Origin of the sequence: Marinomonas pontica (assembly GCF_026191375.1) — a bacterium.
GTDB classification, from domain to species: domain Bacteria; phylum Pseudomonadota; class Gammaproteobacteria; order Pseudomonadales; family Marinomonadaceae; genus Marinomonas; species Marinomonas pontica.
Genome location: NZ_JAODTL010000025.1, coordinates 1 through 56,906 on the forward strand (window position 1 = coordinate 1; position 56,906 = coordinate 56,906).

At 44.6% G+C, this 56,906-nt stretch carries 57 protein-coding genes and 2 pseudogenes (1 of these 59 running past the window's edge); 39 read left to right on the forward strand and 20 right to left on the reverse strand.

Going from position 1 to position 56,906, the window contains the following annotated elements; all coding sequences use genetic code 11:
• From N5P32_RS05270 to N5P32_RS05285, 4 genes are all read left to right on the forward strand, one after another.
• The coding region (locus N5P32_RS05270) for a cobalamin biosynthesis protein (protein ID WP_409371077.1) at positions 1–740 on the forward strand (740 nt) is incomplete at its 5' end.
• A gap of 158 nt (positions 741–898) precedes the next feature.
• A complete protein-coding gene (locus tag N5P32_RS05275; protein WP_265728084.1) occupies positions 899–1,459 on the forward strand; it encodes a hypothetical protein in 561 nt (186 codons plus the stop codon).
• Positions 1,456–2,349, forward strand: coding sequence for a GGDEF domain-containing protein (locus N5P32_RS05280; RefSeq protein WP_265728085.1), 894 nt, complete (start codon positions 1,456–1,458; stop codon positions 2,347–2,349). The genes N5P32_RS05275 and N5P32_RS05280 overlap by 4 nt, the downstream gene beginning before the upstream one ends.
• The gene (locus tag N5P32_RS05285; RefSeq protein ID WP_265728086.1) at positions 2,334–2,594 is read left to right on the forward strand and encodes a diguanylate cyclase; all 261 of its coding nucleotides are present in this window, start codon (positions 2,334–2,336) and stop codon (positions 2,592–2,594) included. The genes N5P32_RS05280 and N5P32_RS05285 overlap by 16 nt, the downstream gene beginning before the upstream one ends.
• 29 nt (positions 2,595–2,623) lie before the next feature.
• Here N5P32_RS05285 and zntR read toward each other — a convergent pair whose 3' ends face one another.
• Complete coding sequence (gene zntR, locus N5P32_RS05290) at positions 2,624–3,058, reverse strand: Zn(2+)-responsive transcriptional regulator (protein ID WP_265728087.1); 435 nt, start codon at positions 3,056–3,058, stop codon at positions 2,624–2,626.
• Positions 3,059–3,237: 179 nt separating this feature from the next.
• Here zntR and N5P32_RS05295 point away from each other — a divergent pair, with 179 nt between their 5' ends.
• The 5 genes from N5P32_RS05295 to N5P32_RS05315 all read left to right on the forward strand — a co-directional run bounded on the left by N5P32_RS05295 (position 3,238) and on the right by N5P32_RS05315 (position 6,816).
• Complete coding sequence (locus N5P32_RS05295) at positions 3,238–4,002, forward strand: undecaprenyl-diphosphate phosphatase (RefSeq protein ID WP_265728088.1); 765 nt, start codon at positions 3,238–3,240, stop codon at positions 4,000–4,002.
• A gap of 123 nt (positions 4,003–4,125) precedes the next feature.
• Entirely contained in the window at positions 4,126–5,217 is a 1,092-nt protein-coding gene (locus N5P32_RS05300) for an amidohydrolase family protein (RefSeq protein WP_265728089.1), read from the forward strand.
• Between the two features lie 153 nt (positions 5,218–5,370).
• Complete coding sequence (gene trhA / locus N5P32_RS05305) at positions 5,371–6,030, forward strand: PAQR family membrane homeostasis protein TrhA (RefSeq protein ID WP_265728090.1); 660 nt, start codon at positions 5,371–5,373, stop codon at positions 6,028–6,030.
• 105 nt (positions 6,031–6,135) lie between these two features.
• Positions 6,136–6,426 carry a YkgJ family cysteine cluster protein gene (locus tag N5P32_RS05310; protein WP_265728091.1) on the forward strand — a complete coding sequence of 97 codons (291 nt, stop codon included), beginning with the start codon at positions 6,136–6,138 and terminating at the stop codon, positions 6,424–6,426.
• A gap of 27 nt (positions 6,427–6,453) precedes the next feature.
• On the forward strand, positions 6,454–6,816 hold the full coding sequence (locus N5P32_RS05315) for a thioredoxin family protein (RefSeq protein ID WP_265728092.1): 363 nt from the start codon (positions 6,454–6,456) through the stop codon (positions 6,814–6,816).
• Here the strand turns inward: N5P32_RS05315 and N5P32_RS05320 are convergent.
• Positions 6,775–7,041, reverse strand: a complete 267-nt coding sequence (locus tag N5P32_RS05320) for a hypothetical protein (RefSeq protein ID WP_265728093.1) — start codon at positions 7,039–7,041, stop codon at positions 6,775–6,777. The genes N5P32_RS05315 and N5P32_RS05320 overlap by 42 nt on opposite strands.
• A gap of 78 nt (positions 7,042–7,119) precedes the next feature.
• On the opposite strand from N5P32_RS05320, the gene N5P32_RS05325 reads away from it, so the two are divergent.
• The gene (locus tag N5P32_RS05325) at positions 7,120–8,103 is read left to right on the forward strand and encodes an N-acetylmuramoyl-L-alanine amidase-like domain-containing protein (RefSeq protein WP_265728094.1); all 984 of its coding nucleotides are present in this window, start codon (positions 7,120–7,122) and stop codon (positions 8,101–8,103) included.
• A 39-nt stretch (positions 8,104–8,142) separates the two neighbouring features.
• Here N5P32_RS05325 and N5P32_RS05330 read toward each other — a convergent pair whose 3' ends face one another.
• Complete coding sequence (locus tag N5P32_RS05330; protein WP_137169322.1) at positions 8,143–8,550, reverse strand: DUF2721 domain-containing protein; 408 nt, start codon at positions 8,548–8,550, stop codon at positions 8,143–8,145.
• A 242-nt stretch (positions 8,551–8,792) separates the two neighbouring features.
• On the opposite strand from N5P32_RS05330, the gene N5P32_RS05335 reads away from it, so the two are divergent.
• The 4 genes from N5P32_RS05335 to N5P32_RS05350 all read left to right on the forward strand — a co-directional run bounded on the left by N5P32_RS05335 (position 8,793) and on the right by N5P32_RS05350 (position 12,420).
• Positions 8,793–9,854, forward strand: a complete 1,062-nt coding sequence (locus N5P32_RS05335) for a hemolysin family protein (RefSeq protein WP_265728095.1) — start codon at positions 8,793–8,795, stop codon at positions 9,852–9,854.
• Positions 9,848–10,069, forward strand: coding sequence for a transporter associated domain-containing protein (locus tag N5P32_RS05340; RefSeq protein ID WP_265728096.1), 222 nt, complete (start codon positions 9,848–9,850; stop codon positions 10,067–10,069). Before N5P32_RS05335 ends, N5P32_RS05340 begins: the two co-directional genes overlap by 7 nt.
• Before the next feature lie 238 nt (positions 10,070–10,307).
• Positions 10,308–11,891, forward strand: a complete 1,584-nt coding sequence (locus tag N5P32_RS05345) for an ABC-F family ATPase (protein WP_265728097.1) — start codon at positions 10,308–10,310, stop codon at positions 11,889–11,891.
• Between the two features lie 106 nt (positions 11,892–11,997).
• The gene (locus N5P32_RS05350) at positions 11,998–12,420 is read left to right on the forward strand and encodes an MmcQ/YjbR family DNA-binding protein (protein ID WP_265728098.1); all 423 of its coding nucleotides are present in this window, start codon (positions 11,998–12,000) and stop codon (positions 12,418–12,420) included.
• A 26-nt stretch (positions 12,421–12,446) separates the two neighbouring features.
• Here N5P32_RS05350 and N5P32_RS05355 read toward each other — a convergent pair whose 3' ends face one another.
• Entirely contained in the window at positions 12,447–14,084 is a 1,638-nt protein-coding gene (locus N5P32_RS05355; protein ID WP_265728099.1) for a methyl-accepting chemotaxis protein, read from the reverse strand.
• Between the two features lie 255 nt (positions 14,085–14,339).
• Here N5P32_RS05355 and N5P32_RS05360 point away from each other — a divergent pair, with 255 nt between their 5' ends.
• The 10 genes and pseudogenes from N5P32_RS05360 (at position 14,340) to N5P32_RS05405 (ending at position 25,949) form a co-directional block, all read left to right on the forward strand.
• A complete protein-coding gene (locus N5P32_RS05360; RefSeq protein WP_265728100.1) occupies positions 14,340–16,241 on the forward strand; it encodes a PhoX family protein in 1,902 nt (633 codons plus the stop codon).
• Between the two features lie 312 nt (positions 16,242–16,553).
• Positions 16,554–18,944, forward strand: coding sequence for a bifunctional diguanylate cyclase/phosphodiesterase (locus N5P32_RS05365; RefSeq protein WP_265728101.1), 2,391 nt, complete (start codon positions 16,554–16,556; stop codon positions 18,942–18,944).
• 69 nt (positions 18,945–19,013) lie between these two features.
• Positions 19,014–20,575, forward strand: a pseudogene (locus N5P32_RS05370) (FMN-binding glutamate synthase family protein).
• Between the two features lie 122 nt (positions 20,576–20,697).
• Positions 20,698–21,111 (forward strand): VOC family protein, encoded by a 414-nt coding sequence (locus tag N5P32_RS05375; RefSeq protein WP_265728102.1) that lies wholly within the window; start codon positions 20,698–20,700, stop codon positions 21,109–21,111.
• Complete coding sequence (locus N5P32_RS05380; protein WP_265728103.1) at positions 21,108–22,043, forward strand: 2-hydroxyacid dehydrogenase; 936 nt, start codon at positions 21,108–21,110, stop codon at positions 22,041–22,043. The genes N5P32_RS05375 and N5P32_RS05380 overlap by 4 nt, the downstream gene beginning before the upstream one ends.
• Before the next feature lie 56 nt (positions 22,044–22,099).
• Complete coding sequence (locus N5P32_RS05385) at positions 22,100–22,450, forward strand: 5-carboxymethyl-2-hydroxymuconate Delta-isomerase (RefSeq protein WP_265728104.1); 351 nt, start codon at positions 22,100–22,102, stop codon at positions 22,448–22,450.
• Between the two features lie 35 nt (positions 22,451–22,485).
• Positions 22,486–23,463, forward strand: coding sequence for a phospholipase A (locus N5P32_RS05390; RefSeq protein ID WP_265728105.1), 978 nt, complete (start codon positions 22,486–22,488; stop codon positions 23,461–23,463).
• A gap of 106 nt (positions 23,464–23,569) precedes the next feature.
• On the forward strand, positions 23,570–24,139 hold the full coding sequence (locus N5P32_RS05395; protein WP_265728106.1) for a hypothetical protein: 570 nt from the start codon (positions 23,570–23,572) through the stop codon (positions 24,137–24,139).
• A 194-nt stretch (positions 24,140–24,333) separates the two neighbouring features.
• The gene (locus N5P32_RS05400) at positions 24,334–24,849 is read left to right on the forward strand and encodes a phosphatase PAP2 family protein (RefSeq protein WP_265728107.1); all 516 of its coding nucleotides are present in this window, start codon (positions 24,334–24,336) and stop codon (positions 24,847–24,849) included.
• A complete protein-coding gene (locus tag N5P32_RS05405; protein WP_265728108.1) occupies positions 24,846–25,949 on the forward strand; it encodes an MJ1255/VC2487 family glycosyltransferase in 1,104 nt (367 codons plus the stop codon). The genes N5P32_RS05400 and N5P32_RS05405 overlap by 4 nt, the downstream gene beginning before the upstream one ends.
• A 43-nt stretch (positions 25,950–25,992) precedes the next feature.
• On the opposite strand, the gene N5P32_RS05410 is transcribed toward N5P32_RS05405, so the two are convergent.
• Complete coding sequence (locus tag N5P32_RS05410) at positions 25,993–26,916, reverse strand: dienelactone hydrolase family protein (RefSeq protein ID WP_265728109.1); 924 nt, start codon at positions 26,914–26,916, stop codon at positions 25,993–25,995.
• Between the two features lie 226 nt (positions 26,917–27,142).
• On the opposite strand from N5P32_RS05410, the gene folM reads away from it, so the two are divergent.
• The 4 genes from folM to N5P32_RS05430 all read left to right on the forward strand — a co-directional run bounded on the left by folM (position 27,143) and on the right by N5P32_RS05430 (position 30,289).
• Positions 27,143–27,865 carry a dihydromonapterin reductase gene (folM, locus tag N5P32_RS05415; RefSeq protein WP_265728110.1) on the forward strand — a complete coding sequence of 241 codons (723 nt, stop codon included), beginning with the start codon at positions 27,143–27,145 and terminating at the stop codon, positions 27,863–27,865.
• Positions 27,866–27,939: 74 nt separating this feature from the next.
• The gene (folE, locus tag N5P32_RS05420; RefSeq protein ID WP_265728111.1) at positions 27,940–28,623 is read left to right on the forward strand and encodes a GTP cyclohydrolase I FolE; all 684 of its coding nucleotides are present in this window, start codon (positions 27,940–27,942) and stop codon (positions 28,621–28,623) included.
• A gap of 133 nt (positions 28,624–28,756) precedes the next feature.
• Complete coding sequence (locus N5P32_RS05425) at positions 28,757–29,032, forward strand: hypothetical protein (RefSeq protein WP_265728112.1); 276 nt, start codon at positions 28,757–28,759, stop codon at positions 29,030–29,032.
• A 66-nt stretch (positions 29,033–29,098) separates the two neighbouring features.
• The gene (locus N5P32_RS05430; RefSeq protein ID WP_265728113.1) at positions 29,099–30,289 is read left to right on the forward strand and encodes an MFS transporter; all 1,191 of its coding nucleotides are present in this window, start codon (positions 29,099–29,101) and stop codon (positions 30,287–30,289) included.
• A 34-nt stretch (positions 30,290–30,323) separates the two neighbouring features.
• On the opposite strand, the gene N5P32_RS05435 is transcribed toward N5P32_RS05430, so the two are convergent.
• Positions 30,324–31,049, reverse strand: a complete 726-nt coding sequence (locus tag N5P32_RS05435) for an MFS transporter (protein ID WP_409371078.1) — start codon at positions 31,047–31,049, stop codon at positions 30,324–30,326.
• A gap of 115 nt (positions 31,050–31,164) precedes the next feature.
• Positions 31,165–31,536: pseudogene (locus N5P32_RS05440) on the reverse strand (MFS transporter); the annotation flags it as partial.
• Between the two features lie 414 nt (positions 31,537–31,950).
• On the opposite strand from N5P32_RS05440, the gene N5P32_RS05445 reads away from it, so the two are divergent.
• Complete coding sequence (locus tag N5P32_RS05445) at positions 31,951–32,985, forward strand: MFS transporter (RefSeq protein WP_265728114.1); 1,035 nt, start codon at positions 31,951–31,953, stop codon at positions 32,983–32,985.
• Between the two features lie 12 nt (positions 32,986–32,997).
• Here the strand turns inward: N5P32_RS05445 and N5P32_RS05450 are convergent, their stop codons facing one another.
• The gene (locus N5P32_RS05450) at positions 32,998–33,921 is read right to left on the reverse strand and encodes an AraC family transcriptional regulator (RefSeq protein WP_265728115.1); all 924 of its coding nucleotides are present in this window, start codon (positions 33,919–33,921) and stop codon (positions 32,998–33,000) included.
• A gap of 218 nt (positions 33,922–34,139) precedes the next feature.
• On the opposite strand from N5P32_RS05450, the gene exaC reads away from it, so the two are divergent.
• The 6 genes from exaC to N5P32_RS05480 all read left to right on the forward strand — a co-directional run bounded on the left by exaC (position 34,140) and on the right by N5P32_RS05480 (position 41,663).
• Positions 34,140–35,657 carry an acetaldehyde dehydrogenase ExaC gene (gene exaC / locus N5P32_RS05455; RefSeq protein ID WP_265728116.1) on the forward strand — a complete coding sequence of 506 codons (1,518 nt, stop codon included), beginning with the start codon at positions 34,140–34,142 and terminating at the stop codon, positions 35,655–35,657.
• Between the two features lie 289 nt (positions 35,658–35,946).
• Positions 35,947–37,329, forward strand: coding sequence for an L-serine ammonia-lyase (locus N5P32_RS05460; RefSeq protein ID WP_265728117.1), 1,383 nt, complete (start codon positions 35,947–35,949; stop codon positions 37,327–37,329).
• 302 nt (positions 37,330–37,631) lie between these two features.
• Positions 37,632–39,212 carry an inorganic phosphate transporter gene (locus tag N5P32_RS05465; RefSeq protein ID WP_265728118.1) on the forward strand — a complete coding sequence of 527 codons (1,581 nt, stop codon included), beginning with the start codon at positions 37,632–37,634 and terminating at the stop codon, positions 39,210–39,212.
• Between the two features lie 141 nt (positions 39,213–39,353).
• Complete coding sequence (locus N5P32_RS05470) at positions 39,354–40,043, forward strand: hypothetical protein (RefSeq protein WP_265728119.1); 690 nt, start codon at positions 39,354–39,356, stop codon at positions 40,041–40,043.
• An 88-nt stretch (positions 40,044–40,131) separates the two neighbouring features.
• A complete protein-coding gene (locus N5P32_RS05475; RefSeq protein WP_265728120.1) occupies positions 40,132–40,914 on the forward strand; it encodes a hypothetical protein in 783 nt (260 codons plus the stop codon).
• Between the two features lie 128 nt (positions 40,915–41,042).
• Positions 41,043–41,663, forward strand: coding sequence for a LysE family translocator (locus N5P32_RS05480; RefSeq protein ID WP_265728121.1), 621 nt, complete (start codon positions 41,043–41,045; stop codon positions 41,661–41,663).
• 15 nt (positions 41,664–41,678) lie between these two features.
• Here the strand turns inward: N5P32_RS05480 and N5P32_RS05485 are convergent, their stop codons facing one another.
• The 3 genes from N5P32_RS05485 to N5P32_RS05495 all read right to left on the reverse strand — a co-directional run bounded on the left by N5P32_RS05485 (position 41,679) and on the right by N5P32_RS05495 (position 44,504).
• Positions 41,679–43,676 (reverse strand): DNA topoisomerase III, encoded by a 1,998-nt coding sequence (locus N5P32_RS05485; RefSeq protein WP_265728122.1) that lies wholly within the window; start codon positions 43,674–43,676, stop codon positions 41,679–41,681.
• 88 nt (positions 43,677–43,764) lie between these two features.
• A complete protein-coding gene (locus N5P32_RS05490; RefSeq protein ID WP_265728123.1) occupies positions 43,765–44,247 on the reverse strand; it encodes a universal stress protein in 483 nt (160 codons plus the stop codon).
• 44 nt (positions 44,248–44,291) lie between these two features.
• Positions 44,292–44,504, reverse strand: coding sequence for a hypothetical protein (locus tag N5P32_RS05495; protein WP_265728124.1), 213 nt, complete (start codon positions 44,502–44,504; stop codon positions 44,292–44,294).
• A 187-nt stretch (positions 44,505–44,691) separates the two neighbouring features.
• Between N5P32_RS05495 and N5P32_RS05500 the strand changes: the two genes are divergently transcribed.
• Entirely contained in the window at positions 44,692–45,312 is a 621-nt protein-coding gene (locus tag N5P32_RS05500; protein ID WP_265728125.1) for an FKBP-type peptidyl-prolyl cis-trans isomerase, read from the forward strand.
• Between the two features lie 90 nt (positions 45,313–45,402).
• On the opposite strand, the gene N5P32_RS05505 is transcribed toward N5P32_RS05500, so the two are convergent.
• The 3 genes from N5P32_RS05505 to purB all read right to left on the reverse strand — a co-directional run bounded on the left by N5P32_RS05505 (position 45,403) and on the right by purB (position 48,536).
• Positions 45,403–45,819 (reverse strand): GNAT family N-acetyltransferase, encoded by a 417-nt coding sequence (locus tag N5P32_RS05505; protein ID WP_265728126.1) that lies wholly within the window; start codon positions 45,817–45,819, stop codon positions 45,403–45,405.
• Positions 45,820–45,844: 25 nt separating this feature from the next.
• Positions 45,845–47,047: a cupin domain-containing protein gene (locus N5P32_RS05510; RefSeq protein ID WP_265728127.1), complete on the reverse strand. Its 1,203-nt coding sequence runs from the start codon at positions 47,045–47,047 to the stop codon at positions 45,845–45,847.
• Positions 47,048–47,162: 115 nt separating this feature from the next.
• Positions 47,163–48,536 (reverse strand): adenylosuccinate lyase, encoded by a 1,374-nt coding sequence (purB, locus tag N5P32_RS05515; RefSeq protein ID WP_265728128.1) that lies wholly within the window; start codon positions 48,534–48,536, stop codon positions 47,163–47,165.
• A 315-nt stretch (positions 48,537–48,851) separates the two neighbouring features.
• Between purB and N5P32_RS05520 the strand changes: the two genes are divergently transcribed.
• A complete protein-coding gene (locus N5P32_RS05520) occupies positions 48,852–49,487 on the forward strand; it encodes a hypothetical protein (protein WP_265728129.1) in 636 nt (211 codons plus the stop codon).
• A gap of 16 nt (positions 49,488–49,503) precedes the next feature.
• Positions 49,504–50,454, forward strand: coding sequence for a methyl-accepting chemotaxis protein (locus N5P32_RS05525; protein ID WP_265728141.1), 951 nt, complete (start codon positions 49,504–49,506; stop codon positions 50,452–50,454).
• Positions 50,455–50,604: 150 nt separating this feature from the next.
• Here the strand turns inward: N5P32_RS05525 and N5P32_RS05530 are convergent, their stop codons facing one another.
• From N5P32_RS05530 to N5P32_RS05555, 6 genes are all read right to left on the reverse strand, one after another.
• A complete protein-coding gene (locus N5P32_RS05530) occupies positions 50,605–52,827 on the reverse strand; it encodes an NADP-dependent isocitrate dehydrogenase (RefSeq protein WP_265728130.1) in 2,223 nt (740 codons plus the stop codon).
• A 254-nt stretch (positions 52,828–53,081) separates the two neighbouring features.
• Complete coding sequence (gene hflD / locus N5P32_RS05535) at positions 53,082–53,711, reverse strand: high frequency lysogenization protein HflD (RefSeq protein WP_265728131.1); 630 nt, start codon at positions 53,709–53,711, stop codon at positions 53,082–53,084.
• A gap of 17 nt (positions 53,712–53,728) precedes the next feature.
• Entirely contained in the window at positions 53,729–54,850 is a 1,122-nt protein-coding gene (gene mnmA / locus N5P32_RS05540) for a tRNA 2-thiouridine(34) synthase MnmA (protein ID WP_265728132.1), read from the reverse strand.
• Between the two features lie 77 nt (positions 54,851–54,927).
• Positions 54,928–55,332 (reverse strand): NUDIX domain-containing protein, encoded by a 405-nt coding sequence (locus tag N5P32_RS05545; RefSeq protein ID WP_265728133.1) that lies wholly within the window; start codon positions 55,330–55,332, stop codon positions 54,928–54,930.
• Positions 55,268–55,996, reverse strand: coding sequence for a pseudouridine synthase (locus N5P32_RS05550; protein WP_265728134.1), 729 nt, complete (start codon positions 55,994–55,996; stop codon positions 55,268–55,270). Before N5P32_RS05550 ends, N5P32_RS05545 begins: the two co-directional genes overlap by 65 nt.
• A gap of 123 nt (positions 55,997–56,119) precedes the next feature.
• Positions 56,120–56,374 (reverse strand): cold shock domain-containing protein, encoded by a 255-nt coding sequence (locus tag N5P32_RS05555; protein ID WP_265728135.1) that lies wholly within the window; start codon positions 56,372–56,374, stop codon positions 56,120–56,122.
• A gap of 311 nt (positions 56,375–56,685) precedes the next feature.
• Here N5P32_RS05555 and clpS point away from each other — a divergent pair, with 311 nt between their 5' ends.
• A protein-coding gene (gene clpS, locus N5P32_RS05560) for an ATP-dependent Clp protease adapter ClpS (protein ID WP_265728136.1) crosses the window boundary here: on the forward strand, positions 56,686–56,906 show its 5' portion. It continues 130 nt past the right edge of the window; 221 of the gene's 351 nt are visible here — the first part of the coding sequence; the start codon lies at positions 56,686–56,688; its stop codon lies beyond the right edge, outside the window.

The following is a 56,906-nucleotide window of genomic DNA, read 5'->3' on the forward strand; positions in this document are numbered from 1 at the left end:
TTCCCGCGCAAAAACTCTTGTCTAAAGGCGTACAAAATAATTGGCCGGATGCGGTCGTTGATTACAAGCCAAAACCTTTCGCCGAGTTTGTTCAAACGGGGTTTAAAAACGGTGATTGGCTGGTGTTTATTTGTGCCACTGGCATCGTAATGCGAACGCTCGCGCCGGTGCTGCAAGACAAATATCAAGACCCGCCAGTCTTGGTATTGGACGAAGATGGCAAGTTTGTCATTCCATTGTTATCCGGTCATGAAGGCGGTGCAAACGAGTGGGGCGCGCAAGTGGCAGCATCCCTTGGCGCACAGTTGGTGATGACCACCGCGAAGCCTTACTTGAATCCTATCTATACTTTGGGAATGGGCTGCGAACGCAACTGCCCGCTGGAATTTATCGAAACCCTGATGCTTGACGCTCTAGCGCAAAAAGGCTTAACGCCAAAGCAAATCCACTCTTTAAACAGCATCGACATCAAAGCCGACGAAACCAATCTCATCGCTCTCGCTGACAAATACCATTGGGATTTCAACACCTACAGCGCCCAAGATCTTGCGCCAATGGAGTCGCTTCTTAGTACTAAATCCGACTACATCTTCAACACCGTCGGCGTCTACGGCGTTGCGGAATCTGCCGCGCTGTTAGCGGCTCAAATGGAAACCGGCACAGAACCAGAGCTTATCTTGAATAAAATCAAAAACGCCAAAGCGACCTGTGCGGTGGCGAGATCGTATCAATCTCGATAAGCTGGTAAGAAACACAGACAAAGCGATAAGGTTGTGAGCGTTCTAGGTGGAAAATGTAAGTAATTGTATAAATTTGACCGATATATACGGGACGTTCAGTATAATAAATTTTTGAAGATCTCCCTATTTTTAGCGTTTCCTCTATTGGAACCTTCATTATGATAAATGTATTAGCTGGTGTTTTAAGAATAAGTCGTCGCCACGCGGATTTGGCCGCTTTCAGGGGCTGGTTATGTTTTGTTGTTGGCTGTTTATTCTCTTTTCAAACTCAAGCCGTGAGCGTTCATGCCAGCGACATCACTCCATCTATTGATACCACACCCATACTCACGGTCAGTGATTCGGATCGAGTAGTGTCTTTGTCTATGTCTGATATCGAGTCTCTTGATTTGTTTGAGACCGATGACATGACGCACTTTGATGGTCCTAAAGGAAAATTTGCCGGAGTTTGGCTGAACGATTTCTTGAAAAAATACCAACTCGATGATGCGCTTCGTTTACGCTTGGTGGCATTAGATGGCTATGAAGTGTTTCTTCCAAAGGAAGGTCGCGAACGTAAACAATACCTTTTGGTAACCCGACTTAATGGACTGCCTATATCCGCCAGTGATTTGGGGCCGTTGATGTTAATTATTCCGTCTGATGCCGACTTGCCTTCCCACCTTGCGGAATCGAAAACGTTCTGGATTTGGGCGATTAATGACATCGTTGCGCAATGAAAATGCTGACAGCGAAGCAAATTCGGACTCGAATATGGCTAATATTTGCTGTTTTTTTAGGGCTTTGTGTTTGGGCTGCGCTCTATTTTCAGCAGCAATCTAAGCAATTGCTAGGGTCTAATTTTACTGCGCTTGTTGTAGATGTGATGCAGGCGCAAGAGGATGTTCATGTCCTCAAACGGTCTTTATCGTATTTGAAAGCGGACAGTCCATTTTTTGACATTCAGGAACTGGAAAAAGCCAAAATTCGGATTCAATATCGTATTCCCATCATTGATAGAAAGGTACGGGCAAGTGTCATTGACTCAAGGGTTTATGAGCCTTATCTGGCGAAGTTGAATGCTGTGGGCGCAGCGTTGCCTGATATGATCAAACGCATCCAAAGGTCAAATCAAGACTCTGAAAATAGGTCATTACTGATTACTCAGCTGACGAAAATCGAGTTAGACATGGCGGTATCGTATTCTGAACTTCATCATATTATTCAAGCTGCTTCGGATATTGAGCGGCGACGAAAAGATCAGTTGCTATTGCTTATTTGGGGGTTGATAAGCGCGGTATTTATTGTAGGTTCTGCCTTGCTTGCCACGTTAACACGTCTTTATTTTCACAAAGAAGAACTAACGATACAGAACAATCTGGACCATTTAACGCAGTTACCAAATCGACGTTATATCTCTGAAAAAGCGCAAGCCATAATAGGGTGGCGTCCAGCTCAAATTGGTTTTGCGATTATTGATTTGGATTTGTTCAAAAAGATCAACGACTTATATGGTCATCCCGCTGGAGACGAAGTACTTAAGCACATAGCCGATATTTTGAATCACCATATTGTGGAGCCAAATCTAGTGGCGCGTATCGGTGGCGAAGAGTTTTGCGTACTTTTTTGAATCTTAGTCAGCAGCAAGTCATGACGTTGTGTGAAGATATTCGAGTGGCCGTTGAAGAAGCAAAATTAAAGGTAAATAACAGCGTTATGATTCATATTACGCTGAGTATTGGCCTTTACTATCACGAAGGCGAGCGTCAGACGACGTTTAGTCAAATCTATCAATACGCCGATCAGGCACTTTATCTTGCCAAAAAACAAGGTCGAAATAGGCTGGTTCTGCACGACAATGCGATAGTACATTAGGTTTTTTGAGTTCTCGCTGTTTTCTCTGTTTAATCGTGATGGTGTTCGTGACGAACGGCATTCGTATCAGATTCCAGTGCTTCTAAAATGGTGCAATGTTCGGCGCTTTCTTCACCCCCGCAACAGGCGTCGGATAGCCGTTTGAGCGACGCTTGAAAGCGGATCAATTCGGCTAATTTGTTTTCTACTGTTTGCAACTTTGTATCGACCAGTGTTTTTACATCAGCACAGGCGTTGTTGGCCTTATCCACTTCAATAGACAGCAGCTCTTTTATTTCGGACAGCGTGAAACCGACGTTTTTTGCCCGAAGAATAAACTCAAGTATGTCTTTGTCTTTCTCTGTGTAAAGACGATAGCCAGATTCGGATCGGCTAGACGGTGTGAGTAGTGCGTTTTTTTCATAAAAGCGAAGGGTGTCATGGTTTATGTTACATGCTTTTGCGAGCTCGCCAATTCGATACATACTGTCTCCTTTTCTTTTATGACAACTATACACCTTTGACTTAACTCCAAGGTCAATGGTTGTGTATTTGTCTTGTTATTTAACGGTTTTATATTTCTTTCATGGTCGATGGTTTATATTAGCGCTCAGAATATAGTGATTGGATAATTTTTTGTTGATTGGTAAAAGGTGAATTAGGAATGGATGTATTTCATAGTGTCATTCTGGGGTTGGTTGAAGGGGCGACGGAATTTCTGCCTATTTCTTCTACAGGGCATATGATTGTGGTGAGTCAATGGCTTGGCATGGAGCAAACCGAAGGGAATAAAGCCTTTGAAGTGATTATTCAATTGGCGGCAATATTAGCGGTGATTGCCAACTACAAAGAGCGTTTTACGTTTAAGCATGTGCGTTTGTGGAGTCAGGTTTTTGTGGCCTTTTTGCCTGTCGCTATTGTAGGTTTTTTATTCCGCCATGAAATCAAGGCTATGTTCTCTGTGCCCATTGTGGCGACGATGTTCATTGTGGGCGGGGTGATTTTTTTACTGACAGAACGCTGGTTAAAAGACAAAACGGCGAGTGTGGACTCGTTGGAATCGCTGACAATGAAGCAGACGTTATGGATTGGTTTCGCTCAAATATTTGCGCTAATTCCAGGCACCAGTCGAGCAGGTTCAACGATTATCGGGGCGTTGCTAGTTGGGGTTAGTCGTAAAGTGAGCGCGGAATTTTCGTTTTTATTGGCCTTGCCGGTGATGGTCGCGGCGTCTGGTTACGATTTGCTTTCAAGTTATAAAGAATTCGCTGGTGAGCAGCTGATGCCTTTGATTATTGGCTTTGTGGTGGCTTTCCTCAGTGCGTTTGTGGTGATGAAATTGTTTATGGTGTTTTTGGAGAAATTCACCTTTGTGGCTTTTGGTTGGTATCGCATTATCTTTGGCGCGTTGTTGCTGTTTTTCGCTTAATCGTTACAAGATGAACAATGTGTTGTTTGACAAGGAGCCGAGGTTTTAAGGCTTTACAGACAAGAAAGGATGTTTTGTAATGTCCTTTCTTGTGTTGATGTCGATTTATAGGGAATGTGGATAATGCGTCGTTTTTTTCCAATCGCCACATTGGTGTCTGTGCTTATCAGTGGCTGTGCTTCTTCGGACAATGCGCCCGTTCATCGTTCGTTGGATTCCTTTAAAGGCACTTCGGCTTGTTACGATCGTGAGTTAGAACCCTACACCCCTGTTGTTGATACACACCTTCATTATCGACCCTTTGACGGACGTGCCATTCCGTTTAATGAGGTCAATGAATATTTGTCGCGCACCTCAGTTCGTTTTGCCAATGTGTACGGCATTGGGCAAATGTTACCGGCCAATTCTTCTTGTTCTAATTACTTAACCTGCCCTGGCACTCCCGTGTCACCCACAACGCGCAATGATTTTGTCAATGCCGCGAACATGGTGGAATTTAAACCTGATGATCTTCATCTCACTCTGTCGATGACCTTTACGGATTTGTCTAATCCGGAACCCACTGTGGCGCTCATGAAGCTGTATGAAAAGGAATATCCGGGGATGTTTCACTGGATGGGAGAAGTGAATCTGGTTAAACAAGCGCAATTTTATAACCGCCATCAAGCGGCGACACCACAGGATATCGAACAATGGGCGGGGTTTATGGCGGAGTTGAGAGCCAGAGATTACCCAATCACCATTCATTCGGACATTGGTAACAATGCCAATGCCACTCTCTATTTGCCCTTAATGGAGCAGGCTTTGGCGTTGTATCCAAACAATAAAATGGTGTGGGCTCATATGGGGATCTCTTATGAGCAAACCAATTTGAAGGCGACGGAGCACATTGCGATTTTATCCCGTTTGTTGGATCAATATCCTCATTTGATGTTGGACATTTCGTGGCGAATTTTAGAAGACCATTACTTCAGTAAATCCGGCAATCGGGATTTATACGTTCGGTTTCTTAACCAGTATTCAACGCGGATCTTGCCGGGATCTGATTTTGTGGCGTTTCGAGACAACAGCTTTAAGGTGTATCAATCTGAGTTGGAGGCGACAAGCCGCATTTTGCAGTATTTGGACGATTCGGCTTTTCGTAATATTGCGTTAGGTGAAAACTATTTCCGCTTGCTGGCTCTCGACTATCAAGCTCCGGTGGTTTGCCAGTAATCTATTGTCAGTTATCTGTTGCTAGTAATCTGTTGTCGGCTTTGGTGCCGTTAATGCGGTACGGCTTCCATTGTTTATCCATTCTCTTACGTTGTGAATTCTGTCCATATGTTCCATGCTTTTGTATGTCCACTGAACAGTAGGAGCAAAAGTATGGGGAATCGGATGTCTGATGCGTCCAGTCGTCACCAGTCGTTAGGCGAAGAAATCGCCAATAGTCTCAGTCATGGCTTGGGGTTAGTGGCGGCGATTGTGGGAACGCCTTTTCTTATTTTAAGTGCCATCGATTACGCTGATGTAAGTTTTATTGTGGGAGTGAGTATTTTCTCAGCCACGATGATTTTGCTGTATTTGGCCTCGACGCTTTACCACGCTATGCCAAAAGGAAGGGTAAAGTATGTGTTTCGAGTCATCGACCATTCTGCGGTGTATTTATTGATTGCTGGAACCTATACGCCTTTTATGTTGGGCGTGTTACAGGGCGCATGGGGATGGTCTTTGCTAGTGTCGGTTTGGGTGCTGGCCTGTATTGGTGTGTGCCTTAAAGCTTTTGGTAAGGCGTCGCATCCTGCTATTTCTACCACTCTGTATGTGGTGTTAGGTTGGCTTATTATTGTTGCAATCAAGCCGCTTATTTCATTGATGGAGCCAATGGGCTTGCTTCTCTTAGTGCTTGGCGGTGTGCTTTACACGCTGGGCGTGGTGTTTTTTGTACTGGACTCACGGTTGCGATATGGGCATTTGGTTTGGCATTTGTTCGTTGTGGGCGGCACGGTTTGTCATTATTTTGCGATTTTTTATTATGGGGCTTAGCGCGTTTGCGCTGCGTATCTTCTTAAATAGATCGGGTGTATATTTCCGATTGCGTGCGCTTAACTGGCAAAAACGCTTCTCTCACCTTATTAGCGTTGTGGTTTTATGACTATCTCTTTGAAGAATGTATCCGATATTGACGTTACGTGTGCCAATTGCCAAGCATGTTGTTGTCGTATGGAAGTGATGATCATCAGTGATACTGGGGTGCCTGATAAACATATTTCGGTTGATGAATGGGGGGGCGAGACCATGCTGAGATTAGACGATGGTTGGTGTTCAGCGGTAGACAGAGACACATTTCTTTGCACCATTTACGAGAATCGTCCATGGATTTGTCGAGAGTTTGAAATGGGGTCGGATGAATGTCGAGACGTCTTTAATGTTGTTGAATAGCAGAATGCTTTATGAAAGAGGGATACGATGAACGCTATCACACTTGGGTTTAATCCCGAATATTCGGAAAATGCGCCAACTCAAGAAGAGATTGGTGCGCTCAAGGGGCGCGTAATGTTGGAGTTTGGTGCCCCTTGGTGTGGGTATTGTCAGGCGTCACGAAATGCACTTGAAGACGTTATGAAGGACAACCCTACTATGGCTCATATCAAGGTGTTTGATGGGAAGGGTAAACGGCTGGGTCGCCAATATGGCGTGAAGCTTTGGCCTACGTTAATTTTGCTGAACGATGGTGTGGAAGTGTGTCGCGTGGTGCGTTTTACGTCCAGAGAAGACGTTCAGGCTTTGTTACACACTGATATCAATGAGTCGACCAATGGTTTTATCTGATGCCTCAATGACTTTTGCATTGGCTTTCGCATCCAGCTCGCTGCTTTTGGCTTCGATTAAACCGTCTTGAATGGGGGAACCATATAAGCCCGAATCCTTCGTTTGATCCGAGCCTAGTGTTTGTTTGGAGGCATCGGCCACTTTTTGACTGGCTTGGTCTAGTCTGTCTTGGCTGCGTTGAAAGCCTTGCTGACCATAGAGAAATGACGAATTGTTGATTTGCATTGGATGACCTTCGTTTTAGTCTGTCTGTGAATACTAGCATAGTTGTGTGGTCGTTTTTTAATCAATGTTTGTTTTTTTATGTTTCAAAATGATGGTTTTATCGTGTCAGGGGATTGGATGAAAAATTGGCCGTTTAGGTGCTTTGTGGCGAGCGTGCTGGTGATTTTTCTATCGCCTGTCGTGGCGGACACGGTATTGGATACCGCAAATTTGAATGCCGCAAACTTGGATGCTGTAAACAGAGCGCGTTTCTATGACGTTATTGATACAAGTAGATACGATATGGCACCCGCTTCTGCGGCGATGACCCATAAAATAGACGCATTGAGTTATGCATTAATGGGGGCTGAGTATGTTGGTGGCCGTGTCGGAGAGGGACAGCTGGCAAAATACGATAAAGACCCATTGAGCCGTTTTGATGTATTTGACTGTACGACGTATGTAGAAACGATTCTGGCTGGCGCATTGTCGGTGTCTTCGGCTGAATTTGAATCCAACTTACAACAAATACGTTATCAGAATGGGCACGTGGATTTTGTCTCACGCAATCATTTTCCGAGTGTGGATTGGTTTCGAAATAACCAAGACAAGCTTATGGATATCACGCCCGAAGTGGCAAAGGGTCGAGCTGCAGTGGCAAAGGCAGTGATCGACAAATCAGCTTGGTATCAACATCTGGGCAGCGACGTGATTCATTGCGACAGTGACCTGTCTGATTCGTGTCAAATATTGTTAGAGCAATTGCATTCTGAAGGTGATGTGTTTCGCGCTGAGCCTGCTTTTTTGCCTTATGTGCCGCTGACCGCCTTGTATGATGGAGAGGATAATCAGCCTAATATGGCGTTATTAGACCGTATTCCCTCTGGCAGTGTGATCAGTATGGTGCGACCCAATTGGGCATTAAAAGACTATATTGGGACAAATATGAATGTGTCTCATCAGGCGCTTGCTATTCGAAAAGAGGGGGTTTATTTCTACGACACGCCAGTCAACGATACAAAAAAGTCATTGATGAAAACTTTGCTGAGTATTTTGCGCAGTATTCTCCTGCTTCGTCGTTAAAAGGCTTTAACGTTCACGTGTTACGACATTAAGGCCCGACTATTTTTTGCGATTTCGTTGTTTGAAATTGGTGCTGAAATGTTGAAGGTGCAATTCAAGGGCATCACATGAAATGGTAATTTCCCGAACTGACAAGTAAAGCGAATACATCAGGCAAACTAGGCTAGCACCAAAAATGTAACTGCCGATTTGCTGGTACTCCAGATAAATTGCCATCATCGATAGGACGCATAAGAAAAAGCTGATCACGCCTGCTTCTTGCATTCGTCGGATCAAATAAATGCGTTTGCGTAAATTGGTAATTTGTTCCGTGATATTCGCGTCTTCAAGCTTCGGGTCGAAGTTACGGATAATGGACGCAAGAGTGACAAACCGATTGGTGTAAGCCAGCAGCAATAAAGAAACAGCGGGAAAGAGCATAGCGGGAGTGGTTAACGTAATGATCATGTATGGCCTTCTTAAACCTGTGTTCGACAGCGGTGCTTATTGCACGATGCAAAGCGCTTGAAATGAATGAAACAAAAGGGTTCTAACACTATTTAGTCTCTTTATATTACGCTTACTGTGCGCTTTTTTGTACTGTCTCTTGCGGTTCTGAAAGTATAGAAAATAAGCGTTGTATCCCCCCAACTTCCTTCTATAATGCGGCTATATTTTCGTTCCGTCTATCGGTATAGAGTGAGATAAAAATGAATGATTTTTTCAGTATTGGCTTATTAATTATTGCCGGTGCTTTGTTTGCTATGTCTGAAATAAGCATGGCTGCGGCTAGAAAAATCAAGTTGCGTGTTTTGGCGGATGAAGGCGATGTGAAAGCCTTGGCGGTCTTGAAATTACAACAGAAACCCGGTGCCTTTTTTGCCATGATTCAAATTGCGTTAAACGCGATTGCGATATTAGGCGGTATTATTGGTGAGCAAACATTAACGCCCTATATTAAGAAGGTTGTTGAGTTCGTTTATTCTGGGCCATTGTTGGATCAAATCAGTTTTGTTTTGTCTTTCCTAAGCCTTACGTCTTTGTTTATTTTATTTGCTGATTTATTGCCAAAACGTTTGGCGATAATCATGCCAGAAGCCGTTGCGATACGCATGGTGACGCCCATGTTATGGGTGACATTTTTGTTAACACCGGTGGTTTTCTTATTTAACGGCATCACCAATACGATTTTGCGTTTATTTAATGTGCCGATAGAACGCGAAGAGATTGTGACTACGGAAGACATTGTTGCCATGATGGACGCTGGCGCAGAAGATGGCAGTTTGCAAAGCCAGGAATACCAAATTATTGGCAGTGTGTTTGAGCTGGAAACGCGCAATATTGCCAGTGCGATGACACCGAGAGACCAGATTATTTATTTTGATGTTGATGAAAGCAGTGAAGAGATCAGTCAAAAAATTATCGACCACCCGCATAATGACTTTTTGGTGTGTAACGGCAGCCTAGACAAAATAGAAGGCATCATAGATTCCAAAGAAATATTACGCTTGGTATTAAAAGGCGAGCCAGCTCAGATTCGCCCAGATAAAGTGGATAAAGAAGTTTTCTATTTACCTGAGACGCTGACGTTGTCCGAAGCTCTAAATGCGTTCCGAATGGCGCCTCAAGCCTTTGCCGTGATCGTGAATGAATACGCTACTATTGTCGGTATTGTCACAGTGAAAGATTTGCTAGGCGGCTTTATGGGGGGTTACTCACGCCACATGATGAGGAGCAAATCGTACAACGCGATGCCAACTCATGGTTGGTAGAAGGATTAACGCCAATCAATGATGTCATGCGCAGTCTGGATATTGAGGAATTCCCTGATCGAATCCAATACGAAACCATTGGTGGTTTTATTACCTACAGTTTAAAACGATTACCCAAACGGACGGACTTTTTTGTTCACGAAGGGTACAAGTTTGAAGTGCTGGACTTAGAAGGGGTAAGGGTTGAACAGCTGCTGGTCACGAAATTAAAATAGCATTGCTAAGCAAGGACGCCTTTACTAAGGTGCCGCGCAGAAGTCACAGAGCGGCACCAATTGGGGTAATAAAATCGTAAAGCCTTACCACGTGAATCTCACCGCCAAAAAACATTGCTTAATCCTCGACTTTTGGCCATTAAATCACTATATTCGCCCACCTTTGTGTTTATATTTTGTACGCTAATCCAGTGGCAGACGTAAACGGCTTTCCATTCTTTATTTTCAGGGCTTACTTTTGATTTCCACGGCTAATATCACGATGCAGTTTGGCGCAACGCCATTGTTTGAAAATATCTCAGCAAAATTTGGTAACGGCAATCGTTACGGTTTAATTGGCGCGAATGGATGTGGTAAATCCACCTTCATGAAAATTCTGAGTGGTGCTCTGACACCCACCTCAGGAAACGTCTCTATTACACCGGGTGAAAAAGTCGGTACTTTAAGCCAAGATCAGTTCGCGTTTGAAGAATACACGGTGGTTGATGCTGTGATCATGGGCGATGTGGCGCTGTGGAAGGTCAAGCAAGAGCGTGATGCAATTTACGCTAAGCCAGAGATGAGCGAAGAAGACGGTATGCGCGCTGGTGAGCTTGAAGCAGAATTTGCCGAAATGGATGGTTACAGTGCGGAAAGTCGCGCAGGCGACATTTTGCTGGAAGCGGGCATTGCAGAAGAGTTTCATTTTGGTTTAATGAGCCAAGTTGCACCGGGTTGGAAGCTTCGCGTTTTGTTAGCCCAAGCGCTTTTCGCTAACCCAGACATTTTGTTGTTGGACGAACCAACCAACAACTTGGACATTCACACCATTAACTGGTTGGCGGGTGTGTTGAATCAACGCAAATGCACCATGATCATCATTTCTCACGACCGTCACTTTTTGAACTCTGTGTGTACACACATGGCAGACATCGATTTTGGTGAGTTGCGTATTTATCCAGGTAACTACGAATATTTCATGGAGGCGTCGTCTTTGATTCGCGAACAGTTATTGACTGAAAATGCGAAGAAAAGTGCTGAGATGGACGACCTTCAAGCGTTCGTTAATCGTTTCTCGGCTAACGCATCTAAGGCTAAGCAAGCCAGCTCTCGCGCTAAAAAATTAGAAAAGATCGAATTATCAGAAGTAAAACAATCGAGCCGTATGACGCCGTCTTTGACGTTTAAACAAGACAAAAAGCTTCATCGTCACGCTCTGATTTTAGAAGACCTAGGCCATGGCTATGATGAGCTGTTGTTTTCTGGCGGCAATATGATTTTAGAAGCGGGCTCTCGTTTGGCGATCATTGGTGAAAACGGCGCCGGTAAGACGACTTTTTTGCGTTGTTTGATGAATGAATTGAACGCGAAACAGGGTGAGATCAAGTGGGCTGAAAACGCGGTTATCGGCTATTGCCCACAAGACAGCACCGAAGACTTTGATTGCGACTTGACCTTGTTTGATTGGATGTCGAAATGGCGTACCGCTAAGCACGACGACTTAAAAGTGCGAGCTATGTTGGGACGTTTGTTGTTTACGGCCGATGATTTCAACAAAAAGGTAAAAGTGTGTTCCGGTGGTGAGAAAAACCGTTTGCTGTTTGGCAAGCTGATGATGATGGATTTGAACGTTCTCGTCATGGATGAGCCAACGAACCACATGGATATGGAAGCCATCGAAGCCTTAAACAACGCTTTGTTGGAGTTTGATGGTACATTGATCTTTGTTAGCCATGACCGAGCCTTTGTGTCTTCTTTGGCGAACCGTGTTATCGAAATCAAGGGGCAGAAAGTCGTTGATTTCCAAGGCACTTATGATGAGTATCTTGCTCATCAAGGCTAATTTGCCTCGCGTGTGATTCGCATTGTAAAGCCACTTACTGACATGCGCTGTAAGTGGCTTTTTCGTTTTATACTGTCTGGGTTTGTTGTCATACAAGGAGCATTTGATGGACCATAATACATTAAAGCAGTATCTGCTATCGAAGCCAGAAGCAGAAGAGCATTACCCGTTTGATGATTACACGGCGGTGTTTAAAGTGCAGGGCAAAATGTTTGCGCTATTGATAAAAAAGCAAGGCACGCCATTGCTGAATCTCAAATGTGATCCGGGGCATGCGATAGAGCTACGTGACATTTTTCCTGAAGTGATTCCTGCTTACCATATGAATAAGCGCCATTGGAATTCGGTTGTTCTGCAGGGGGACTTGTCAGCAGGTGAAATCCAACGACAAATAGACCATTCGTATGGTTTGGTTGTGAAAGGCTTAAAGAAATCCATTCGGGAAGGGTTGGAAGTTCGACATGGAAAGCCTGCCTTATACGCGGGAACTCTTGATCAAAACCAAAGCAACCAACAGTCTGGATTATAGAGTGTTGGTTGCTGGGGATGACTGTTTTACAGCTTGAAGATAGACATGACTTCTTTGGTTTCTTTGGCTGTTTCGGCCAGTGATTCACTGGTGACATTATTTTGCTGAACTTGCTCTCCGGCTTTGGCGGAAAGTTCAGAAACGTTGATGTTTAATTGATTGAGTTTCTGCACGGCGTCACTTTGCATATTCACACTTTGAATGACGGTGTGGCTTGCTCGGTTAATATCGTCGACAGAGGCGGCAATGTCTTGCAAATATTGTGTGGTTAGGTTGATCTCTTCGGTGGTTTTTTGTGACTGTTGATGGCTTGCAGTGATACGAGCTTCTGCTTCTTTTGCACCACTTTGCAGTTTGCTAATCATGTTTTGTATTTCATCCGTGGAGGCCTGAGTTCGACTTGCTAGGCCACGCACTTCATCGGCAACCACGGCAAAGCCGCGGCCTTGTTCTCCCGCTCTGGCGGCTTCAATCGCGGCATTCAATGCCAATAGGTTCGTTTGTTCTGCAATGGCGCTGATAACATCCAAGACAGAGCCGATGGTCTGAGACTGTTCGGCAAGCTGAACAACGGTTTGCAGACCGGATTCCAATTCATGGGATAATTTTTCAAGCGATTGCACTGTTTGCAGGATAGAGCTTTGCCCTGTTTGAGTTTTTTCGACTGTAGATTGCGCAGACGCCAAGGTGGATTGTGTGCTGTCGATCACTTCATTTTTAAAGCTGTCTACTTCGGTAATGGTATCAGCCATCTGCGCAAACATCCCTTCACGTTGTTGGGTAATGGCTTTTGTTTTTGCAGCAACTGATTTTAACTCTAGGCTTTTGTGTTCAACTTCTTGGTTGAGTGACACTGCTTTTGTAAGAGTCTTAGAAAGACGATCGACAAAGGTGTTATACGATTTGGCAATTTGCGTTAATTGGTCTTTTCCAGATTCTGGTAGGCGTGTTTTTAAGTCGCCATCACCTTCCGAAATATTGTGCAGAACAGCCTGAATTTGTCCGATAGGTTGTAAAATAGAACGAACAATTAGGATGGATAAGAATAGGGCGATGAGAATAATGCCTGCGCTGATTAGGCCAAGGCGCGCGACCTCTTTCTGGAATTGGCTGTTTACATCGTCTAGATAAATGCCAGAGCCAATAATCCACCCCCAAGGCGCAAAACCTTGGACGTAAGAAATTTTTTCAACCGGCGTTTTGTTCCCAGGTTTTGGCCAGAGGTAATCAACAAACCCCGCGTTTTGAGCTTTGACGACTTTAACGAATTCTGAAAACAGTTTTTTGCCATTGGGATCCTCTAAGTTCGATAGGTCTTTGCCATCCAAGGCGGAGTTGACGGAGTGCATTACCATGTGGGCATTGTAGTCATTGATCCAAAAATATTCAGACCCAGCATAGCGAGTATTTTTAATGGTTTCCATGGCGTAACGCTGCGCATCTGAGCGGTTGAGTTGACCTGTTTGTTCCAATTGGTGGAAATACTGAAAAACACCGGTTGCGGTTTCCACCACATGTTTTGTTTGGGCGTATTTTTCATCGAGTAATGATTGTTTGTTTACCGTTAGAGAAAGATAAACAACGAGAACTAATCCCAATGAAAAGAAGACGACCAAGCTGGTTAAACGCAGGCGGATAGGTATGTTTCGTAGAGAATTAATCATAACGTCACCCTTATTATTGCTGTTTTTATGATGGCCTGTGGGGAGCTATTTTGTGTTGCTGAGCGCATTTTTTTTGTACGAGCCTTTTAATATAAGCACAATGTCTTGTATCTGTCATTTTCGTGTCATGTTTTATCGCTACTTTCTTACTCAGTCTCCTTACCAGTCAAAGGAGTTAGGTATTTGTTAGGCGAATAAACAAGCGACCTAAACGGGTCGACATTGATACTTAATATTATTGAATAGGGCAGTGTGATGAATATTAATAGCAAAAAGCAATTGGGTTTTGATGAGCTAGATGAGTTGGTTCGCCCAGCGCCAGAAGTGGTCGAGTTTGAAGAAGTGGCCAATAAAATGGTCTCTCGCCGTGGCTTTTTAGGCGGTGGTGTTGCTGTGGGAGCCGGGGCATTTGTGATGGGCTCGACCACATTGGCGGCAGGGAAAGCGATGGCAGCGAGCGCTGAAGAATCTCGTCTTGCTTTCAGCATGGTTAAGGCCAATGCGCTTGATACCATCACAGTGCCTGAGGGTTATAAGTGGGAAGTGTTGGCTTCATGGGGCGATCCTTTGTTCAGTAATGCTCCTGCTTTTGATGCAGCAACGGGCGGGACTGGTGCTTCTCAAGAGTTGGCGTTTGGCGATCACAATGATGGCATGGCGTTTTTCTCGAAAGATGGCAAACAAATCATGGCCATCAACAATGAATACACCAATGAAAAGACACTTCACGCTAACCGAGCTGATGGTATGCCTGCTAACGCGGACGATGTTCGCAAAAATAAAGCGGCTCACGGTGTGTCAATCATTGAAGTGGCACAACGCGGTGGTAAATGGGGGATTGTTCAAGATTCTCCTTACAATCGTCGCATTACAGCGGATACGGAAATGGATATCACGGGGCCTGCTCGTGGTCATAAGTGGATGCAGACTTCCGAAGACCCGAAAGGCTTGGTGGCAAAAGGAACGTGGAACAACTGTGGTAATGGACAAACTCCATGGGGTACGTATTTGACTTGTGAAGAGAACTTTAACGGTTACTTCACAGCCAATGATAAAAATTACAAAATGCCAGAAGCATTTAAGCGTTATGGTATGAGTACAGAAGGTCGCTATAATTGGGCGATGGCAGACGCGCGCTTTGATTTGGTAAAAGAGCCAAATGAGCCAAACCGCTTTGGTTATGTTGTGGAAATCGACCCACTTGATCCAACGTCTCGTCCTAAGAAACGCACCGCACTTGGCCGTTTTAAACATGAAAACGCGGAGTTAACCATTGCTGCAAACGGTCATGTTGTTGTGTACCTTGGTGATGACGAGCGTGGTGAGTTTTTATACCGCTTTGTTTCCAAACATAAATATTTAGCTGGCGGCAATAACCGTGACTTGTTAGAAGAAGGCACTTTGTACGTTGCTAAGTTCCACGATAACAACCGTGGTGAATGGTTGGCTTTGACACCAAAAACAACCGGCATGACAGACGCTGAAATTTCCATTCATACTCGAATGGCGGCTTCTAAAGTGGGAGCAACAACGATGGATCGCCCTGAATGGGTCGCGGCTCATCCTCACAAAGCGGAAGTGTATTGCTCCCTAACAAACAACAAAAACCGCGGCGTTAAACCAAATGCGGGTGGCGATGCGACACCGGCTAGCGGTCCAAACCCACGAGTGAAAAACAACTTTGGCCAGATTGTTCGTTGGACGCCAATGGACTCGGATCATACTCATAACGAGTTTAAGTGGGATTTGTTCGTATTGGCGGGTAATCCAGCTGTGTACGATGATGCCAATGCAGGCTCTAAGAACGTTAACCAAGACAATATGTTTAATTCACCGGATGGCTTAAAGTTCGATTCCAAAGGTTTATTGTGGATTCAAACAGACGGCAACTATTCGAATGAAAAAGGTTTCCAAGGCCAGGGCAATAACCAGATGCTAGTGGGTGACCCTGAAACAGGCGAAATTCGTCGTTTCCTTGTGGGGCCTAAAGAATCTGAAATCACCGGCGCGACATGGAATGCGGCACGCACAACCATGTTTATTGGTGTACAGCATCCAGGTGAAGGTGGTAACTCACATTGGCCAAATGGCGGTAACTCAGTGCCTCGCTCTAGTGTGATTGCTATATCACGCGAAGACGGTGCAGTCATCGGCTAAGTTTTTGCTTTATAAGAATATTTTATGGATTATAAAGCCAGTATATTTGTTATGCTGGCTTTTTTTATGGCGGTAAATAACCTGATACAGGTCACAATTAGCATGATATAGGTCACAATCTTTATAAGATTTTTTTATAGGTTCTTGTGTCGTAGGGAAGAAAATGTCAGTCTTAGAAATGTGCACATTAAAAGCAAGGAATTAGGCCATTACCTGATGATGAATATGGATATTTACTCTCTCTTTTGTGATTATAGGTTTTAGGCGCTGTACAAGGTGCAGCGATGAACATGAAAATGTAAGCGAGTCAGAATGGGTGTTGTACTTTCTAAGTCACTTTTTTTTAAGCAGGCAGTTTTAACCTTAGCACTCGCGATTGTTTTAAGTTTGGTTACCAGTGGCATTCAATTTGTTGATGGCATTCAAAATCAAAAAACACAAATCAATCAAGATTTCGAAGAGCTATTGGCCGTTGTTGAAAAACCTCTGTCCGGAGCGGTGTTCCGCTTGGATGTGGCTTTTGCACAACAGCAAATCGACAGCTTATTGTTTAATCCGACGATTGCGCACCTAGAGGTTCGAGATGAATCTGGGGAACTGTTTGTCGAAGCCAGTGCAGGGCAGCGTAATTTCGCGTTATCGAGTAAGATTGCCGAATATTTTTTATCTGACTTACAAACCTACGACCGTGCGTTGCATTTAGAGAGCCCTGTTTTCGATGCTGGGCATTTATTGGTCTGGCCAGAAAAACGGTATTTGCTCGATAAAATTTTCAAAGAGCAGCTTTCCATTCTGATCTATAACGTATTTAAAGACCTTTTACTCGCTTCGTTAATCTCCCTCGTATTTTACTATTTGGTTACTTACCCTCTTAAGCGTTTAACTGAGTCGTTATCGACCGTTGGCCATAATCAGGACATTCCTCTTCCTAAGTCGTTTCATCGTTATCACCAGTCTGATGAATTGGGGAATTTACATTCGACGTTTTCATCCTTATGGAAAAAACTCAACACGGCGTTAAGTGATCTTGAACGCAGTGACAGTCACACTAAGGCCATGATAGAGCACGCTGCCGATGGTATTTTGTTGCTGGATGAAAACAACCAGATCTCCTTGATGAACACCGCTGCAGAACGCATGTTAAAAAATCGCAGTGACATGTTGCAATCGCATTCTTTGGAAACCTTGCATACTGCCTCGTCGTGGCCGGTGTTTTATGAGGTTTTAATCGGGTTGAAATTAAATGAACCCGTAACGGTTGAGACCACTTATCGTATACAAGGCATCGAATTGCCTGTTGAAATACGGCTGGCGAAATACCGAGTACAAGACAAAATAGAAACACTTTTACTGATTCGAGATGTGTCTGAACGAAAAGAAGCCGAAGCGCACATTCATCGTTTGGCCTATTACGATACCGTGACAGGGTTGCCTAACCGACAATATTTGGCCAATAAATTGGGCGATACACTAAAGAGCAAGGTGCGGCATTCACATTATTCGGCCGTGGTATTTATGGATCTTGACCGCTTTAAAACCATCAATGATTCGCTTGGCCACAATGTGGGGGATTTATTATTAAAATGTGTCGCGAAACAGTTGTCTTCTCTGGTTGAAGATAATGTGGTTTTTGCCAGAATGGGCGGAGACGAATTTGCCTTTTTACTGACGCATATTGGTCACAATAAAGAGCTGGTAGAACGAGCCATTAATGGGTTTGCTGAAAGTGTTATGTACGCCTGCCAACAGGTGAAAACCGCCGGTCATCATGAAGTTCACATTACCGCCAGCTTAGGTGCTACGATTTTTAATGGCCAAGAAGGCTCAGTCGAAGCAATCTTGAAACAAGCAGATTCCGCGCTATACCGAGCGAAAGAATCTGGGCGAAATACGTTTGCGTTGTATAAGCCAGAAATGCAAGCGGTGTCTGATGCGCGTCTTGAAATGGAAAAAGCCCTTCACCACGCGACAGAGTTCAAATTGTTTGAATTGTATTATCAGCCACAAACGAACGATAAAAATCAGTTAATCGGTGCAGAGGCGCTGATTCGTTGGAAAGACGAGCAAAAAGGTTTTATCTCGCCAGCTACCTTTATCCCGGTGGCGGAAGAAATTGGCCTGATTGTAGAAATCGGGCATTGGGTTCTGAATGAAGCCTTGTCTCAAGTGGCGATTTGGTTAAAAGAAGGCAAGTGGGACCTTTCATGGCGAATGTCGATTAACGTCAGCCCTATTCAGTTTCAACAAGCAAGCTTTTTGCCGATGCTAAAAACTCAGCTGGAGAAACACGGTGTGCCAGCCCGTTGTGTTGATCTGGAAATCACGGAAAACATGCTGCTCAATGACCTTACTTCCTCCCTAGAAAAAATGAATGCTATTAAAGCCATGGGCATTCACCTTTCGATAGACGACTTCGGCACAGGTTATTCCTCTTTGAAATATTTAAAATCCTTGCCCATAGATCGATTGAAAATTGACCAGTCTTTTGTCCGTGATTTACTCACAGATAAGAGTGATGAGGCCATCGTACATGCGGTTATTGCTATGGCAAAGGCACTGAAAATAAGTGTCTTGGCAGAAGGGGTTGAAACGCTGTCTCATTACGATAGATTGCGAGAAATAGACTGCTTTTATTATCAGGGCTACTATTTTGGCCATCCTTTGCCACCCAAAGAGTTTATTGCTGAGTTTGTTCACGATTGAACCTCATAGACTGCCGTTTTGTAGCGTAGTATTACCGAATAAATTTATATTTAACGTTAAGGGCAAGCTATGGATTTTCTGTCTTCATTAGCGACATTGACCATCCATTGGGGTGCGTTGCTGTTCGTTTTTTTGCTGTTTGTCGCGGTGGTCACCGTTGCCGTTATGTACTGGGTGGATACGCATCAAACGGTTCATACCATAAGACGAAACTACCCAGTGGTTGGTCGCTTTCGTTATCTGTTTGAGCATCTGGGTGAGTTTTTTCGGCAATATTTTTTCGCAATGGATCGAGAGGAACGACCGTTTGATCGCGCAGAGCGTTCTTGGGCTTATCGTGCTGCGAAGAAGGTCGATACGACCATTGCGTTTGGATCAACGCGTTCCCTCGAAACCCCTGGTGATATCTTCTTTTTAAACTGCGCTTTTCCTACGTTAGACGAAGACGCTGCCCAACCGAAAGAAATTTGCATAGGTGAATTTACGGCCAAAACGCCTTATAGAACACGTTCTGTGGTGAATATTTCAGGCATGAGTTTTGGAGCATTATCGAAGCCCGCGGTGCAAGCGTTATCCAAGGGGGCCCGTAAAGCGGGTATCTGGATGAACACGGGCGAAGGCGGACTGTCTCCTTATCACTTAGAGGGTGGCTGTGATCTGGTTTTTCAAATAGGCACCGCGAAATACGGAGTTCGTAATCACGAAGGCCAATTGGACGACGCTAAATTGCTGAGTCTAGCTGAACACCAAAACGTTCGCATGTTTGAGATTAAAATGAGCCAAGGTGCGAAACCAGGCAAGGGGGGATGCTGCCGGGCACAAAGGTAACGGAAGAGATAGCGCACACTCGGGGGATTCCTGTTGGTCAAGATTCTATTAGCCCTAACGGCCATACTGACATTAAATCGATCGATGATTTGTTAAACATGGTTTATCGTGTTCGTCAGGTTACCTCGAAACCTGTTGGCTTTAAAATGGTGGTAGGGGATCTGAGTTTTTTCGAAACCTTGTGTGAGTTGATACACAAAAAAGGCATCGATTACTGCCCGGATTTTATCACGATTGACAGTTCTGATGGTGGAACGGGGGCCGCGCCTCAACCCTTGATGGACTATGTTGGTATGCATTTGCGTGAAAGCTTGCCGACGGTGGTGAACATCATCACTTCTTATGGTTTGCGTCGTTACATCAAAATTATTGCGTCTGGTAAGCTGATTGTTCCGGGCAAAGCGGCGTGGGCATTGAGCGCTGGAGCGGACTTTGTGGTGACGGCCAGAGGGTTTTTATTTTCACTGGGTTGTATTCAAGCATTGCAGTGTAACAAAAATACCTGTCCAACCGGTATTACGACCCACAACCCTGAACTGCAACGGGGTCTGGTAGCGACAGAAAAGTCAGAACGAGTAGCGAACTACGCCGCTGAGCTGTTGCATGGGATAGGAATGATTGCGCATTCGTGCGGTGTCAAAGAGCCGAGAGAGTTGACTCGATCTCATGTTCGCATCATAGAAAACCAAAGTCGATCTCAACTATTTTCGCAAGCGAATCCTATACCCAATGTAAGGCCCGAATACATTAAAATGACAGGATTTCAGGATAAAGCGATTACCACGGAAGAGCGCCTGCAATAATGGGTTTGATTGGCCATTTCTTTGTCTAATGCTAACTATATCGCCCTATTGAAAGGGGCGATATTTACTTTTACTCTGTGTGCTGTATTTTTTAACTTCCACTTTTTTCATTAGAGGCGCGTATGTCGGCTTTGTTTCACTATGCTTTTCATGTTTCTTCACTTGCAGAAACGCGTGATTTCTACACGAATGTTTTGGGATGTACTGAAGGCAGAAGCACGGACACTTGGATTGACTTTGACTTTTACGGACATCAATTGTCGTTGCATCTTGGTGAACCAAGTCCCACAAAAAATACAGGTCGAGTGGGTGAGCATCTTGTGCCTATGCCGCATTTCGGTTTGATTTTGGCTTTGGAAGAATGGCAAAAAGTCGCCAAACGCTTAACCGTAGCGAATGTTGCCTTTGATCTTGAGCCGAGCGTTCGATTCGAAGGCTTGCCAGGGGAACAGTGGACATTGTTCTTTAAAGACCCAAGTGGCAATGCTATTGAGTTAAAAGGGTTTAAAGATCTGGCGCAGGTGTATGCGAAATGATTCCTTTTGTGAGTCGAAGCAGCGCGACGGAGCAGGCCGTTTGGATTGAGTCGCTTTCAAAAGCGATGCCATCAGAACATATTGTGCCTTTTTCCGATCTCACTCCTGAACAAAAACAACAGTGTGATATTGCCATTGTGGCGAATCCTGACCCTCAGGATTTAATGGCCTTGCCTGCTTTGAAATGGGTTCACAGTGTGTGGGCTGGGGTTGAACGTATGGTAAATGAGTTGTCTTCGCCTCATTTTGCTATTGTAAGGTTGATTGACCCTAATCTTGCTCGCACTATGTCAGAAGCCGTGTTGGCTTGGACATTGTTTCTGCACAGGGACATGCCAACCTATGCCAAACAGCAAGCTCAGCATCAGTGGAGTTCGTTGCCAATGGTGTTTCCTAAGGAGCGACGAATAGGGATCCTAGGATTAGGTGAACTTGGGCGCGTCAGTGCGAGTCGATTGGTTGAAAATGGTTTTACTGTGGCGGGTTGGAGTCGCCGTCAGAAACACATAGAAGGGGTTGAATGCTGGTGTGGCGATGAAGGGTTGGTCTCATTATTAAGCCAAAGTGATATCATCGTCTGCTTATTGCCGTTAACCCCAGAGACAAAAGGGTTGTTAAACCGTGAGACGTTGTCGCATTTGCCTGTCGGGTCGAGTCTTATTAACTTTGCCAGAGGGGCCATCATTGACGATGATGCGTTGTTATTACAACTTGATCGCGCGGCGGTATCGCACGCCGTATTGGATGTTTTTATGCATGAGCCTTTGCCCAAGGATCATCCCTATTGGTCACATCCATCGGTGAGTGTGCTTCCGCATATTTCTGCTCCCACACACCCTGAAAGCGCGAGTGCTATCGTGGCGAAGAACATAGAAAATTACCGATTGACGGCAGAAATGCCGATGTTAGTGGATCCGATATTGGGTTACTAATAGAACAGATTCGTGTTTAAAAATCATCCAATAAATCTAAAAAATGGAGCCTGAATATGCCGCATTGTATCGTAGAATACAGTCAAAATTTAGAACAAGAAGTTCCCCCAGCGGATTTATTAGAAGCCGTAAAAGAAGCGTGTATAGCCTCGACACTCTTTTCTGTAGAAGACATTAAACTGCGCAGCTTTCCCTACAAAAGCTTTTTGACGGCTGGCAAGGAAGATGCGTTTGTGCACGTTATTCTTCGCATGCTATCTGGTCGATCGTTAGAGCAAAGAAAACAGCTTTCTCATTTGGTGCTAGAAGCATTAACACAATTTTCATTAAAGGATGTTAGCTTTTCAGTTGAAGTGTGTGAAATGGAAAGCGATACCTATGTGAAAAAGGTCGTTTTGTCTCAATAAAAGGCATCGTGTCTTGCCGACCAGGATAAATATCAATGAAAAGCATTGTGTGCTCGTTATTACTCGTTCCAAGTTTTTTGTGGGCACAAGTCGAATTGACTGGTGATGCTGAGCCATCTTTGAGTACGACGGTGTTACCAGAAGATTTGGACACGCCGTATTCGCCAGAAGAGCCTGACGTTCCTGAGTCAATTGCCCAGCGCGCCAAAGAAGCAAATGGGCTTTTTCAACAGCGAGAAAATCGAGAAACGGCCACGGTGAGCAATCCGTTTGTGCTGACGCCGCATAAGCCAAACTATTTCTTGCCCATCGCTTACACGTCTAATCCAAATGACCGCGCTTTCTTGGGGGATCAGGCGGATTCCGAGACCTTAGACTCTGTGGAGTTTAAGTTTCAGCTAAGTGTGAAGTTTCCGGTCGCCTATGATGTGGTGGGACGAAACAGCAGTTTGTGGTTCGCCTACACGCAGCAAGCTTATTGGCAGGCCTACAATGGCACTATTTCCGCGCCATTTCGTGATACCAATCATGAGCCAGAAGCCTTTATCGTTACCAAACCCAAAAAAGGCTTTCTTGGTATTAAACCCAATTACGTATCGTATGGCTTTAATCACCAATCGAATGGCCAATCGGGTGATTTGTCGCGTTCATGGAACCGGTTTTATGTGGATTTCATGTTTGAACGCGGTGACACGGCATTTTCATTTAAACCTTGGTATCGAATTCCTGAAAGCGCTAAGGTCGATGACAATCCTAATATTGAAGACTATTACGGTTATGGTGAATTCAACCTGATTCACGTTATTGATGATTACACAGTGGATATTATGCTTCGAAACAATCTGAAGTCGTCAGGAAATAGAGGTGCGGTTCAGGTCGGGTTTACGTTTCCTCTGTGGGGCAAAACGCGTGGCTATGTTCAATACTTTAATGGTTACGGGCAATCCTTATTAGATTACAACCACCAAACTCAGTCTTTGGGGGTTGGCATAATGCTGACAAACTGGTTGTAGTCCTGCCAGTAAAAACCGGAATGAAAGACTATTGTCATTTAATTGTAGCGGTTACGTCATTTTTAGCTCTTAAGGTGGATAGAAATCAAACCTAGGAGTGAAAGCGATGAAGTTAAAAACCTTACCTATTGCTACCAGTTTAGTCGCCTTGACACTATTAACCGCGTGCGGAGAAATGGTGAAAAAAGATGAGACTCAACCGGCTGCTGAACGTGTTTCACTGAATAACGAAGACTTATACGAAGTGCACCACGATGGCCGTATTTACATCTTTGATGACCGCGCGGTTTATGAAAGCTTCCTTCAAGTGGGTGAAACGACTTTCCGTAATGTTCACATAGGTGAAGGGCCAAAGGGTGAAACCATTGTCTTTGGCTTAACAAACGAAGACAAAAAGAAAGTGTCGGGCATTGCTTCAATTGATATGTACAAAGGTCAATTGAAAGGTGCTGATGATTTTTATGGCGAAATGCGTATGGATGGCCGCATTTATGTGTTTGGTTCCCTAATGGAAATGAACGAAGCTCGCACGGTCGGTGAAGTACCTCTACGTTATACCGATATTGGTTCTGGTCCAAAAGGCGAAACCGTTGTGTATGCTTTGAACAGCAGCAACAAAAAAATGAAGCCTGAGGCTATGATTGAGTTATTTCATAAAATGAACAACATGAAATAACCTAGTAGTACTTCATAAAAAATACCCCGCATGTGTCGGGGTATTTTTTTGTTCTTTTTAAACTCACCAAAGCGCTATTTAAACTCAAGAAATAGTGAGAGATGGTCTGTCATTAAGTTGTCATCTCAGTGCCACGGAACGGACATTTTACTGGTCTATGTTGAAAGTAAGATAAAACCAGTGAGGTGATAAGTATGAACATACTTCAAAATATCCACGCGGTGGATGTACAGACTTTTTCTTGGTGTATGGCTCGAAAACATCGAGTCTTGTTAACGCGAATTGGGCGCGCTGTTTCATTTTCGGCTGATGGGCCGTTGTATGTGGCGGTGGCTTTGTTGTTTTGGTTCACCGGTTACAAAGTGCTGGTGCTTGTCATGGTGGTGGGGTTTCTACTCGAGCGCCTTGTGTATCTTGTATTGAAAAAAGGTTTCAAGCGAAATCGTCCTGCCGATGCGCTGGATAATTTCAGCAGTTTTATCATCCCATCTGATCAATTTTCCTTTCCCTCTGGGCACACGTCAGGGGCATTTTTTATGGCCTATTGTTTGTCCGAATGGTTTCCAAGCATGAACATTATGCTGTATTTCTGGGCCGCAAATGTGGGCTTGTCTCGTGTTTTTCTGGGCGTACATTTTCCGACGGATACGGTGATTGGTGCCTTGTTAGGCAGCGCGTGTGCTGCGTTGGCAATAGGAGTGTTGGTATGAAAATACTGTATGGCGTTCAAGGAACGGGCAATGGACACATTACGCGAGCGAGAGCCATGGCGGCTGAAATGCACGCAGCAGGTGTCGAGGTGGATTTCGTTTTTTCTGGACGTCCACCCGAAGACTATTTCGACATGGCTGTGTTTGGGGATTATCGAACGTTTCAAGGGCTAAGCTTTGTCGCTCGAGATGGCAAACTGGATTTATACGCCACGTGCCGCAGTGCCAATTTTTATAAGTTATACCGAGACATTTGCAGTCTGGATACCCGCGGTTACGATTTGGTGATGACCGATTTTGAACCTATTGTCGCCTGGGCAGCCAAACGCCAAGGCGTTACATGTGTGGGGTTTGGGCATCAGTATGCATTCAAATATGATATTCCACGGTATAAAAAGAATGCCATTGCGCAGTTTATTATGTCGAATTTTGCGCCTGCAACCACACAGCTGGGTGCGCATTGGCACCACTTTGGGCACCCGATTTTACCGCCGCTTATTCATGCGCAACCCTTAATGAATATCGCTGACCCTGAGCAGGTATTGGTCTATTTGCCCTTCGAAAACAGTGAAGCGGTGTTAGAGTGGTTAGAAGGCGTGCCGAATTACCGTTTTAAATTGCATTGTAAGGACATTGAACCAGGTGTTTACGGTAATTTGGAGGTGTTTCCATTTGGCCGTGATTTGTTTCAGAAGAACTTGAGTGAGTGTGAATCGGTATTGTGCAATGCCGGTTTTGAATTGAATTCTGAAGCATTGCAATTAGGGCGTCGTATTTTAGCAAAACCATTGAAAGGCCAGATCGAACAGCATTCCAATGCGATCGCGTTAGAGATGTTGGGCGTGGCGAAAACAAGCGATGAGTTGAGCTCGGATATTATTCAGGACTGGCTAGAAACAAGTCGAGTGGTACAGATATCGTATCCTAATGTTGCTCGTGCTGTTGTGGCGTGGTTGCAGTCTGGGAATGATGTGAGTGTCGAGGATTTGTGCGAGTCGTTATGGAAGCAAACACCGAACGTTCGTGGAATTGATTTTACTTTAGCATTGGATAAGTCTGCGTCTAGACTGCCTACCAATATTAAAAACGTTACGGCCTAATGTTGGCCGTAACGTTTTGTTTTCTTAGTTTCAGACTGGACGGTTAGGCGTTCAGTGTCTTCTTGAAAAAGGCAACGGTTCTATCCCAAGCCAGTTCAGCATTCTTTTCATCGTAGCGAGCGGTTGAGTCATTGTGAAAACCGTGATTTGCTTTGGCATACACATAGGCTGTGTAATCGACTTTGTTCGCTTTCAATACTTTTTCGTATTCTGGCCAAGTGTCGTTCACGCGTTTATCAAGTTCGGCAAAATGCAGCTGTAACGGCGCTTTTATGTTGTCGATATTGGATTTGGCTGGGGTGCCGTAGAAGGGCGCGCCTGCGTGAATGGTATCTGGCATGGCCGCGGCCAACGCATTGGTCAAGTAGCCACCGTAGCAAAATCCAACCATACCGACTTTTCCGGTGCTTAATTCATGGTTTTTAAGCAAGGTTGCCGCGTCCATAAAGTCACCTTCGATTTTATTGCCATCTAATGTCTTTTGCATGGCACGACCTTCGTCGTCATTGCCTGGATAACCACCCAAAGGGGATAACGCGTCTGGAGCAAACGCAATGAACCCTGCTTTGGCTAGGCGACGAGCCACATCTTCAATGTAGGGGTTAAGGCCTCTGTTTTCATGAGCCACAAGCACTGTGGCCGCTTTGTTGTTTGGGGTGACGTTTTTCGGGATAACCAAATAACCTCGTGCTTTACCGTGTCCATGGGGCGCGTCGTATTCGACGTAAGTCGCGGTAATGTCTGGGTCATTAAAAGAGACTTGTTCTGCAAGCGCATAGTTTGGGGTGAGTGCGCCAGCAACAACAGAAAGTGTTAACCCTGTGACGCTGAGTGTTCCAAGGCGAGATAAAAACGTACGACGGTCTATGTCACCGTGCGCGTATTCGTCATACCAGTCAAAGGCTTCTTGCGGAATACGGTTCGTAGATAATGGTCTAGCGGTCGATTTTTCAGTCGATAAAGTCATTACAATTCCTTCTCTTTGGTGGTTATCTGGGTAGGCAACGCATTGTTTAGAACTTAATCAGGTAAAGTGGTTCAATGGATACGCAGAAAAAAAGCATCGAGATGACATTCATTGATCTTTTTTTCAGACTAGTGCGTATTAAGATTAGCAAAGATAAAATATAACTCTTTATCAATAGTCTGGTTTCATGTGTTTAGTAGATAAAACTTTGTAGGAACGGATATTAATGATGCGTAAAATGCCGATTATTATTACTGGTGGCGCGCAACGTTTGGGGCTTGCTTGTGCCAAAGCGCTTCTCGTTCAAGGGTATCAAGTGATAATTACCTATCGTCGAATGCGCGATGAAATTACGCAACTTGAAGCGCAGGGAATCGCTTGCATACAAGCCGACTTTTCAACGGGCGTGGGCGTAGATGCTTTTATTAGCCAAATACAAAACGATTATCCAGCCTTGGGTGGCATTGTTCATAATGCGTCTGAATGGGACTCAGAGGAAGAGGGGGAAGATACGTCGTTGTTAATGGAAAAAATGTGGCAAGTGCATGTATTTGCGCCTTATCGTATAAATCTTGCCTTCGAAGCATTATTATGTGCGGGCGCTGAGCATGATGGACAAGCAGACATTATTCACATGACGGATTATGTGGCGGAAAAAGGCAGTGATAAACACATTGCTTACGCGGCAAGTAAGGCCGGTTTGGCGAATTTGACACATTCATTCGCAAAACGTTTTGCGCCACGGATTAAGGTCAACGCCATCGCGCCATCCCTGTTGATTTTTAACCAACATGATGACGATGAATATCGAAATAAAGCGTTGAGTAAATCGTTGCTTCGCAAAGAACCGGGTGAGCAAGAAGCCGTACTAGCCGTACAGTACATATTAGACAGTCACTACATGACAGGTCGAACCTTGTCACTTGATGGAGGCCGACATTTGGTGTGAATTGCCAAGTGAGACTTCTTTATTTTGAATGCCTCCATGTCATGAGACAGGGTTAAGAAACTTAGGACAAAGATATGAAAGCGAATACAGCTGAACTAACCAATGTAAATAGCCTTGTGTTGTCTACCGAGGCCACGAAAGTACGTGATGCTTTGGTCAAAAGCGGCCTTGAAACACCGATGATTGATAACGGTTTAACCAGCGAAGAAAAATACCAGCGCATTAAGAATGCATTTGAAGATGTGGTAGCAACGCTCGGTCTGGATTTGACGGATGACAGTTTGGCTGAAACCCCACACCGCATCGCTAAAATGTACGTGAAAGAAATTTTTTCCGGTTTGGATTACGGCTTGTTTCCTAAAATCACCGTGATCGAAAACAAAATGCAAGTCGATGAAATGGTCAAGGTGAGTGATATCAGCTTTACCAGTACTTGCGAACACCATTTTGTGACTATTGATGGATTAGCAAAAGTAGCGTATCTGCCAAAGAATAAGATCATTGGTTTGTCTAAGATAAACCGTATCGTGCGATTTTTTGCTCAGCGCCCACAAGTACAAGAGCGTCTAACTCAGCAAATTTTAGTGACACTACAAACGTTGTTGGAAACCGACAATGTTGCCGTTAGCATCAATGCGGTACATTACTGCGTGAAAGCCCGTGGTGTCATGGATGCCAGCTCATCTACTCAAACGACTGCGTTGGGTGGATTGTTCAAACGCAGCGACAAAACACGCGGCGAATTTCTTGCCCGTTAAATTGTCATACTTGGTCGTGTAGGGTTGGTCGTAAGATGTGAATGGAAAGAGCCGAAACAAGGCTCTTTTTTTATGCCTTAGATTCAGGCACTGTGTTATGGAAATAAAGCCAATTTGATGTGTGGGTGTGATTATGACAGATAAAAAAGCAGCGTGGTTTCCAGCCAAAGAAAATGGCTGGGGATGGGGGAAGCCAACTTCATGGCAAGGCTGGGGCGTTATTGTGGCTTATTTGTTAAGCATTGCTTTGGTCAGCTTCTGGGTAGACCCAAAAGTGGACGTATTGACGTGGATCGGTTGGGTCAGCGTTTGTACTCTTGCACTGATGGGGATGTATGTTTGGAAAGGGGAGTCGCCAAACTGGAAGTGGAAGACCATCGAAAAAGAAAAACGTAAGTGGTTTAAGTAGATTTAAAGATTTTATTTATGAGTTAGATACGTTCAAATAAGCAAAATTTTAATAAGGATATAGAAAGTGCGTACGTCCGGCGTGTTGTTGTTTATTGCTTATTTGGGCTTTATCAGTTTAGGGTTGCCAGACGCAGCTCATGGGATTAACTGGCCATTTGTGCGAGCCGAGTTTTCCGTTCCAATGGGATGGTTGGGTCTGGTGATTGCTGCTGGTGGTGTTGGCTATTTGATATCGAGCTTTTCGGTTGGGTATCTTATTCAGCGTTTTGGTGTTGGCTGGTTACTGATAGTAAGCAGCTTGTTGGTTAGCATCGGCTTATTTGGCTTTTATTTTAGCCCGGCTTTTCTTATTTTTATGGCGTTTTCTTTGGTCATAGGAATGGGGTCGGGGGCTATTGATGCCGGAATGAATGCCTATGCAGCGGAACACTTTTCGACACGTCACATGAATTGGTTGCATGCCGCATTTGGCGTTGGGGCTACCACAGGACCTATTATTGTTACGGCGGTATTGGTGAGCTTTTCGCAGAATTGGCGGTTAGGGTACGCAGTACTAGCAGTGATTTTGTTCACTATGTCGGTGGTGTTTTTGTTTAGTCGGCATCTATGGGAAAGTGATAAACACGCTCCTAAAAAAGCAGAGCCTTCGCCGGATGACCTAGCGACAGTGACTCAAGCTCAAGCATTGAAGAATCCGGTTATTCGCTATCAAATTGCTTTTTTCTTTTTGTATTCTGGTGTGGAAGTCGGTGTTGGGCAATGGGCCTTTACTATTATGACTGAATCTCGTGGTATTTCCTTGGCCAGCGCCGGAACTTGGGTGGCGGTTTACTGGGGGGCATTGGCGTTTGGGCGCGCTATTTTTGGTTTTTTGGTTGAGCGCTTTCCTGTCGATCAATTGTTGCGGCTGTGCTTGGCGGGTGTGGCTGTTGGCACGGTATTATTTTCGATCAACATGACGCCATATACGAGCTATGTTGGGCTGTTGTTGATGGGTTTTTGTGCTGCACCTATATTCCCTTGCATGATTTCCCAAACAGTGGCGCGAGTTGGAAAGAAATACGCGATTCACGCCATTGGTTTTCAAATGAGTGCCGCGGTGACTGGCGCGATGAGCTTGCCTTTTTTGAGCGGTTTGATTGGCGGTGAGTTTGGTCTAACCTCACTAAGCGTGACATTTTTGGTGTATGCATTGCTGTTGTTTGGGTTGTTTCAGATCATTCTAAAGCGGGGTCATAACCCTAGAATGATCTGAGTGTGCTTGTTATGGAGCCTGCTAAGCCGTGAGGTTAAGAGGCTTCGTTTTCTAAGGTGTTGCGTTTTACTAAAGAGGGAAACAAGTACATCCAGATACCGACAACGGCAATGGTACCAACGCCACCAATAATAATAGCGGGAACCACTCCGAACCACGCCGCGGTTACCCCTGACTCAAATTCTCCTAATTGATTGGAGCTGCCAATAAAAACAGAGTTGGCCGCACTCACTCGTCCACGCATATCATCCGGTGTTTCTAATTGTACCAGCGTTGAACGAATGACCACGCTGATCATGTCCGATGAGCCGAGTAGCACTAAGGCAACCATAGATAGGATAAGGTTTTCGGATAACCCAAACAGAATCGTTGCCACACCGAACACAGCCACGGCTGCAAACATGATTTTCCCAACGCTGTGAGTTAAAGGGCGGCGAGCCAAATAAATCGACATGAGGAGTGCGCCCACCGCAGGTGCGCAACGGAGTAAACCCAAGCCCCACGCTTCTGTATGAAGAATGTCTTTGGCCACAATCGGTAATAAGGCAGTAGCTCCGCCTAAAAGTACGGCAAACATATCCAATGACACTGAGCCGAGTATGACCTTGTTGCCGCGTATAAACTTCAGTCCGCCTAATAAGTGTGACATGTCGATCGGTGCTTTGCTTTTCACCGTAAAGTTGTAATGCAAAAAGAACATGATGATGCATGACACGAAAAAGCAACTCATGCTCGAAACGTATAGCGTTGTGGGGCCCAAAAGATAGATCAGACCGCCTAGGGCGGGGCCCGCAATAACAGAGATTTCTCTGGCTGAAGCTATGAGCGCTGATGGCTCTAGAAAGTAGCTCAGTGGGGACTAAATTAGGCAGAATGGCTTGGTTTGCTGGCATTTCAAATGCCCTTGCGGTGCCAAGCAATGCCGCGCATAGGTAGATCATATTGGCGGAAATACTTGATGTAATGTTTCCATAGGCCAAAATACCAACCGTCATGGCCATGGTAAATCGAGTGCACACACAGATCAGTCGACGGTTGTAGCGGTCGGCGACATGTCCTACCACCAAGGTCAGTAATAACTGTGGAAGAAACTGAAAAAGTCCGACTAATCCAAGCGCCATGGCGCTATTGGTTAAGTCGTACATTTGCCAGCCTATACCAACGCTGAGCATTTGAAAGGCAAAGGAAGACGCTATTTGACCAATCCAAAAATGGACGAAATTAGGGTGCTTAAACAGAGGTGGCATGGTGTTGTTCACTTATTTTACGTTTTGAGGAGATTGATCTATTTTACGTGCTTTTTAAGTGTGTGCTCGATGAAATTGAAACAGAAATCATGCAAAGAATATGGTAATTTGGCTGTCTGCTTATCAGGATGATAAATAGCCCTTTGAAATGGGCAAACTTTTACCCTTAGTTTGCTTAAATAGATCCGCTTTATTCGCGGATTGAACCGCTATTTTATAGAAAAAAAGGATACACATTGACTCTCTCCAACTCTTCTTCCAACGAGCGATTATCTCGCTGGTTGCTGCTGTCTTGTCTCATGGCTGTAGGCATTGGGCAATCGTTTATATTTACGTCATTACCGCCCATTGGCCGCGAGATCGGTTTAGCGGATGTTCGTATTAGTACGCTGATCACTGCAGGGGCAGCGACCTTTGTGGTTGCTGCGTTTTTGTGGGGCGGTATTATTAATCGCATTGGCCGCGTTCTGCTCCGTGATTATTGGTATGAGCAGTTATGCCTTGACGATCGCGTTGACCGGTTTTGTATTGCAAGAGGCGCTGGCGAAGCACTTGTCCGCAGAGCAGACCTATTATTGGGTTTTTGCCTTGCGCATTGTGTTTTCTCTGGGGATTGCTGGTGTTTTGCCATCAATCCAAACGTATCTTATTGCACATACTGATATTAAGCACCGTAGTTCAACGATTGCAATGATTGGTGCATCGTTCAGTATCGGGATGATATTGGGACCTGCGTTTGCGTCTTTGTTGAGTAGCTTGGGGCTAACAGCACCGTTTTATATCATTGGTTTTTTGGCCGGTTGTGCCGCTTTGTTAGTGGTGTTTTTTGTTAAGGATGCGAAGCATGTGCGTCAGTTTGAAAAGCCGCCAGCGATCAATTGGTTAGTTCAACCTGTAATGCCCTTTTTGTGCATGTCTTCGTTGTCTATATTGGCGATGACTGGTGTACAACAGATCATGAGTTTTTTGATTCAAGATAGATTCCAGTTGGATGTTGCGCAAACGACTCATCAGTTGGGCTTTGCAATGATGACCATGTCTTGCTTCAGTATTTTGGTGCAAATGATTCTGGTACCAAGGTTTCAGCTTGGCGTGGTGATGTTAATGTTTTCGGGCGTGGGACTTGGTGTGTTGGCGCAGTTGACATTTATTTATCTGGATTCGTACGTTGGTGTGTTACTGGCGATGGGGTTATTTGGTGCGGGCTTTGGATTTTTGTTTCCTGGTATTGTGACCGCTCAAACTTTATTGGTAAAAGACGATCAGCAAAGTCGTTTGGCCAGTATGAACGCCTCTATGCAAGGGCTTGGTGCGGCGTTGGGCCCAGTTATTTTGGCATCGCTTTATCAACTTGGTCAGTTGGTTCCATTCTTCGCATTGATGGCAGCGTTGCTCTTGATGTTATTGGTTTTTATTTATTGTAAAACCAAATTGAAACACGTTTTTTAATGCGCTGATGAGTTATGAATTCAGCTTAGTGTGAGCAGCCTGTCGTGGTGAAATACCAAAATGTTGGTGAAAGCGTCGACTAAAGTGGCTCAAGCTTAAATAGCCAAGTTCATAACTCACTTCTGTGACGGAACACTTTTCTTGCAAGCGTTGGTAAGCCCGACTCATTCTGCGTTGGTGTTGGTATTCTAATGGGGTACAACCGAGTTGACGTTTGAAGCTTTCATAAAATCGACTGCGACTCATGCAAGCTGTTTTGGCTAGGAAGTTAATGTCTAGTGGTTGGGCAAGGTTTTGTTCAATCCATTGGATGACACAGGTTAAGCCATTGGCATCGGGGGATCGTTGGGTGAATCGTAACAATGCGTCTCTACCATGGTGCCTAAGAATGCGTGTGACCAGTTCACTCACGCCAAAATCGACTAATAAATCTCTGTCTGGATCATTGCGCAAAAAATCACTGGTGAGCCGATCGATCACTTGTTGAGTCGCTTGCGTATGTAAGGTGTGCAGATGTTGATTAGGGTCGAGCGTGCTGCCTGATGGCAAAGAGGTCACCATGATGTCATTCATCCTATCGCAAATTTGCGCCACTCTTTCTTTGGATATTGCAATGGTCAAACAGGTAGTGGGGCTGTGGTGCTGTGCTTCTGGAAAATCGATAAAGACTTCTTCTTCAGGCGCTAAAATGAAAGATTCATGTGGCAGAAAAGGGATATTATCGTGGTCTTTGGTGTGCATGACTTTCGCGCCTGTGACCATGCCGCAGTACAGTAACGAATCGGCTTTCAGGCTGACTTTTTGTGCTTGCTCATAAGTATCGTAAATACTCAGTTCTGAGTGTGGCCCTGCAAAACACACGCGGTTTTCGACCAATTGTATCGGCGCGCGTTTGTGTCTCAATAAGGTTTTTTCTGTCGAGATAGAACGACTCATTTACCCACCTCTTTTATTTTAATGATATGGCGTGGCAGTTTTGCTTCGCTCTTATCATCACTCTTGCTTGTCCATGGGTCAATGAAAAATAGCCAATCAGAAATGGATAGCGAGACAAGTTTCATGGACTCACAGGCAAGTTTTTCGGATTTATTGTTTCTACAGTAATAGACAAGGTAAAAACCTGAAATAAAAACAACAATAACGGAGATGATTTTATGATCTATGCTCAACCTGGTACTAACGGCAGCCTTATTTCTTTTGAAGCTGAGTATGGCAACTTTATTGGTGGCGAATGGGTCGCACCAGTGAAAGGTCAATACTTTGACAATATTAGTCCTGTTAATGGCGAAGCGTTTTGTCGTATCCCTCGTTCTACTGAAGAAGACATCAATCTTGCTCTGGACGCTGCTCATGCTGCGCGTGCTGCTTGGGGCAAAACATCGGTGACAAATCGTTCTAATATTTTGTTAAAAATTGCGGACCGTATCGAGCAAAATCTGGAAGCGCTTGCTGTGGCCGAAACATGGGATAACGGCAAAGCCGTTCGTGAAACGTTAAACGCCGATATTCCTTTAGCAGCGGATCATTTTCGTTATTTTGCTGGCTGCTTACGAGCGCAGGAAGGCAGCACGGCGGAACTAGACGAGCATACTGTGGCGTATCATTTTCATGAACCGTTAGGCGTGGTTGGGCAAATTATTCCTTGGAACTTCCCAATCCTGATGGCGGCTTGGAAGCTTGCTCCTGCGCTTGCAGCGGGCAACTGTGTGGTGCTAAAACCTGCAGAACAAACGCCTGCGTCTATTCTAGAGCTGGTTAAAGTCATCCAAGATTTATTGCCACCTGGCGTACTAAACATTGTTAATGGCTATGGTAAAGAAGCCGGTGAAGCTCTTGCAACCAGTAAGCGTATCGCAAAAATCGCCTTTACGGGATCTACTCCTGTGGGTTCACATATCTTGAAATGTGCGGCGGAAAATATCATTCCGTCTACTGTTGAGTTGGGCGGCAAATCTCCAAACATTTACTTTGCAGATGTGATGCAACACGAAGAAGCGTTTATTAGTAAATGCGTTGAAGGGTTGGTGCTGGCGTTCTTTAACCAAGGCGAAGTATGTACTTGTCCTTCTCGTGCGTTGGTTCATGAGTCCATCTACGACGACTTTATGAAGTTGGTCATTGAACGTACTAAGACCATCAAACGCGGTAATCCTTTGGATACCGATGTGCAAGTGGGGGCGCAGGCGTCCAAACAGCAATTCGATAAGATTTTAAGCTACATTGATATTGGTAAAGAAGAAGGTGCTGAGCTATTGATTGGCGGCGGTGTAGAGTCGATTGATGGCTTGGACAAAGGCTTCTATGTTCAGCCGACCTTATTTAAAGGTTCCAACGAGATGCGTATTTTCCAAGAAGAAATTTTTGGTCCCGTTGTGAGTGTGACGACGTTCAAAGACGAAGCGGAAGCGCTGGCCATTGCCAATGACAGTGAGTTTGGCTTGGGTGCCGGAGTCTGGACTCGTGATACTAACCTTGCTTATCGCATGGGGCGTAACCTCGAAGCGGGTCGAGTGTGGATGAATTGCTATCACCAGTATCCAGCTCACTCTGCGTTTGGTGGCTATAAAAAATCGGGTGTTGGCCGTGAAACGCATAAGATTGCACTTGAGCATTACCAGCAAACGAAAAATATGTTGGTCAGCTACGATGTGAATCCTTTGGGCTTCTTTTAATTCGAAACGCATTTGGCGTTTATAAGCTAGATAGTATTGTTCATCAAAAGCCAGTTCATTTTTGAACTGGCTTTTTTGTTTTCTAATGGAATGAAAGTTCAGCGGGTAAACCAGTAGCCTTGAAGCGTCAAAAAATTGCCTATTTCCTAACAGCCTTCCTGTATTGCTAAAAAAACCAAGTTTCCGATTGGAAACTTTATCTCATAAGTGATAATTTCAGCGGGAAGTGATCTCGTGTTCTACAATTTTTACGCCGTAACCTAAGTAAGCGTCGGCAGAGGAAAAAGCGATGGCAATCAGTTTATTTGACCTTTTTAAAGTGGGTATCGGTCCTTCCAGTTCTCATACCGTTGGCCCAATGGTTGCAGCGAATCAATTTGCTCATCAGTTAAAAGAGCACCAGTTAATATCCAAAGTGCATCGATTAAAAATAGACCTTTATGGGTCGTTGGGCGCAACGGGCAAAGGGCATGGTACGGGCACGGCTGTGCTGATGGGTTTAGAAGGCGAACTGCCGGATTTGATTGATCCTAGCGGCGTTAATGAGCGCGTCGAGCGTATTGAGTCATCCTCACAGCTCAATTTGCTAGCGCAACACCCCATTACTATAAATGTGGCGACAGACCTTATTTATCACCGCATTGATCGATTGGATTTTCATGCAAATGGTATGGTGCTGGTGGCGTTTGATGAAGATGGAAAAACGTTACATCAGGCCACTTTTTACTCTGTTGGCGGTGGTTTTATTGTTCAGGAAGATGAGCAGGGGAATGTTGCGTTAGTAGAGGACACTACTGAGCTGCCTCATGTTTTTCATAGCGCAGAAGCGCTTATTAAGCTTTGCCGATCTGAAGACAAAAGTATCGCTCAAATCATGTTAGAAAATGAGCGTCACTGGAGAACGGAAGAAGAAATTAAACAAGGTATTTTGTCTATTTGGTCTGTTATGAAATCGTGTGTTCAGCATGGTATCCGTAACGAAGGGATTTTACCTGGTGGTTTAAAAGTGAAGCGCAGAGCCGCAAGTTTGCACAGAGATTTAACCAGCAAGACTCGAATGGATATGATCACACCGTCTTTGGGGGCGATGGATTGGGTGAATCTATACGCATTGGCGGTGAATGAAGAAAATGCGGCGGGTGGGCGAGTTGTGACCGCGCCAACCAATGGTGCCGCAGGAATTATTCCTGCTGTACTTCATTATTATTGGGAGTTTTGCCCTCGTTCTTGTGAGGAAGGGGTGATTGATTTTTTTCTAACAGCGGCGGCAATTGGTCTATTATTTAAGGAGAATGCGTCAATTTCAGGCGCTGAAGTGGGTTGTCAGGGAGAGGTTGGTTCGGCTTGCGCGATGGCGGCGGCGGGGTTAGCGGCGGCGACGGGCGGTTCCCCCGAACAAATTGAAAACGCGGCAGAAATAGGTATGGAGCACAATTTGGGATTAACGTGTGATCCAATTGGTGGCCTAGTGCAAGTTCCCTGTATCGAGCGAAATGCTATGGCGTCTATTAAAGCCATCAACTCTGCCAGTATGGCGTTACGTGGTGACGGAACGCACTATGTGTCTCTTGATAAGGTAATTCGCACCATGCGCGACACAGGCAGAGACATGAATGATAAATACAAAGAAACATCGCGCGGTGGTTTGGCTGTCAACGTGATTGAATGTTAGTTATTTTAAATAAAACGAGCTGTAATAAAACGGTCATATTTCTGTAGTATCTTTGTCATAAGCGCCTTTATTGGCGCTTATTTTTGTTTTTACGAGTCATATTCTACGCAAAACTTTTGGGGTTTTTATCTGCAGACTCCCAGTGTAGAATGGCGCGGAATTTACATTTAATAAAAATGTAACGGGATGAATTGAGTGCCAGATGAAGTTCGGATGCTGGGATAAGCATGTCACTGTAAACTCAAGTGCACCTTGAGTGAATAGTGGTTTGGCAAAGATTAACGACAGAAAGAAGAGCCCGTATGGATCTTACAAATAACCCGAAAGAAGAATCCACTTTGTTGAGTGGTCATGAGTTTGTTCGTGTATTAATTGCACTGGCATTTGTTTTGTTGGCAGGCTTCTACGCTTCATCAAATGGCGTCGGAGTGTCAAATCTTTCTATTTTGGCGATTGCTGCCGCGATAGGTGCCTACATGGCGATTAATATCGGTGCGAACGATGTTGCCAATAACGTGGGCCCTGCGGTAGGTTCGAAAGCACTTTCCATGACTGGGGCCATATTAATTGCTGCTGTTTTTGAAGCGGCTGGCGCTTTGATTGCGGGTGGTAATGTCGTAGGAACCATTAAAAACGGCATTATTAATCCTAACTCTATAGGTGAGGCTGAAACCTTTATCTGGGTCATGATGGCGGCGCTGTTGGCGGGCGCTATTTGGCTGAATTTGGCCACTTACCTAGGTGCGCCTGTTTCCACAACGCATTCTATTGTTGGTGGTGTCTTAGGTGCTGGCATTGCCGCTGGTGGTTGGGATATTGCGAACTGGGATAAGCTAATCGCTATCGTAGCGAGCTGGGTAATTTCTCCTGTATTAGGTGGTGTAATTGCTGCGTTATTCTTGATGTACATTAAACGCTCTATCACTTACAAGAATGATATGATCGAAGCGGCGACAAAGGTCGTGCCTTTGCTCGTTGGTTTTATGGTTTGGGCGTTTTCAACCTATCTTATCCTTAAAGGATTGAAGCACCTTTGGAAGTTTGATTTCATCACGGCGGCACTGATTGCATTTGCTATTGCTTTGACTGTGTATTTCTTCGTTCGTCCGATCGTTGATAAAGCGTCAGCGTCCTTGAAAAATGACAAAGATGCGGTAAATAGCTTATTTACTCTTCCGCTGATTGTGTCTGCAGCATTGTTGAGCTTTGCTCATGGCGCAAACGACGTAGCCAATGCTATTGGGCCTTTAGCGGCTATCAACGATGCATTAATGACTGGCGCGGTTTCTAGCAAAGCCTCTATTCCACTATGGATTATGATGGTAGGCGGTATTGGTATTGCGGTGGGTCTTGCTCTGTTTGGTCCTAAACTGATCAAGACTGTAGGTTCAGAAATTACTGAGCTTGATAAGACTCGCGCCTTCTGTGTTGCGATGGCCGCGGCCATTACGGTGATTGTTGCATCTCAGCTTGGCTTGCCAGTTAGCTCTACTCACATTGCAGTAGGTGGTATTTTCGGTGTGGGTTTCTTGCGTGAATATTTGAAGCAATCTTACGAGAAGAAATTAGCGTCTATTATTTCTCACTCTGAATCAGCAGGTCATAACGGCCAGCAAACTCAAGAGTTTGTTAAGCGCTTTAAAATAGCAGATGTTGAAGAGAAACGTGAAATTCTAAAAGAATTAAAAGCGGCTCAGGCTTCTTCGCCTATTTCATCAGCAGAACGTAAGGGCTTGAAAAAAGCAACGAAGAAAGAATTGGTGAAGCGTTCTGCACTATTGCGAATTGCAGCGGCATGGGTCATTACCGTTCCGGCTTCTGCTTTGCTTTCTGCTGCACTCTTCTATATGTTGCTTGGTTTCTCTCTCTTAATGAGCAAATAGACATAGAAATAAAAAAAGATCAGTATTACTGGTCTTTTTTTTGTTTTCAATACTTGTGCTGTGTTATATAAAATACGGTCAGTTGTTCAAAAATTAGATAATGTCGCGGTTTAGGTAATTAGGTAAGCAATGAATGTAAGCATGTTGGTCGTTGTTACCATTTTACTCTTGGTTTTTTTGTGTTCTCTTCCCTCTTTTTTTCGTTGGCAGAAAAGGCAGAAAGAGCTAAAAGAAAAAGTTCTCTCTAATTTATCCAGCCGTAGCGAACGTCTGCTGTTTTCGTTGGAAATGGTCTCTGATCGATATTTAACGAAGGACACAAGAATATTTTTGATAGAGTATTTGCTTTTTTGCATTGCTCCACTCAAGAAAGTCGGTTACCAATCCGATATTGTAGAGAAGCAAGAGGATTTAATTCGCTGGTTGACCGATCTCAAGTTAGGGAATCACACTTTAAATAAGGATCGTGTGGGAAGCCAAGCAGAATTAGAGCAAATACATAACGCGCTTCAGTCTATGGTGAGAGAGGCGCGAAATATCTCTGACAGTTTTGGTGTTAGTCGAGCCTTAATTCGACACCATGTGGTATTAATTCGCTACGCTCATGATTTAGCGTATCGAGATTTATTGGTTCGACAGGCTCGATATGACCTGGAGAACGATAAAAAAAATAGGGCTTTGGAAAAATACAGGACAGCGCTATCGGTAATGGAGAGAAACGGTTCAGTAAATAGCTCTAAAAGAGAGAAAGTACGTTTACAGAATATGATACAGGATGTAGAGAATCTTCTATTCGCTAAAAAGAACAAAGCAGAACTGGAATCGAAATAATGCGGAATCACAAAGTCTAGTTCACTTGTTGATTGATTGGCGGCATCTTATTTAGCCATAAACAATATTAAGGTAAACAACGTATCATATGACTGCTGTTACCATTACTGTACTGTTGCTTGTTATTGGTGGATTTATTGCCTTCGCGATATTTTTGCAACTAAAAGAGCAGGCGAGATTGGAGAAGTTGCGAAAAGTGGCGACGCTCAACAATCAATTGCGCCAAGTACGTCGTTATCTTGATGAAATGCCTCCACAGTATCAGCCTAAGGATATGAAGCTTTGGTTGTTCTCTAGAATGATTGCCATTTACGATCAACTTCTTGTGTTACAACCCGATATCACCTTAACTCGCCGTCGAGAGCATCTGCTTGAAGAAATGGCTGAGTTTCAAGAAAGTAAACAAAAACGTCGCGCAAAGCCGATGAATGATGAGCTGATGATTATTGAGATTAGACGCTTATTCGAATCCTTCAAATCTTTTCTGATCGCATCGCAAAAAGAAAAAACCATCGACCCTGATGTGGTGCACCGATACAGCAAGCTGCTTAACTTTTACCATTATAAAATTAATGCGGATTATCATTCGTATCTTGCTCGTAAAGCGTTTTTAAGTGGTCAAATGGAGACCGCCGTTGAAATGTACAAAGAGGCGCTGTCGCAGCTGACACCGGTTAAGGAGTCCATTGAAGCACAGTCTACTATCCTCAAATTAAAAGATTTGCTTCAAGAAATTGAAGACGATCTTGCGTTGCAAAAAGCCGAAGAAGAAATAAGCCGAAGTATGGACAGCCAAGAGGAAGGAGAGTTGGATGACGAGTGGAGTAAGTTCATCGAAGACTCTACTTTTCAGACTAAAAAACGCTTTTAATTATTTGCCCACTCTTGTTAGTTAATTTATAGATTATTCATTATTTTTGCACTTTGTGGCTTGCTAGTTATGCCCCGCCATGAGAATTTTGCCCATCGTACTACTTCATTTTTGATAAGGATCTCTCTGTGAATTTGGCACTTTTATCGGCTTTTATTCCGACGTTCTTTTTTGTGTCTATTACCCCAGGCATGTGCATGACGTTGGCGATGACCTTAGGCATGACCATTGGCGTTAAACGAGCTTTATGGATGATGTTGGGGGAGTTAGTGGGCGTGGCGACAGTGGCGATTTTATCGGCTATTGGTGTGGCGGCCTTGCTGTTAAATTATCCCAATGTCTTTATGGTGTTGAAATACATAGGTGGGGCGTATTTGGCGTTTGTTGGCCTACAAATGTGGCTATCGAAAGGCAAAATGGCGATTAAAATGGACTCGGAAGGGGCTAAACCGGCTTCTCGGTTGGATTTAATGTCTCAAGGTTTTGTCACTGCGATTGCTAACCCTAAAGGGTGGGCTTTTTTTGTGGCCTTATTACCTCCTTTTTTAGATGCGAACCAGCCATTAACGTCGCAGTTGATTGTCTTGATTTCGATTATTTTGACGCTTGAATTAAGCTGCTTGCTTATTTACGCTGCTGGCGGCAGAACATTAAAATCGATTCTAATGAAAAGTGGAAATGTTCGAATCATGAATCGTATTGCTGGTACGTTGATGATTGGGGTTGGCGCTTGGCTCGCAGCAGGTTAAGTCGTTGTTGTGTTGCTAAGAAGGCGCTTTTGAGCGTCTTTTTTTATGTGACGACGGTGTTGTAGAAGTCGTTGTTTTTCGTGCGCTTGGTGTTTTCTTAGGAGATGACGTTTTACGTTTTGCGAATGGGTTTTTAGTGGGCGCGGGTAAATTTTGTAATGCTGATATGGGCATATCACGCGACGCTGTTAATAGGTGATTTAAATTGCTTTCTAATTGTGTCATGAACTCTTGGTAGCTTGCTTCACCAAGGCTAATGCCATTCAATGCGGCTTCCCATTTCGCAGTCATGTCTGGTGTGACGAGCTGTTCTGGCAAGCAGTCAATAAAAGCTCGGCCAGTCTGACTGGCGTGAATTTGTTTGCCTTGTCTTATTAAAAAACCACGTTTGAACAGCAGTTCAATAATGCTGGCTCGTGTTGCTTCAGTGCCAAGACCATCCGTTTCTTTGAGGATTGCCTTGATGTCTTTGTCGGTGACGAATCGACTAATGCCAGTCATGGCGGCCAGTAACGTGGCGTCTGTGAAAGCCGCGGGAGGCGTAGTGATTTTTTCTTGTACTTGACCTTGGTCACACCACAAAGCGTCATTTTTGTTCAGCTTTGGCAGTTCGTTCTGATTTTCATCTTCTGTGTCTTTGTTCTTACCTTTGTTTGGCAGTAATGCTTTCCAGCCTAGTGCGATAGGCGTATTTCCTTTTGCTTCGAAAAGCCCACCTTCAATGTCTACTTTAATATAAGACGCTAGATAGTCGTAATCTGGGTAGAACTGCATGAGATATTGACGAGCGATCAGGTTAAACACCAATGCTTCTGTTTTGGAAAGAGACGCGGCTTTATGGGCTTGTGTGGTGGGGATGATCGCGTGATGGGCGGTTACTTGTTTGTCATTCCAGGCTTTGTTTTTTCGCGAAGCGTCCGCGTTCTTTGCTCCTTGCTGGATGTCCCCACCAGATCGAACAAGCGCATCGATGATCGCTGGTGCGTCTTTGTGCTGTTGAGAGGGTAAGTAACGACAATCCGATCTGGGGTAGGTGATCATTTGGTGGCGTTCATACAGTGTTTGACAGGTGTCTAGCACTTGCTGTGCGGAGAGCGAAAACGCCTTTGCTGCATCAATCTGCAATGCAGATAAGCTGTATGGAAGCGGTGCTGATTGTTTTTTTTGTTTGTAGTTCGCGTCAATGACAGTGGCCGGTTTATTGCTGATGCGATTGGCGACATTTTGTGCAAGCGGTAGACTCAGTACACGATTTTCTTCGTCCATATAAGGGCGACATGCGTCACTTGGAAGCCATTTTGCTTGGAAACTTTCACCTTGTGGTGTTTGTATGTTTGCCCATACCTGATAAAAGTTCTTAGGAACAAAGGTTTCTCGTTCTTTGTCACGCATGGCAACCAGTCCCAATATGGGGGTTTGCACGCGACCTATGGATAACACTCCCTGATAGCCCGCTTGTCGGCCTTTAATGGTATAAGCACGAGTGAGATTAAGACCATACAACCAGTCTGCCCGAGCGCGACCCAGTGCCGAACGAGATAAGGCTGCAAATTCCGTATTTGAGCGCAGAGTATTGAGCGCCTTTTTAATCGCTGCGGGGGTCAAGTCATTGACCAAAAGTCGCTGAGTGTTTTTGAGTTTCTGCGCGGGAACCTTGGTGTAATGCAGTACTTCATCAACGAGCAATTGACCTTCACGATCCGGGTCACCGGCATGAACCAAGGTTGTGGCTTTTTTGATGAGTTTTTTGAGAATGCTAAGTTGCTTTTTGGTGTTGGCTTTTTCCTGCCATTGCCAGTCGTCGGGGATAATTGGCAAGTGGTCTAGATTCCAGGTTTTATACGCTGGGTTGTATTGATGAGGTTCGGCCTGTTCAAGCAAGTGTCCTATGCACCAGCTGATGCAGTCTCCATTGGGTAACCAGATGCAACCTTCTTCTTTCTTTTGAGGAGAGGGGAGTGCTGCGGCAATGGCACGAGCAAGGCTGGGTTTTTCGGCAATATAGAGAATCATAGATACACTTACTGTTTATATATACAGTAAGTGTATCTAAGAGAAACAACAGTGGCTAGCGTAAACCGCTATTTAATTAGTGCAACTTCTATTTAATAGGTACAACTAAGACAGGAATACTGCTGCTATGGATGACTTTATTTGCGGTGGAGCCAAGAATCATCTGCCCTAATCGGCTGTGGGTTCGGCTATTCATAACGATTAAGTCGGCATTGTGCTCTTTTGCTACTTTCTGAATGGATTCAGCTGGCATGCCATTGACAATCACTGTCTCTGGCGCTTGGCTCAAATCATCAAGCTCACTGGCGTATGCTTCCATGAATTCAGACAGCGTTTTTTGCGCTCGCGCGTTGATCTCCGCCACGGCATCTTTGCGCATTGCCGTTCTGACTTCTTCCGTGATGTAGTTGTTAATCATGTTCGATGCTTGAGCGTTTAATGGCTCCATAGCGTGCATTAGAATGACTTTGGCAGCATTGGTTTTTGCTAAGCTCATAACAAGTGCCATTGCTGATTGAGTGTGGTTGTCCAGATCGCAAGCATAAACAATGGTGTTAATTTTAGGTAACATGGCAAGATCCTCTTTTATGTTCCTATAGCATATTCCATTTCGCTTTAACTGCTCTGATCTAGATCAACGATCATTGTGCTTAATGGTTGCGCTGTGTCTGATAGTTTGTGAATGTTTTTGTCACTGTGATTCGCAAATAAAAAGCAGCTCATCGACGACACTAAAATGAAACTGATAAACAACACTCCCCAATAATCGGTTGGCTTTTTGGGATCTGTGTATCTCTTGGGAGACGGGATAAAGCTTTTGGATTTCATAGCGTCCTCCTGAAGGATGTTAGAATCTTTAGATGATAATGAATATCATTTAATAAATCTATGGTGCTGATTAATATATTTTCATATGTCAGTAACAGGGAAGGGAGATTTGAAAAACAAGCTCATAAGATTTGCCTATGTTATGATGTGCCTTCCATTTTTAGTAACCGAATAAGAGAGTGTAAACATGTCAGAACTGTCGTTCGACTCTAACGAAGCAAAAATTGCATACGGCATTGGTCGTCAAATTGGTGATCAACTACGTGGTAGTGATCTAGGTGAATTGTCTTTGACTCACCTTTTTGCAGCGATCGAAGATGCTTTAAATGGCGTTGAAATGCGCGTCCCTGGTGCAGAGCTAGAAGCAGCTTTTGCTGAGCTTCAGCAAAAAATGGAAGAAAAAGGTCGTGCTGCGTCTGAAGAAAACGTAAAGGCAGGCGAAGACTTTCTTGCGGCAAACAAAGCAAAAGAAGGTGTGCAAACGACACAAAGTGGTCTTCAGTTTGAAGTACTGGAAGAAGGTACTGGCGCTACTCCTGTTCGCGAAAACACCGTTCGAGTTCATTACGAAGGTCGTTTGATTGACGGACAAGTATTTGACAGCTCTATTGCTCGTGGCGAGCCAATTGAGTTCCCTTTAACGGGTGTAATTGCTGGTTGGACTGAAGGTCTACAGTTGATGAAAGAAGGTGCAAAATACCGTCTTACTATTCCTGCTGAGTTGGCGTACGGTGCTCAAGGCGCTGGTGCGATGATTCAACCTTTCTCTGTGTTGCAATTTGATGTTGAGTTGATTGCGATTGTTTAATTAAACAATCCAAAGTCTCTAACGTAACATTGAGCGCAATAAACCGAGTCACTCTGCCTGAGTAACTCGGTTTTTTATTGTCTTCTTTCTTTAAATATCGCGTTCCATGCGAATGTGTAATTTACCCGCGCCTAAAAAGACTTTTCCATCCGTGTGAAAGTTCTGCTTTTCATAGAAGGTTTGCACATCGACTAAGGCATTCAAAAAGACTTTTCGGAACCCCATTTCCCTCGCAACTTTGATCGCACGGATGAGTAGCATTTCACCGTACCCTTGGTGGCGGTAGGCGGGTAAAACGGCCAGTTTGCTAATTTGGCCATCTTCCGTTAATCGACAGGTTCCAGTCGGGACTGCGGTGGTGCCAAAAGACACAAAATGCACCGCGTCTTCATCTTGATCATCCCATTCTTCTTCTGCAGGAATGCCCAGTTCAAGAATAAAGACTTGCTTGCGCACAAAACTAAGCTGGTCTTTACTGCTGTTCCAGTCTGATGTTAATACCTTCATATGAATGCCTTCATTTTTTGTCCTTTTATTCTTCTGACGCGACCAACTCGATTAGCCCTTGCTGACGAATAAAAAAGCGCACGAGAGGCTCTAGATCACTGTTTTGTGTCAAATCCAAACCAGAGAAATCGAATTCAACTTGGTGGCAAACGGCTTCGACAAAACCGGTTAGCTCCGCATCAACCAGTAGATTTTCACCATTGCAAAATACGCGAATTTTTGCGTTATCGTCAGCACTTTGTTGCACATAATAACAAATGCGCGCATCACCCGGGCGAAGGAAGGTTTGGCCTTGTGTTGCGTTTGTGAACGCCTCGTCAAGTTCGTCTTGGTTGAGCGGTGCAAGATACTCAGGGTATTTGCTTTCGCTCATGGTCTCGCCCAGCCATTCTGCTAAGAGGTCAGGTTGATTCACTAGGCGAGCAAGCTGATCTTGTAAGTACTGAATGTCATCTTTACTGATGTGCGCACTGTGTTGACGGTTGGCGGTTTCTGGTGCGGCAAAACGATCTTTCACGTTGTCTGTTTCACAAATTTTATCGCGGATGCCAGTTAAGACATCTTGCATGCTTGGCGCACGAAAGCCGATGGAATAGGTCATGCAATCATCGTCTAACGCACGACCATTATGAGCAAAATTTGGGGGTAAATAGAGAATGTCGCCCGCTTCAACTTCCCAGTCCATGTCTGGATTAACGGTAAAATTATCGAGAATGTGCAGCTTAATGTTTGGAATGGCCGAGTCTTGGTATTCGTCTGGAGCGAGTACTTGCCAGCGGCGTTTACCAGATACTTGCACTAGAAACACATCGTATTGGTCATAATGTGGGCCAACGCTGCCGCCTTCGGTTGCGTAGCTGACCATCACATCGTCTAAGCGCCAGCTTGGTAGAAACTCAAATTGTTCTTTTAGGTTTTGAATTTCTGGTACCCAATGATCAACGGCTTGGACTAACAAGGTCCATTCTTTCTCGGGTAGGGTGGCAAATGTGTCTTCGGTAAAAGGCCCTTGGCGCATTTCCCATGGTCTTAGCCCATTTTCGATCACAATACGAGATTCAATGTCTCCTTCCATTGCCATACCAGCAAGCTCATCGGCTTCAAGAGGCAGAGTGAAGTCAACAAGACCACCGCGAATCAATAGCGGCTTTTTTTGCCAATATTCGTCGATAAAGATTTGGGCTGTCATGCCACCAAGAATAGCCAACGGTGTATTTAGGTCTGTCATAAATCGCTCATTAAAAAGAACAAAGAAAGTAGTGATATTGCTAAAGATTAGTAGTTTTAAAGGCAAAAAGAGCCGATAAATCGGCTCTTTTTATTACGCTTATTCAGAGTTTGTTTTAGCTACGGATCGCTTTTGCTTGTGCCACAGCATTACCGATATAGGTCGCAGGCGTTAGCTTTTTTAGCTCAGCTTTGGCTTGTTCAGGCATTTCTAGCGTATCAACAAAGGCTTCGATCGTTGCTTGGTCGATAGCTCGGCCGCGCGTTAGCTCTTTTAGCTTCTCGTATGGAGATTCGATGCCGTAACGACGCATGACGGTCTGAATTGGTTCTGCCAATACTTCCCATGCATTGTTAAGGTCTGCTTCAAGACGAGGCGCATTGATTTCCAATTTGCTGATGCCTTTTAGAGTTGCTTGGTAAGCGATTAAGCTGTGAGCCAAACCAACGCCAAGGTTACGAAGAACCGTGGAATCCGTTAGGTCGCGCTGCCAGCGAGAGATTGGCAATTTAGCGCTCAAGTGACCCATGATTGCGTTTGCAATGCCCAAGTTGCCTTCGGAGTTTTCGAAGTCGATTGGGTTAACTTTGTGAGGCATGGTCGAAGAGCCGATTTCGCCAGCAATGGTTTTTTGCTTGAAGAAGCCCATGGAAATGTAGCCCCACACATCGCGGTCGAAATCGATCAAGATGGTGTTGAAGCGACAAATCGCATCGTACAATTCAGCGATGTAATCATGTGGCTCGATTTGAGTCGTGTAAGGGTTCCATGTCAAACCTAAAGACGTAACAAAAGCCTCAGCGTGTGCTTGCCAATCCACATCTGGGTAAGCAGAAAGGTGAGCGTTGTAGTTGCCCACTGCACCGTTGATTTTGCCTAAAAATTCAACGTTTTCGATTTGCTTAAGTTGACGGCTAAGACGTGCTGCTACGTTGGCCATTTCTTTACCAACTGTGGTTGGTGATGCGGTTTGGCCGTGTGTGCGAGACAGCATAGATTGCTCGGCGTGCTCGATGGCTAGATCTTGGATCGCTGTGATGACGTTTTTAAGCTCTGGAGCAATGCCTTCTTCCAACGCTTCACGCAACATCAAGGCATGAGATAGGTTATTGATGTCTTCTGATGTACAAGCAAAGTGAACAAACTCAGAGATAGCAGCAAGTTCTGTATTGTCTGCCATTTTGTTCTTGATGAAATATTCAACCGCTTTGACATCGTGGTTCGTGGTTTTCTCAATGTCTTTAATGGCTTGTGCATCGGCTTCACTGAAGTTTTCAGCAAGCTGATCCAGCAGAGCACTCGCTTCATTACTCAATGCAGGAACTTCGATGATTTGTGGGTGTTTGGCAAGAGCCTGTAGCCAGCGAACTTCGACTATGACTCGCATACGCAGCAAACCATACTCGCTCACGGAGCGACGTAGTACGTTTGTTTTCGATCCGTAACGACCGTCGATAGGGGAAATTGCATTTAAGCTAGTTAATTCCATTGAGATAACGCCTCGAACATGGTTTTCAGGGAGCCGCTATTATAGGCAAAAGCGGACTCTACCGCTACGCCAGTCTGAAAATATGCATGGATCGGCTTGGCTTTTCTCCGCCGCTGATGCGCATTTTTGCTGTGTTGGAATGGACACTTAGTGTCTTTTTGTAAATGCAGACTTTTTTTTGTTACTGACTCGGGATTTTTGTTATTTGTCGATGCCTTATTCTTTGCACGCTTGTATGATGCGGCGAATAAATAATACGGTCATGTGTTTCTTTTAAAATGCGGGCTGTTTTGATCACTACTTAGGAAAATTATAATGAAGATCAGTCGAATAATGAACTTGGTTATTGCCATAGTGTTGATAGCTTTATCTTCTCTTTATGCCATTACTCAACTTAGTTTGAATAAGAATAAAGAGGCCATCCGACACCAAGCTGTGTTATCTCAGGCGGTGTCAACGATGAAAGACGCTCGCTACTATGTTGTACAGGTTCAGCAGTTTTTGACTGATATGGGCGCTACTCGGGGAGACGATGCTTTACCTGAGGCCGATGCGAGCATGAAAAGCGCAATGCAAAGCTTGAAAGAGCTTGAAAACATTATTCCAGCGTATCGCGCCCGTGTACTAGAGCTAGAAAAAAAATTAAATAACGTAAACAAAGTCGGCCGTGAAATGGCGTACGCTTATATTCAAAAAGGTACTGAGGCCGGCAATAACCTGATGAAGGGCCCTGGTGGACTGGACGAAGAATCGGCTCAGTTGGCTGAGTCACTGGAAAAAATTGCGGATGAACTGACAGCGCAATTTGCAGAAAGTGAGCGGGTATCGATTGCGGCGTTAGAAAATTCTGAATTCCTGTCTTTAATCAGCAGCTTAATTTCTGGTGTAGTAATTGTTGGTGTTATTTTGATTTTGCGTCGCCGCATACTGCCGAGATCTGAACTCGCTTGAATCGTCACTGCATAATATTTCTGTTGGTGCGCGTGATTTAACGGTTCGCTTGGATGACAAAGGTAAAGACGAATTGGCGTCGGTCGCGCACAGTTTTAACGTCTTTATTAAAGGTATACAGGACCTGGTGGTTACTCAGCAAGGACAATCTACTCAGTTGTCTGTGGCGGGCGAGCAAATGTTGGTGGCTTCTAATAAAACGCGAACAGGCATGCAAGGGCTGCAAAAAGAAACGTCTGGTATTGCCAGCGTCGTAGCAGAGATGCAAACCACAGTTCGTCATGTAGCAGACAGTGCTGATGCGGCGGCGAAAGCGGCAAAGGAATCGGACAGTATCGCAAAAGAAGTGGAAAGCGTGGTTAATAACAGCGTTGTGTCCATACAGCAATTGTCTGAAGGCGTTGAAAAGGCATCCCGCGTACTGCAAGCCTTGGAAAAAGAAACCACGGATGTCGGTAGTATTTTAGATTCGATTCGTGGCATTGCGGATCAAACCAATTTGTTAGCATTAAACGCAGCGATTGAAGCAGCGCGTGCCGGTGAGCAGGGTCGTGGTTTTGCGGTAGTTGCTGATGAAGTTCGTACGCTTGCGCAACGTACTCAAGATTCCACAGAACAAATTCAGGTGATGATTACCCAATTGCAAAAAGGCTCTCAAGATGCCGTGCTGGTTATGGGGGAAAGTAAGCAGCAGGCTGAACAAAGTGTTGCTCAGTCATTAAAAGCAAAAGACGCCTTGTATACGATTACGTCTTCTATGGGGAATATTTCCTCTATGGCGATTGAAATCGCATCGGCAATGGAGCAGCAAGCTGCGGCATCAGAAAACATTGATGGGCGAATTCGCTCTATTCGCGATGAGGCGGAATTGACCAGTGTTAACGCTGAACAGTCAAATGTGGCGGCTAAGCAAGTATTAGGGCAATCGAAAGCGTTGTCTGATCTTATCTCAAGCTTTAAAGTGTAGTTTTAAGGCTCGTTCTTCGTTCTGTCTTTTAGGGTGGCTATTACTAGAGTATCTCCAATAGTCATAACGGATTCTACAGAATAGACAAAGAAAAGCCCGAGTAACACTGTTACTCGGGCTTTTTCATAGCTGTTTACTTAATCAATAAGCTTAAAGCGTTGCTAATGCTGTATTAAATGTCGCACTAGGACGCATGATCTTAGCCACTTCATTTAGATCCATGTGGTAGTAACCAGATAGACCAGAAGGCTTACCTTGTACTGCCGCCAGTTCCGCAACAATCTTATCTTCGTTATCAGCAAGTTGTTTCGCTAGTGGTGCGAATTTCGCTGCTAATGCGGCATCTTCAGTTTGTGCTGCAAGCTCTTGTGACCAGTAAAGTGCTAGGTAGAAATGGCTACCACGGTTATCGATTTCACCCACTTTACGAGACGGTGACTTGTTAGTGTCTAGTAACTTTCCTGTTGCTTTATCTAGGCACTTAGCAAGGATTTTTGCTTTCTCGTTGCTGTGCTTAATGCCAAGCTCTTCAAAAGACACGGCCACAGCAAGGAATTCACCCAGAGAGTCCCAACGAAGGTAGTTTTCTTCCATTAGCTGTTGAACGTGCTTAGGAGCAGAACCGCCCGCACCCGTCTCATACATACCGCCGCCGTTTAGCATGGGTACGATAGACAACATTTTCGCAGACGTGCCCAACTCTAAGATTGGGAACAAGTCAGTCAAGTAGTCACGTAGAATATTACCCGTTACAGAAATGGTGTCTTTACCACGAATGATGCGCTCCATAGAGAAACGGATTGCTTCGTTGTAAGACATGATGCGAATGTCTAGACCCGTTGTGTCATGGTCTTTTAGGTACAATTCAACTTTTTTGCGAAGACCGTTGTCGTGTGGACGAGCCTCTTCTAACCAGAACACAGCCGGTGTGTCAGACTGACGAGCGCGAGTAACGCCTAATTTCACCCAGTCGCGAATGGCCGCGTCTTTGGTTTGGCAAGCGCGCCAGATGTCGCCTTTCTCAACATTGTGTTGCATCAGAACGTTGCCATTTGCGTCTACAACGCGCATAACACCATCGGCCTTCATTTCGTATGTCTTGTCGTGAGAACCGTACTCTTCTGCTTTTTGTGCCATAAGGCCAACGTTTGGCACTGTGCCCATTGTAACAGGGTTGAATGCGCCGTTAGTTTTACAGAAGTTGATGGTTTCTTGGTAGATGCGAGCGTAAGTGCTGTCTGGAATAACGGCTTTCGCATCGTGTGCCTTGCCATCACGGCCCCACATTTTGCCAGAGTTACGGATCATTGCAGGCATAGAAGCATCAACGATAACGTCGCTTGGTACGTGTAGGTTAGTGATGCCTTTGTCTGAATCAACCATGGCTAACTCAGGACGTGTTTTATAAACGTCTTGAATCGCTTGTTTGATTTCTTCTTGCTTTGCTTCAGGAAGTGTTTTGATTTTATCATAAACACTGCCTAAGCCGTTGTTTGGGTTTACGCCGATTTCTTTGAAAAGTTCGCCGTATTTTTCGAATACGTCTTTATAGAAAACCGTGACCGCGTGACCAAATACGATTGGGTGAGACACTTTCATCATGGTGGCTTTTAAATGCACTGACCACATAATGTTGTCTTCTTTCGCTTCTTGTAACGTTGCTTCAAAGAAAGCGCGAAGTTTTGTGCAGCTGATGTTCATGCTGTCTAGGATTTCGCCAGCAAGAAGAGGAAGTGACTTTTTCACTTCAACGGAACCGTCTTTGCCTACGAATTCAATATTAACGGTTTGAGCGGAATCCATTGTTACGGATTGCTCAGAAGAGTAGAAATCGCCATCACGCATGTAATCAACGTGAGAAACCGAAGTTTTGCTCCATTTGCCCATTGAATGAGGGTTTTTGCGAGCGAAGCCTTTTACTGCTGCTGGTGCACGACGGTCAGAGTTACCTTGACGTAGAACAGGGTTTACCGCACTACCAAGCACTTTAGAGTAACGCGCTTGTACGTCTTTTTCTTCGTCAGTTTGTGGGTTTTCTGGGTACTCAGGTAGACCGTAACCTTCCGCGTTCAACTCTTTAATTGTAGCGTTAAGTTGTGGTAAAGATGCACTGATGTTTGGCAGCTTAACAATGTTTGCTTCTGGGTTTGCTGTTAGGTCACCTAGGAATTTTAAGCCGTCTTCCGCTTGTTTGTCCGCTGGAAGTCGATCTGAAAAAGCAGAAATAACACGACTAGCCAAAGAAATGTCTGTCAGTTTTAGTTCGATGTCTGCTTCTTTAGCGAATGCGCCAAAGATAGGAAGTAGAGACGCGGTAGCCAAAGCTGGCGCCTCGTCAGTAAATGTATAGTAAATGGTTTGTTTCGTTGACATGTAATTCCCCTAACATTTTAGGCATTAGCCTATTGAATCGAAGATGACTTTTAGCCGCCATTCCCTAATTTAAACTGCTCTTACAGGTTAACCCGCACAGGTTAAAAATTTGTACAATATACTACCTAAAAAACGAAGGTAGAGATATTGGCTGTCAGATATAGTGGAAATTGATTTCAATTATTGTATTGCTGGCGTTTCGATTTTGGTGATTTTTAAACATAAAAAAGACCCAATATTGGGCCTTTAAAGTATTAACTGCGTGACTCTAATGCAGTCAATAAAGCTTTGCGTTTAAAAATCAAATGCCAGCGTTTTCCACCTAATTGTCGCCATAGCATGGCGGCTCGAATCCCCGACATTAAAATAGCTCGAACTTGATTGGCGACGTGCGGTTGTTGTAAAAACCGGCTGTCTCCGTGAACTTGAATGCGAAAAGATAGCTTGCTCAAGGTGTCTTGGTACATACCAGAAATAGACGCCAACATATTTTCATGGAGAACGCTGTCATAATGCGCTTTTTTCTGCTCGATTTGCCCAATTTTTTGACCAATCAACGACAGCATTTCTGGCGCTTTTGATAACTTGTTTTCTAGATGAATCAGACTCAGAGCGTATCTTAATGTGTCAGGGTTAACGCTGCTGCGTTCTTTTCCTAATGCTTGTTTGGTAATTCGTCTGCCCAGTGCCAGGTTGCTTGAACAATCCCATTGGCCGCCGTAAATGTCTTCTGTAGAGGCCGCATTCACCATTAAAAGGCTCTCTAACAATGGCTGTAAGCTGGCATTGTCAACTTTCCCGGTTTTAGCGAGGACGGCCACGAGCTCAGCGGCTTGGAAAACAGCTGATAGGGCAATGGTTTGCTCTTTTTCTCTGCTACTCACGTTTTCTCTCTTAATAATTACTTGTTAAAGGCGACGTTGATGATGCCGCCACCTAGGCAAATTTCATCTACGTAAAACACAACAGACTGCCCTGGTGTGATGGCTCTTTGTGGTTCGACAAAAGAAACTTCAACACGGCCATCGGCCAGCTCATTAATAGTGCAATCTTGATCCGCTTGGCGGTAACGGCATTTGGCTTTGCACGTCAGTGGGAAAGCAGGTTTTTCTCTCGCTACCCAATCAAAATTGTCAGCAATTAAGTGGGTTTTGAATAAGGATTCATGTTGGCCGCCTTGCGTCACGATCAATACATTGCGCTCTAGATCTTTTTCAACCACATACCATGGATCGTCTGAGTATTTAGCGAGACCGCCAATGCCTAAACCTTGGCGCTGACCAATAGTGTGGTACATCAAACCATGGTGGCGAGCAATTTTGTCACCTTCTAGTGTTTCTATGTCGCCTGGTTGAGCAGGCAAATATTGCTCTAAAAAGTCTTTGAAGCGGCGTTCGCCGATGAAGCAAATACCTGTGCTGTCTTTTTTATTGTGAGTGACCAAACCAAACTCTTCGGCTAAGCGGCGTACTTCTGGTTTTTCTAACTCGCCAACAGGGAACAGTGTTTTGGCAATTTCGTCCTTGCCAACGGCGTATAAAAAATAGCTTTGGTCTTTATTTCCATCCAAGCCTTTTAAAAGAAGAGGCTGTCCATCTTTTTCACCACGACGAACGTAGTGGCCGGTGGCGATGTAATCGGCATTAAGCGCCATGGCGTATTCTAAGAAGGCTTTAAATTTGATTTCTTTGTTGCACAAAATGTCAGGGTTTGGCGTCCGTCCCGCTTTGTATTCGGCCAGAAAATGTTCGAAAACGTTGTCCCAGTATTCTGCAGCGAAGTTCGCCGTGTGCAGCTTGATGCCTAACTTATCGGATACGGCTTGTGCATCGGCCAAGTCGTCTTTGGCGGTGCAATACTCTGTGCCATCGTCTTCGTCCCAGTTTTTCATGAAAAGACCTTCAACCTGATAACCCTGTTGCATCAAGATAAGTGCAGATACAGAGGAGTCGACACCGCCGGACATACCGACAATGACTTTTTTGGAGCTGTTTGCGTTATTCGCAATAGGGCTTTCTTTCATGTGCTGTGATTTCTCGACTGTTATATTCGCGAAGCGAAGAGGCATGGCCTCAGATAAATTAAATGTCCGTTATTGTATCACTTTCTTGATCTAGGCACAGGCCGAAGAAATTGATTCGATACAAAAGATAAAGGGATAATGGGGTTGTTAAATGAATCTTCAATACAGGTTTTAATTAATGGGCTGCGATGGGGGAGTGCCATAATTTCTTCGTAGCTTAACCAATGGCTTGAAACAATGTCGTCATCGAGCGGTTCGTGGGTTTCGTTCATGGCCTCGCACAATACGCACAGGCGATGATAGGTATCTGCGCCTTCGAAAGGGGTGAAAGCGTACATGCCAAGCAGGCCGATAGGTTTCACTAGCCAGCCTGACTCCTCTTTTGCTTCGCGAACAACCGCGTCTAAAACGCTTTCGTTATTTTCGACGTGGCCGGCTGGCTGGTTTAGGACTAGGTTTCCGTCTTGCCATTCCTTCACCATGAGATACTTTGTTTCCTTGGTGTCTTTGTTGACCTTTCTCACTAGGGCGGCGACGGTTAGGTGAGGCAGCCTTTCTCTTTCTTTGTTCTTCAAACTGAGTGACCTCTTTAAGTAGGTTGTCTGTTGGTTCTATGTAGTTCCACTCGCCGATGGCTGTATTATCTAAAGTGTAGGGTCCAATGGCGTAGCGAATCAGTCGCAATGTAGGAAAGCCGACAGCCGCGGTCATTCGGCGAACTTGTCGGTTTTTACCCTCGCGGATTTGCAGTGATAACCAGCTCGTCGGGATGTTTTCTCTATGGCGAACTGGGGGAACTCTTTCCCATATGTCTGGTTCTGTCATGCGTTCTGCTTGGGCGGGTTTGGTCAGGCCATCTTTTAACTCAACGCCTTGTCTTAGTTTTGCTAATGCTTCATCAGAAATATCGCCTTCCACCTGAACCCAGTAGGTTTTGGGGAGTTTAAAATCTGGAGAGGCAATGATGTGTTGTAATGCCCCTTGATTCGTTAGCAGTAAAAGGCCTTCTGAGTCAAAATCTAGTCTTCCAGCGGGGTAAAACTCAGGGACATTAATGTACTGAGCAAGGGTGGTTTTATCGCCTTCAGCAGAGAACTGGCTGAGTACACGAAAGGGCTTGTTAAAGAGAAGTAAATTTGAGGGCATGAGTTCTGCAAAGGTTTTTGATGTGGTACGAAGTAAAAAAAGAGCCGAGTTGGCTTATCTTACTCCCCCTAAATGAGAGAGTAAGATACCAAATTTGTCCTTGGATAGCGACGTGGCTGGCGGTTATGCGAGCTGAGTTTTCTTAATGTTTTCGGTTGCATCCTCTTGATTTGAGACGGTGGGGTTGATTTCAATTGCGTGTAACCCTCTTTCGCCTGGTTCCACATCAAATGTGACAGCTTGTCCAGCTTTTAAGGTTTTATAGCCTTCAACATTGATGGCAGAATAATGAATAAATAAGTCTTCATTAAAATCCTCAGAGACAATAAATCCGTATCCTTTCGCATTGTTAAACCACTTCACTGATCCATGATGCATGAGCCACTCCTTATCCACTCAGAACATTGTTTGCCCTGTATCGGGCGGTTTAAAGTAAAATATAGTCCGGATAGCGTAGATTGCTAAATAGGTGCAAATTGTTTTTAAAGAATCAATGCTAGAATTTTACTCATAAACATTGATTGCACATTTGATCACCCCAATAAAGAGCGTAGAAGCCCTTTTGGCATTTGTAAAATCCAAGTGGTAATCTGTTTTGCATTAGCAGACGTACATAATGTTGTATAAATACGCCGCAATGTGTCTTATCTGGCAGATTGCGTGAAAAATTGTAGCCTCAGAGGCGTGGAATGATTGTAGATCAACAAATTAGACTAGTATCAGAAGATGACGAACAGCATGGGCATTCCAGTATTGCGATTGCACCGGAAGAAACGGAACTAAAACCGCCTTCTATGTATCAAGTGGTGCTGTTCAATGATGACTATACGCCAATGGATTTTGTCGTATTTGTGTTACAAAGGTTTTTTTCTATGGATGGGGAGAAGGCTAATCAGGTAATGTTAGAAGT

What these genes read in the sequence shown, in the direction of transcription:
- N5P32_RS05275 (WP_265728084.1), top strand. Translation starts at nt 899, where the DNA reads ATGATAAATGTATTAGCTGGTGTTTTAAGAATAAGTCGTCGCCACGCG.
- N5P32_RS05280 (WP_265728085.1), top strand. Translation starts at nt 1,456, where the DNA reads ATGAAAATGCTGACAGCGAAGCAAATTCGGACTCGAATATGGCTAATA.
- zntR (WP_265728087.1), bottom strand. Translation starts at nt 3,058, where the DNA reads ATGTATCGAATTGGCGAGCTCGCAAAAGCATGTAACATAAACCATGAC.
- N5P32_RS05295 (WP_265728088.1), top strand. Translation starts at nt 3,238, where the DNA reads ATGGATGTATTTCATAGTGTCATTCTGGGGTTGGTTGAAGGGGCGACG.
- N5P32_RS05300 (WP_265728089.1), top strand. Translation starts at nt 4,126, where the DNA reads ATGCGTCGTTTTTTTCCAATCGCCACATTGGTGTCTGTGCTTATCAGT.
- trhA (WP_265728090.1), top strand. Translation starts at nt 5,371, where the DNA reads ATGGGGAATCGGATGTCTGATGCGTCCAGTCGTCACCAGTCGTTAGGC.
- N5P32_RS05310 (WP_265728091.1), top strand. Translation starts at nt 6,136, where the DNA reads ATGACTATCTCTTTGAAGAATGTATCCGATATTGACGTTACGTGTGCC.
- N5P32_RS05315 (WP_265728092.1), top strand. Translation starts at nt 6,454, where the DNA reads ATGAACGCTATCACACTTGGGTTTAATCCCGAATATTCGGAAAATGCG.
- N5P32_RS05320 (WP_265728093.1), bottom strand. Translation starts at nt 7,041, where the DNA reads ATGCAAATCAACAATTCGTCATTTCTCTATGGTCAGCAAGGCTTTCAA.
- N5P32_RS05325 (WP_265728094.1), top strand. Translation starts at nt 7,120, where the DNA reads ATGTTTCAAAATGATGGTTTTATCGTGTCAGGGGATTGGATGAAAAAT.
- N5P32_RS05330 (WP_137169322.1), bottom strand. Translation starts at nt 8,550, where the DNA reads ATGATCATTACGTTAACCACTCCCGCTATGCTCTTTCCCGCTGTTTCT.
- N5P32_RS05335 (WP_265728095.1), top strand. Translation starts at nt 8,793, where the DNA reads ATGAATGATTTTTTCAGTATTGGCTTATTAATTATTGCCGGTGCTTTG.
- N5P32_RS05350 (WP_265728098.1), top strand. Translation starts at nt 11,998, where the DNA reads ATGGACCATAATACATTAAAGCAGTATCTGCTATCGAAGCCAGAAGCA.
- N5P32_RS05355 (WP_265728099.1), bottom strand. Translation starts at nt 14,084, where the DNA reads ATGATTAATTCTCTACGAAACATACCTATCCGCCTGCGTTTAACCAGC.
- N5P32_RS05360 (WP_265728100.1), top strand. Translation starts at nt 14,340, where the DNA reads ATGAATATTAATAGCAAAAAGCAATTGGGTTTTGATGAGCTAGATGAG.
- N5P32_RS05365 (WP_265728101.1), top strand. Translation starts at nt 16,554, where the DNA reads ATGGGTGTTGTACTTTCTAAGTCACTTTTTTTTAAGCAGGCAGTTTTA.
- N5P32_RS05375 (WP_265728102.1), top strand. Translation starts at nt 20,698, where the DNA reads ATGTCGGCTTTGTTTCACTATGCTTTTCATGTTTCTTCACTTGCAGAA.
- N5P32_RS05380 (WP_265728103.1), top strand. Translation starts at nt 21,108, where the DNA reads ATGATTCCTTTTGTGAGTCGAAGCAGCGCGACGGAGCAGGCCGTTTGG.
- N5P32_RS05385 (WP_265728104.1), top strand. Translation starts at nt 22,100, where the DNA reads ATGCCGCATTGTATCGTAGAATACAGTCAAAATTTAGAACAAGAAGTT.
- N5P32_RS05390 (WP_265728105.1), top strand. Translation starts at nt 22,486, where the DNA reads ATGAAAAGCATTGTGTGCTCGTTATTACTCGTTCCAAGTTTTTTGTGG.
- N5P32_RS05395 (WP_265728106.1), top strand. Translation starts at nt 23,570, where the DNA reads ATGAAGTTAAAAACCTTACCTATTGCTACCAGTTTAGTCGCCTTGACA.
- N5P32_RS05400 (WP_265728107.1), top strand. Translation starts at nt 24,334, where the DNA reads ATGAACATACTTCAAAATATCCACGCGGTGGATGTACAGACTTTTTCT.
- N5P32_RS05405 (WP_265728108.1), top strand. Translation starts at nt 24,846, where the DNA reads ATGAAAATACTGTATGGCGTTCAAGGAACGGGCAATGGACACATTACG.
- N5P32_RS05410 (WP_265728109.1), bottom strand. Translation starts at nt 26,916, where the DNA reads ATGACTTTATCGACTGAAAAATCGACCGCTAGACCATTATCTACGAAC.
- folM (WP_265728110.1), top strand. Translation starts at nt 27,143, where the DNA reads ATGATGCGTAAAATGCCGATTATTATTACTGGTGGCGCGCAACGTTTG.
- folE (WP_265728111.1), top strand. Translation starts at nt 27,940, where the DNA reads ATGAAAGCGAATACAGCTGAACTAACCAATGTAAATAGCCTTGTGTTG.
- N5P32_RS05425 (WP_265728112.1), top strand. Translation starts at nt 28,757, where the DNA reads ATGACAGATAAAAAAGCAGCGTGGTTTCCAGCCAAAGAAAATGGCTGG.
- N5P32_RS05450 (WP_265728115.1), bottom strand. Translation starts at nt 33,921, where the DNA reads ATGAGTCGTTCTATCTCGACAGAAAAAACCTTATTGAGACACAAACGC.
- exaC (WP_265728116.1), top strand. Translation starts at nt 34,140, where the DNA reads ATGATCTATGCTCAACCTGGTACTAACGGCAGCCTTATTTCTTTTGAA.
- N5P32_RS05460 (WP_265728117.1), top strand. Translation starts at nt 35,947, where the DNA reads ATGGCAATCAGTTTATTTGACCTTTTTAAAGTGGGTATCGGTCCTTCC.
- N5P32_RS05465 (WP_265728118.1), top strand. Translation starts at nt 37,632, where the DNA reads ATGGATCTTACAAATAACCCGAAAGAAGAATCCACTTTGTTGAGTGGT.
- N5P32_RS05470 (WP_265728119.1), top strand. Translation starts at nt 39,354, where the DNA reads ATGTTGGTCGTTGTTACCATTTTACTCTTGGTTTTTTTGTGTTCTCTT.
- N5P32_RS05475 (WP_265728120.1), top strand. Translation starts at nt 40,132, where the DNA reads ATGACTGCTGTTACCATTACTGTACTGTTGCTTGTTATTGGTGGATTT.
- N5P32_RS05485 (WP_265728122.1), bottom strand. Translation starts at nt 43,676, where the DNA reads ATGATTCTCTATATTGCCGAAAAACCCAGCCTTGCTCGTGCCATTGCC.
- N5P32_RS05490 (WP_265728123.1), bottom strand. Translation starts at nt 44,247, where the DNA reads ATGTTACCTAAAATTAACACCATTGTTTATGCTTGCGATCTGGACAAC.
- N5P32_RS05495 (WP_265728124.1), bottom strand. Translation starts at nt 44,504, where the DNA reads ATGAAATCCAAAAGCTTTATCCCGTCTCCCAAGAGATACACAGATCCC.
- N5P32_RS05500 (WP_265728125.1), top strand. Translation starts at nt 44,692, where the DNA reads ATGTCAGAACTGTCGTTCGACTCTAACGAAGCAAAAATTGCATACGGC.
- N5P32_RS05505 (WP_265728126.1), bottom strand. Translation starts at nt 45,819, where the DNA reads ATGAAGGTATTAACATCAGACTGGAACAGCAGTAAAGACCAGCTTAGT.
- N5P32_RS05510 (WP_265728127.1), bottom strand. Translation starts at nt 47,047, where the DNA reads ATGACAGACCTAAATACACCGTTGGCTATTCTTGGTGGCATGACAGCC.
- purB (WP_265728128.1), bottom strand. Translation starts at nt 48,536, where the DNA reads ATGGAATTAACTAGCTTAAATGCAATTTCCCCTATCGACGGTCGTTAC.
- N5P32_RS05520 (WP_265728129.1), top strand. Translation starts at nt 48,852, where the DNA reads ATGAAGATCAGTCGAATAATGAACTTGGTTATTGCCATAGTGTTGATA.
- N5P32_RS05530 (WP_265728130.1), bottom strand. Translation starts at nt 52,827, where the DNA reads ATGTCAACGAAACAAACCATTTACTATACATTTACTGACGAGGCGCCA.
- mnmA (WP_265728132.1), bottom strand. Translation starts at nt 54,850, where the DNA reads ATGAAAGAAAGCCCTATTGCGAATAACGCAAACAGCTCCAAAAAAGTC.
- N5P32_RS05545 (WP_265728133.1), bottom strand. Translation starts at nt 55,332, where the DNA reads ATGGTGAAGGAATGGCAAGACGGAAACCTAGTCCTAAACCAGCCAGCC.
- N5P32_RS05550 (WP_265728134.1), bottom strand. Translation starts at nt 55,996, where the DNA reads ATGCCCTCAAATTTACTTCTCTTTAACAAGCCCTTTCGTGTACTCAGC.
- N5P32_RS05555 (WP_265728135.1), bottom strand. Translation starts at nt 56,374, where the DNA reads ATGCATCATGGATCAGTGAAGTGGTTTAACAATGCGAAAGGATACGGA.